The 57,671-nt window shown below is 38.4% G+C and carries 52 protein-coding genes (2 of these 52 only partly in view); 43 read left to right on the top strand and 9 right to left on the bottom strand.

Annotation, left to right across the window (positions count from 1 at the left end; translation table 11 throughout):
* The 3 genes in view from E2R51_RS15605 to tatC are tightly spaced (at most 54 nt apart) and all read left to right on the top strand, a layout consistent with a single transcriptional unit that may run on beyond the window.
* Positions 1-553 carry the 3' portion of a redox-sensing transcriptional repressor Rex gene (locus tag E2R51_RS15605; RefSeq protein ID WP_133378011.1) on the top strand. The gene continues 125 nt to the left of window position 1, outside the view, so only the last 553 of its 678 coding nucleotides appear in the window; its start codon lies off the left edge, out of view; the stop codon is at positions 551-553.
* Positions 554-607: 54 nt separating this feature from the next.
* Positions 608-793, top strand: coding sequence for a twin-arginine translocase TatA/TatE family subunit (locus tag E2R51_RS15600; protein ID WP_133378010.1), 186 nt, complete (start codon positions 608-610; stop codon positions 791-793).
* Positions 794-813: 20 nt separating this feature from the next.
* Positions 814-1,605, top strand: a complete 792-nt coding sequence (gene tatC, locus E2R51_RS15595) for a twin-arginine translocase subunit TatC (RefSeq protein ID WP_133378009.1) — start codon at positions 814-816, stop codon at positions 1,603-1,605.
* A 216-nt stretch (positions 1,606-1,821) separates the two neighbouring features.
* Here the strand turns inward: tatC and E2R51_RS15590 are convergent, their stop codons facing one another.
* A complete protein-coding gene (locus E2R51_RS15590; protein ID WP_133378008.1) occupies positions 1,822-2,031 on the bottom strand; it encodes a YdiK family protein in 210 nt (69 codons plus the stop codon).
* A complete protein-coding gene (locus E2R51_RS15585) occupies positions 2,028-2,777 on the bottom strand; it encodes a CPBP family intramembrane glutamic endopeptidase (protein ID WP_133378007.1) in 750 nt (249 codons plus the stop codon). The genes E2R51_RS15590 and E2R51_RS15585 overlap by 4 nt, the downstream gene beginning before the upstream one ends.
* A gap of 254 nt (positions 2,778-3,031) precedes the next feature.
* On the opposite strand from E2R51_RS15585, the gene groES reads away from it, so the two are divergent.
* Both groES and groL read left to right on the top strand, forming a co-directional pair.
* Positions 3,032-3,316, top strand: a complete 285-nt coding sequence (gene groES, locus E2R51_RS15580) for a co-chaperone GroES (protein WP_133378006.1) — start codon at positions 3,032-3,034, stop codon at positions 3,314-3,316.
* Between the two features lie 89 nt (positions 3,317-3,405).
* Complete coding sequence (groL, locus tag E2R51_RS15575; RefSeq protein ID WP_133378005.1) at positions 3,406-5,037, top strand: chaperonin GroEL; 1,632 nt, start codon at positions 3,406-3,408, stop codon at positions 5,035-5,037.
* Positions 5,038-5,191: 154 nt separating this feature from the next.
* Here groL and E2R51_RS15570 read toward each other — a convergent pair whose 3' ends face one another.
* A complete protein-coding gene (locus E2R51_RS15570) occupies positions 5,192-5,392 on the bottom strand; it encodes a tyrosine-type recombinase/integrase (protein WP_240733104.1) in 201 nt (66 codons plus the stop codon).
* A gap of 333 nt (positions 5,393-5,725) precedes the next feature.
* On the opposite strand from E2R51_RS15570, the gene E2R51_RS19880 reads away from it, so the two are divergent.
* Positions 5,726-5,902 (top strand): hypothetical protein, encoded by a 177-nt coding sequence (locus E2R51_RS19880; protein ID WP_165967246.1) that lies wholly within the window; start codon positions 5,726-5,728, stop codon positions 5,900-5,902.
* Between the two features lie 1,005 nt (positions 5,903-6,907).
* Here E2R51_RS19880 and E2R51_RS15565 read toward each other — a convergent pair.
* Positions 6,908-7,201 carry a hypothetical protein gene (locus E2R51_RS15565; RefSeq protein WP_133378004.1) on the bottom strand — a complete coding sequence of 98 codons (294 nt, stop codon included), beginning with the start codon at positions 7,199-7,201 and terminating at the stop codon, positions 6,908-6,910.
* 401 nt (positions 7,202-7,602) lie between these two features.
* Positions 7,603-7,935, bottom strand: a complete 333-nt coding sequence (locus tag E2R51_RS15560; RefSeq protein ID WP_133378003.1) for a hypothetical protein — start codon at positions 7,933-7,935, stop codon at positions 7,603-7,605.
* A gap of 1,210 nt (positions 7,936-9,145) precedes the next feature.
* Here E2R51_RS15560 and E2R51_RS15555 point away from each other — a divergent pair.
* The 6 genes from E2R51_RS15555 to E2R51_RS15530 all read left to right on the top strand — a co-directional run bounded on the left by E2R51_RS15555 (position 9,146) and on the right by E2R51_RS15530 (position 15,562).
* Entirely contained in the window at positions 9,146-9,493 is a 348-nt protein-coding gene (locus E2R51_RS15555; protein WP_133378002.1) for a hypothetical protein, read from the top strand.
* A 647-nt stretch (positions 9,494-10,140) separates the two neighbouring features.
* On the top strand, positions 10,141-11,640 hold the full coding sequence (locus tag E2R51_RS15550) for an ApeA N-terminal domain 1-containing protein (RefSeq protein WP_133378001.1): 1,500 nt from the start codon (positions 10,141-10,143) through the stop codon (positions 11,638-11,640).
* 251 nt (positions 11,641-11,891) lie between these two features.
* Positions 11,892-12,620 carry a peptide arginase family protein gene (locus E2R51_RS15545; protein WP_133378000.1) on the top strand — a complete coding sequence of 243 codons (729 nt, stop codon included), beginning with the start codon at positions 11,892-11,894 and terminating at the stop codon, positions 12,618-12,620.
* A gap of 215 nt (positions 12,621-12,835) precedes the next feature.
* Complete coding sequence (locus tag E2R51_RS15540) at positions 12,836-13,594, top strand: FRG domain-containing protein (protein WP_165967245.1); 759 nt, start codon at positions 12,836-12,838, stop codon at positions 13,592-13,594.
* 12 nt (positions 13,595-13,606) lie between these two features.
* Positions 13,607-14,695 carry a DUF262 domain-containing protein gene (locus E2R51_RS15535; RefSeq protein ID WP_133377998.1) on the top strand — a complete coding sequence of 363 codons (1,089 nt, stop codon included), beginning with the start codon at positions 13,607-13,609 and terminating at the stop codon, positions 14,693-14,695.
* A 543-nt stretch (positions 14,696-15,238) separates the two neighbouring features.
* Positions 15,239-15,562, top strand: a complete 324-nt coding sequence (locus tag E2R51_RS15530; RefSeq protein ID WP_133377997.1) for a hypothetical protein — start codon at positions 15,239-15,241, stop codon at positions 15,560-15,562.
* A gap of 279 nt (positions 15,563-15,841) precedes the next feature.
* Here E2R51_RS15530 and E2R51_RS15525 read toward each other — a convergent pair whose 3' ends face one another.
* A complete protein-coding gene (locus E2R51_RS15525; protein ID WP_133377996.1) occupies positions 15,842-17,068 on the bottom strand; it encodes a DUF819 family protein in 1,227 nt (408 codons plus the stop codon).
* Positions 17,069-17,428: 360 nt separating this feature from the next.
* Between E2R51_RS15525 and E2R51_RS15520 the strand changes: the two genes are divergently transcribed.
* The 15 genes from E2R51_RS15520 to E2R51_RS15450 all read left to right on the top strand — a co-directional run bounded on the left by E2R51_RS15520 (position 17,429) and on the right by E2R51_RS15450 (position 36,378).
* A complete protein-coding gene (locus E2R51_RS15520; protein ID WP_133377995.1) occupies positions 17,429-18,466 on the top strand; it encodes a linear amide C-N hydrolase in 1,038 nt (345 codons plus the stop codon).
* 373 nt (positions 18,467-18,839) lie between these two features.
* Complete coding sequence (locus tag E2R51_RS15515) at positions 18,840-19,529, top strand: DUF4867 family protein (RefSeq protein WP_133377994.1); 690 nt, start codon at positions 18,840-18,842, stop codon at positions 19,527-19,529.
* Positions 19,526-21,286: a solute:sodium symporter family transporter gene (locus E2R51_RS15510; RefSeq protein ID WP_133377993.1), complete on the top strand. Its 1,761-nt coding sequence runs from the start codon at positions 19,526-19,528 to the stop codon at positions 21,284-21,286. Before E2R51_RS15515 ends, E2R51_RS15510 begins: the two co-directional genes overlap by 4 nt.
* 31 nt (positions 21,287-21,317) lie before the next feature.
* Positions 21,318-23,366, top strand: coding sequence for an alpha-glucosidase (locus E2R51_RS15505; protein ID WP_133377992.1), 2,049 nt, complete (start codon positions 21,318-21,320; stop codon positions 23,364-23,366).
* A gap of 87 nt (positions 23,367-23,453) precedes the next feature.
* Positions 23,454-24,797 (top strand): sulfoquinovose isomerase, encoded by a 1,344-nt coding sequence (sftI, locus tag E2R51_RS15500; protein WP_133377991.1) that lies wholly within the window; start codon positions 23,454-23,456, stop codon positions 24,795-24,797.
* Positions 24,798-24,812: 15 nt separating this feature from the next.
* Complete coding sequence (locus E2R51_RS15495) at positions 24,813-25,976, top strand: diphosphate--fructose-6-phosphate 1-phosphotransferase (RefSeq protein ID WP_133377990.1); 1,164 nt, start codon at positions 24,813-24,815, stop codon at positions 25,974-25,976.
* Positions 25,969-26,700, top strand: a complete 732-nt coding sequence (locus E2R51_RS15490) for a GntR family transcriptional regulator (RefSeq protein WP_133377989.1) — start codon at positions 25,969-25,971, stop codon at positions 26,698-26,700. Before E2R51_RS15495 ends, E2R51_RS15490 begins: the two co-directional genes overlap by 8 nt.
* Positions 26,701-26,714: 14 nt before the next feature.
* A complete protein-coding gene (locus tag E2R51_RS15485) occupies positions 26,715-27,605 on the top strand; it encodes a class II fructose-bisphosphate aldolase (protein ID WP_133377988.1) in 891 nt (296 codons plus the stop codon).
* Positions 27,606-27,625: 20 nt separating this feature from the next.
* Entirely contained in the window at positions 27,626-29,059 is a 1,434-nt protein-coding gene (locus E2R51_RS15480; RefSeq protein ID WP_133377987.1) for an aldehyde dehydrogenase family protein, read from the top strand.
* A 60-nt stretch (positions 29,060-29,119) separates the two neighbouring features.
* A complete protein-coding gene (locus E2R51_RS15475; protein ID WP_133377986.1) occupies positions 29,120-30,019 on the top strand; it encodes an AEC family transporter in 900 nt (299 codons plus the stop codon).
* A gap of 217 nt (positions 30,020-30,236) precedes the next feature.
* On the top strand, positions 30,237-32,153 hold the full coding sequence (locus tag E2R51_RS15470; protein ID WP_165967244.1) for a BglG family transcription antiterminator: 1,917 nt from the start codon (positions 30,237-30,239) through the stop codon (positions 32,151-32,153).
* 80 nt (positions 32,154-32,233) lie between these two features.
* Entirely contained in the window at positions 32,234-34,165 is a 1,932-nt protein-coding gene (locus E2R51_RS15465; RefSeq protein WP_133377984.1) for a PTS fructose transporter subunit IIABC, read from the top strand.
* A 289-nt stretch (positions 34,166-34,454) separates the two neighbouring features.
* Positions 34,455-35,297: a sialate O-acetylesterase gene (locus tag E2R51_RS15460; RefSeq protein ID WP_133377983.1), complete on the top strand. Its 843-nt coding sequence runs from the start codon at positions 34,455-34,457 to the stop codon at positions 35,295-35,297.
* A 464-nt stretch (positions 35,298-35,761) separates the two neighbouring features.
* The gene (locus tag E2R51_RS15455; protein WP_133377982.1) at positions 35,762-36,061 is read left to right on the top strand and encodes a PTS sugar transporter subunit IIB; all 300 of its coding nucleotides are present in this window, start codon (positions 35,762-35,764) and stop codon (positions 36,059-36,061) included.
* A 2-nt stretch (positions 36,062-36,063) separates the two neighbouring features.
* On the top strand, positions 36,064-36,378 hold the full coding sequence (locus tag E2R51_RS15450) for a PTS sugar transporter subunit IIA (RefSeq protein ID WP_133377981.1): 315 nt from the start codon (positions 36,064-36,066) through the stop codon (positions 36,376-36,378).
* A gap of 19 nt (positions 36,379-36,397) precedes the next feature.
* On the opposite strand, the gene E2R51_RS15445 is transcribed toward E2R51_RS15450, so the two are convergent.
* Together E2R51_RS15445 and E2R51_RS15440 are read right to left on the bottom strand one after the other, a co-directional pair.
* Positions 36,398-36,790 (bottom strand): tautomerase family protein, encoded by a 393-nt coding sequence (locus E2R51_RS15445; RefSeq protein WP_133377980.1) that lies wholly within the window; start codon positions 36,788-36,790, stop codon positions 36,398-36,400.
* A gap of 14 nt (positions 36,791-36,804) precedes the next feature.
* On the bottom strand, positions 36,805-37,563 hold the full coding sequence (locus E2R51_RS15440) for a DeoR/GlpR family DNA-binding transcription regulator (RefSeq protein WP_133377979.1): 759 nt from the start codon (positions 37,561-37,563) through the stop codon (positions 36,805-36,807).
* Between the two features lie 245 nt (positions 37,564-37,808).
* Between E2R51_RS15440 and E2R51_RS15435 the strand changes: the two genes are divergently transcribed.
* The 11 genes from E2R51_RS15435 (at position 37,809) to E2R51_RS15385 (ending at position 50,292) form a co-directional block, all read left to right on the top strand.
* Positions 37,809-39,281, top strand: a complete 1,473-nt coding sequence (locus E2R51_RS15435; RefSeq protein ID WP_133377978.1) for a CoA-acylating methylmalonate-semialdehyde dehydrogenase — start codon at positions 37,809-37,811, stop codon at positions 39,279-39,281.
* Between the two features lie 2 nt (positions 39,282-39,283).
* Positions 39,284-40,102 carry a 5-deoxy-glucuronate isomerase gene (gene iolB / locus E2R51_RS15430; protein ID WP_133377977.1) on the top strand — a complete coding sequence of 273 codons (819 nt, stop codon included), beginning with the start codon at positions 39,284-39,286 and terminating at the stop codon, positions 40,100-40,102.
* Positions 40,102-41,064 (top strand): 5-dehydro-2-deoxygluconokinase, encoded by a 963-nt coding sequence (gene iolC / locus E2R51_RS15425; RefSeq protein ID WP_205703340.1) that lies wholly within the window; start codon positions 40,102-40,104, stop codon positions 41,062-41,064. Before iolB ends, iolC begins: the two co-directional genes overlap by 1 nt.
* A gap of 4 nt (positions 41,065-41,068) precedes the next feature.
* Entirely contained in the window at positions 41,069-42,988 is a 1,920-nt protein-coding gene (gene iolD, locus E2R51_RS15420; protein ID WP_133377976.1) for a 3D-(3,5/4)-trihydroxycyclohexane-1,2-dione acylhydrolase (decyclizing), read from the top strand.
* A 19-nt stretch (positions 42,989-43,007) separates the two neighbouring features.
* Positions 43,008-44,033 (top strand): Gfo/Idh/MocA family oxidoreductase, encoded by a 1,026-nt coding sequence (locus tag E2R51_RS15415; protein WP_133377975.1) that lies wholly within the window; start codon positions 43,008-43,010, stop codon positions 44,031-44,033.
* Between the two features lie 8 nt (positions 44,034-44,041).
* The gene (iolE, locus tag E2R51_RS15410; RefSeq protein ID WP_133377974.1) at positions 44,042-44,920 is read left to right on the top strand and encodes a myo-inosose-2 dehydratase; all 879 of its coding nucleotides are present in this window, start codon (positions 44,042-44,044) and stop codon (positions 44,918-44,920) included.
* Between the two features lie 17 nt (positions 44,921-44,937).
* A complete protein-coding gene (locus E2R51_RS15405) occupies positions 44,938-46,527 on the top strand; it encodes a solute:sodium symporter family transporter (protein ID WP_133377973.1) in 1,590 nt (529 codons plus the stop codon).
* Between the two features lie 21 nt (positions 46,528-46,548).
* The gene (gene iolG, locus E2R51_RS15400) at positions 46,549-47,565 is read left to right on the top strand and encodes an inositol 2-dehydrogenase (protein WP_133377972.1); all 1,017 of its coding nucleotides are present in this window, start codon (positions 46,549-46,551) and stop codon (positions 47,563-47,565) included.
* 1 nt (position 47,566) lies between these two features.
* Positions 47,567-48,406, top strand: a complete 840-nt coding sequence (locus tag E2R51_RS15395) for a ketose-bisphosphate aldolase (protein WP_240733103.1) — start codon at positions 47,567-47,569, stop codon at positions 48,404-48,406.
* A 326-nt stretch (positions 48,407-48,732) separates the two neighbouring features.
* Positions 48,733-49,491, top strand: coding sequence for a ZinT/AdcA family metal-binding protein (locus E2R51_RS15390; protein WP_240733102.1), 759 nt, complete (start codon positions 48,733-48,735; stop codon positions 49,489-49,491).
* A gap of 201 nt (positions 49,492-49,692) precedes the next feature.
* Entirely contained in the window at positions 49,693-50,292 is a 600-nt protein-coding gene (locus E2R51_RS15385) for a hypothetical protein (RefSeq protein ID WP_133377970.1), read from the top strand.
* Positions 50,293-50,518: 226 nt separating this feature from the next.
* Here the strand turns inward: E2R51_RS15385 and pssA are convergent, their stop codons facing one another.
* Positions 50,519-51,205, bottom strand: coding sequence for a CDP-diacylglycerol--serine O-phosphatidyltransferase (gene pssA, locus E2R51_RS15380; protein WP_133377969.1), 687 nt, complete (start codon positions 51,203-51,205; stop codon positions 50,519-50,521).
* Positions 51,206-51,858: 653 nt separating this feature from the next.
* Between pssA and E2R51_RS15375 the strand changes: the two genes are divergently transcribed.
* The 5 genes from E2R51_RS15375 to E2R51_RS15355 form a co-directional block, all read left to right on the top strand.
* On the top strand, positions 51,859-52,668 hold the full coding sequence (locus E2R51_RS15375; RefSeq protein ID WP_133377968.1) for a sugar phosphate isomerase/epimerase family protein: 810 nt from the start codon (positions 51,859-51,861) through the stop codon (positions 52,666-52,668).
* Positions 52,669-52,709: 41 nt separating this feature from the next.
* Entirely contained in the window at positions 52,710-53,882 is a 1,173-nt protein-coding gene (locus E2R51_RS15370) for a Gfo/Idh/MocA family protein (protein ID WP_133377967.1), read from the top strand.
* 62 nt (positions 53,883-53,944) lie between these two features.
* Complete coding sequence (locus E2R51_RS15365; RefSeq protein ID WP_205703339.1) at positions 53,945-55,123, top strand: substrate-binding domain-containing protein; 1,179 nt, start codon at positions 53,945-53,947, stop codon at positions 55,121-55,123.
* An 18-nt stretch (positions 55,124-55,141) separates the two neighbouring features.
* Positions 55,142-56,308, top strand: a complete 1,167-nt coding sequence (locus E2R51_RS15360; RefSeq protein ID WP_133377966.1) for a levoglucosan dehydrogenase — start codon at positions 55,142-55,144, stop codon at positions 56,306-56,308.
* A 103-nt stretch (positions 56,309-56,411) separates the two neighbouring features.
* A protein-coding gene (locus E2R51_RS15355) for a sugar ABC transporter ATP-binding protein (RefSeq protein WP_205703338.1) crosses the window boundary here: on the top strand, positions 56,412-57,671 show its 5' portion. The gene runs 240 nt beyond the window's last position; only the first 1,260 of its 1,500 coding nucleotides appear in the window; its start codon is at positions 56,412-56,414; the stop codon falls past the right edge of the window.

Here is a 57,671-nt window from a genome sequence, read left to right as displayed (position 1 = left end):
CGTAAAGGTAGATTCAGCTACCATCAGGCGTGACTTTTCATACTTTGGTGCGTTAGGCAAAAAGGGATATGGGTATAATGTTAATTATCTGCTGACCTTTTTCCGAAAAACACTGGATCAGGATGAGGTCACAAAGGTTATTTTGATCGGTGTCGGAAATCTTGGTACCGCGTTTCTTCATTATAACTTTCTTAAAAACAACAATACAAAAATTGAAATGGCATTTGATGCCGATCCGAAAAAGGCTGGAACTGCCATTGGGGATGTGCCGATCTTTTCGATGGACGAGCTTGAGGAGCGGGTGAAGGAAAGCGACATCGAAGTGGCTATTTTAACGGTGCCTGCAGGACCCGCGCAAACGATTACCGACCGGCTGGTGCCGATGAACATTAAGGGAATCCTTAATTTCACGCCGGCCAGGCTTAATGTGCCGGATCACATCCGCATCCATCATATTGACCTTGCCGTTGAGTTGCAGTCGCTGATCTACTTTTTGAAGCATTATACAGCAGATGACGTAGAACCGTCACAATTGGAAGACATTATAGAATAGCAAAATGCTGTCGAATGATTTATGATATAAAGAAGAAATGGAGGTGCAATCACCATGCCAGGTCCAATGAGCTTAGTCATAATTGCTGTCGTTGCGCTTTTAATTTTCGGCCCTAAAAAGCTTCCTGAACTAGGAAAAGCTGCCGGAAGCACTCTTCGTGAATTCAAGGATGCTACAAAAGGTTTAGCAGACGACGATGACGATAAAAAAGAAACAAAAAAAGAAGATAAAACGTTATAATAACACGGGATGGTGGCCATATGAACGAGAAAGATATGACCGTCCATGATCATATAATTGAAATAAGAAAACGACTCATTCTTGTGGTCGTTTTCTTTGTCTTTGCGATTGCAGTCGGATTCTTTCTTGCAGAACCGCTGATGCACTTTCTGCAGAATTCAGATGAAGCAAAGAATATGACACTTAATGCATTCAAGGTGACCGATCCGGTAAAGATTTATTTTCAGATCATCTTGTTTATTGCATTTATCATGACGGCGCCCCTAATACTGTATCAGCTCTGGTCTTTTGTCAGCCCCGGGCTGCTTGAAAAAGAAAGACGCGTGACTTTAAGCTATATACCAGCTTCAGCCTTCTTGTTTTTACTTGGTCTGGCTTTTGCTTACTTTATTTTGTTTCCGTTTGTTGTCCGTTTCATGTTCAATTTATCGGATAACCTCGGGATCCAGCAGGTTATCGGGATTAATGAATTTTTCCAATTCCTTTTTCAAATGACGATTCCATTTGGATTTTTATTTCAGCTGCCGGTGATTATGCTGTTTATTACGAGGCTTGGTATCGTGACGCCGATGTTTTTGGCAAAGATCCGCAAGTATGCGTACTTTGTACTGGTCGTCATCGCAGCGTTTGTTACACCGCCGGATATTTTCTCCCACATGCTTGTGACCGTGCCATTGCTTTTGCTGTATGAAATCAGTTTGATGATTGCGAAGGTGGGCTATCGGAAAGCGATGCAGGCGGAGGCTAAGCAGCGTGTGATTGAGGAGCAGGAGAGAAGAGACCGGATTGATCGGGAGATGTCTTCAAAATAAGTGTTTCTATAAATGGGGCTGTTGATTTCCGCTGCAGGTGCTCGCTTTCCGCGGGGCGGGGGTGAGCCATCTTCAACGCTTTGCGTTTCAGAGGTCTCACCCTTCCCGCTATATCCCGCAGGAGTCTCACACCTTCAGCTCCAATCAACTGTGTGTAAATATCAGCATTTATCCTTAATAGAGTAAAGAAAAAAGTAGCGAGGAGAAAGCTTCCCGCTACTTTTTTTCTTTTTCTCTCATATGGCGCTTAATTTTAAAATGCAGCAGGATCAGGCGGATTCCTGAGCCGATGTCGTAGGTGGCAAAGGCCACGAAGAGATAAGCAAAGAATCCCCATCCGTTGTCATTGACGCTGCTGATCGCAAAGTAGGTAAAGACAGCGCCGAGTAAGATGTAAATTAATCCGCTGACTAAAGGGTTCCTCATAATATTCCACCAACCATAAATCGTAATAGGGTAACCATTGCTTCATTCATCTCCATAATCTTCTCCATTTCATCGGCAAATACAAACTGCACGAGCACGACAAAGCTGTTAATGGAAATATGTGCAATGATCGGGACAATAATACGTTTTGTTTTCGCATACAGGAAGGCAAACGCAAAGCCCATCGCTGTGTAAATTAAGATATGTGTGAAGTCCAAATGGATCGCAGCAAAGATCAGGGCGCTCAGCATGCCTGAAATAAAGAAGTTATACCGGCGATAGAACCAGCCGAAAATAACGCCGCGAAACACAATTTCCTCTAAAATCGGTCCGAATATTGCAATTGCAAACGAAGCGGCCGGCACATAGGACAGGAGGCTGATAATATCTGCTGTATTATCCGATCCCGGCTCAATGCCGATCATCGTTTCAATTAAGACGGCAATCATCTGGCTTGCAAAGGCCAAAAAGATCCCGGCAATCGACCACACAACGACCATTCCGGTATTCGCTTTTTCACCCGGCAGATCCAGTGCCCCTTTTCGTCTATATAATAGAAATAAGGTAAGCAGGAGGGTTGCAAAAAAGCTGAAAAAGATCCAGTAGCCGGCAGCAAGATTTTTCATAATATCCGCTTCATTGTCGGTCCACTTCATGCCGCCCATATAAACAAGGGGAACGCCAATCAGACTTGAAAGCTGCATCACAATATATGCAGCCAAAATAAAGACAAAGGTTCGATTCACGTGTTTACTCCTTTAAATTAAATTTCTCGACACCGTTATACAAAATCTTTTGCCGATAAGGTTTATTCTACTAATAAACAAACGCCCCTTCAAATTTAATCACTCAAAGGGGGACAAGCAGAATTTGTCGTAAAAAAAGTAATGGTTTTCACTTGCAAAAAAAAGGCTGATTCTTTATCATAATAACTGTGTTAGCACTCAATGACTTAGAGTGCTAATAAAAAAGAACACATATCTTAAGGAGGTTGTTTCACTTGTTAAAACCATTAGGTGATCGCGTAGTAATTGAGTTGGTAGAATCAGAAGAAAAAACATCAAGCGGGATTGTTCTTCCGGACAGCGCTAAAGAAAAGCCGTCAGAAGGCAGAGTTGTATCCATTGGTACAGGCCGCGTTTTAGATAACGGAGAAAAAGTAGCACTTGAAGTATCTGTTGACGATCGTATCATCTTCTCGAAATACGCTGGAACAGAAGTGAAATACCAAGGCAACGAATACCTGATCCTTCGTGAAAGCGACATTTTAGCTGTACTCGGCTAATAACCATAACGAACTTATACTTAGAATAAACGAACCATCAAAAAATAACTCAGGCTGACAGAGCCTGTAAAACAGGAGGAACCTTACTTATGGCTAAAGATATTAAATTTAGTGAAGAAGCACGCCGCTCCATGCTTCGCGGTGTTGATCAGCTTGCAAATGCAGTGAAGGTAACACTTGGACCAAAAGGACGCAACGTGGTACTTGAAAAGAAATTCGGTTCACCGCTTATTACAAACGATGGTGTAACAATCGCAAAAGAAATCGAGCTTGAAGATGCATTTGAAAACATGGGTGCAAAGCTTGTAGCGGAAGTAGCAAGCAAAACAAACGAAATCGCCGGTGACGGTACAACAACTGCAACGGTTCTTGCGCAGGCAATGATCCGCGAAGGCCTTAAAAACGTGACAGCTGGTGCGAACCCTGTTGGCGTACGTAAAGGAATCGAAAAAGCAGTTGTCGCAGCACTTGACGAGCTAAAAGCAATCTCTGTTCCAATCGAAGGAAAAGAGTCAATTGCACAAGTTGCAGCGATCTCTTCTGCTGACGAAGAAGTCGGCCAATTAATCGCTGAAGCAATGGAGCGCGTGGGCAACGACGGCGTCATCACAATCGAAGAATCAAAAGGCTTCACAACAGAGCTTGATGTAGTAGAAGGTATGCAGTTCGACCGCGGATATGCCTCTCCTTACATGGTTACTGATTCAGATAAAATGGAAGCAGTGCTTGAAAATCCTTATATCTTAATCACTGACAAGAAAATCGGCAACATCCAGGAAGTACTTCCAGTTCTTGAGCAGGTTGTTCAACAAGGCAAGCCGCTTCTAATCGTAGCTGAAGACGTTGAAGGCGAAGCACTTGCTACATTAGTAGTGAACAAACTTCGCGGCACATTCAACGCAGTAGCTGTTAAAGCTCCAGGCTTCGGTGACCGCCGTAAAGCAATGCTTGAAGACTTAGCTGTACTAACTGGCGCTGAAGTGATTACTGAAGACCTAGGTCTTGATCTTAAATCAGCAAACGTAACACAGCTTGGACGCGCAGCGAAGGTTGTTGTAACAAAAGAAAACACAACAATCGTTGAAGGTGCAGGCGAAGCTAACAAAATCGGCTCACGCGTAGGTCAAATCCGTGCACAGCTCGAAGAAACAACATCTGAATTCGACAAAGAAAAACTGCAGGAGCGCCTTGCGAAACTAGCTGGCGGTGTTGCCGTAATCAAAGTCGGAGCAGCAACTGAAACAGAATTGAAAGAGCGTAAGCTTCGCATCGAAGACGCCCTTAACTCAACACGTGCAGCGGTTGAAGAAGGAATCGTATCCGGTGGTGGTACAGCGCTTGTCAACGTATACAGCAAAGTGGCAGCAATCGAAGCAGAAGGCGACATCGCAACAGGCATCAACATCGTTCTTCGTGCCCTTGAAGAGCCAATCCGTCAGATCGCACACAACGCTGGTCTTGAAGGATCCATCATCGTTGAGCGTCTGAAAAAAGAAGAAGTAGGCGTAGGCTTCAACGCAGCCAACGGCCAATGGGTCAACATGATCGACACTGGTATCGTAGACCCAACAAAAGTTACGCGTTCTGCACTTCAAAACGCAGCATCCGTAGCAGCCATGTTCCTAACAACAGAAGCAGTCGTAGCTGACATTCCAGAAGAGAATGCCGGCGGCGGAATGCCTGACATGGGCGGCATGGGTGGAATGGGCGGCATGATGTAATCATTGCCCAGAACCCTTGATAGTAGAGGGTTTATGAAGTTTCGAAACATGAATTGCTAACTTTTTGCTAACTTCGGTTATTTTTGAAAACTGAATACGGCTCATTAGAGAAGACCTTTTGTAAGTTCACTGAACTTATGGGAGGTCTTTTCTTCTATTTTTTGGTCATGTGAGCATAGATATTCATGGTTGTATTAATGTCTGAATGTCCAAGGCGTTCTTGAACTTCTTTTAAGCCAGCTCCTGCCTCTATAAGAAGAGAAGTATGCGTGTGTCGGAAGCTGTAAGGAGTGATATATTTATTAATCTCAAGCTTTCTAAGTAACCTCTGGAGACGAATCGCAACTAATTTCATAACTATTGGGTAGCCATTGTTGTCTGCAAATATAAAACCTGAATCCTGATTGATCTCTACTTCTAAATATAACCGTCAAAATTATATCGTTAAATAATTACAAAAACCTACTATAACCCAAACAATGTGAAGACTAGATACGAATTATTAACACCAAAAACCAAGAAATCGATTCGGACAATTGTTATTGATGAAGAATTAATCCAGTTATTTAAGGCACATAAACGAGAACAAGCTGCCTTAAAGATGAAACAACGATTGTTATTTCCCTCGCCATTGCTGACAAGCACTTTGGATTTTAGATTCGCTAAACTAACCGGAGAACGTGTTTGATTGTCTACACTAAATTTTGCTGTAATGGCAACAATTTCACCATCTCCAAAGTTTGAGCTGACAAACGAAGACTATGAATCCATCAAAGAATTAGAATTACAATTCGGTCCCTTTATTGCCGAAGATAGAACAGAAGCCTTTAAAGGTAAAACCATCACATTTCCTTTACCACGATAAAAAAAAAGAACCAATGATCCTAATAAGGGGCATTGGTTTTTTTAATCTAACTTAGATTCTTTACGCGAAAAGTGAAATTTATAATGTATCAAAATATTAATCATGTAAAAATAGAACTAGCTACCCAAAAACAATTTAATAAGAAAACTAGCTGTAATAACAGCAAACTGAAAAAACGGATGCAGAGGATTTATTTGCCTTAAGTCCAAACTTAAGTTGATGGTGAAATTAAAATGTACGTTTAGCATGAGCTTCTACTCCTTTCTAAAACGCAAAGAGAAGCTACCCAAATTGCTTGTCCATCCTTCACATATCATGTCAAATGGTTCATAATAGAAATTAGGAAGAGTTCCATTTGGAGCACAATATTATTCAAGTCCTCCACGACTTGAAACGAAGGGATAGATCAGTTCCATCTGGTCTGTCTCTTTTGTTTTTTCTTATCTTTATTTTACCACGAACTGCCACTTGCTCTGTTAAACCTCCTCATTATTCCTTGAGAACATAAAATTACCTTGCTATTTAATTGTACTGTCCTCAATAAAGAATCGCAAAGGATAAAAATAACTCCTGACGATTGTCAGGAGTTTGTCTTTAGTGAAGATTTTTATATGATCCGAATTTAGGGAGGGTGTCTTTTCTCCAGTATACATTTGCAAGCATATGATGCGATTGACAAGTGGTGAGCATATATATTCATACATCAAGAAGTGACCTGGAAGCAAGAATGCTTCCACAAGGGCGGGATCGGGAAGAGATTAAGGTCAGATAAGATCGTGCGGATCTTGATTATGCGATCCAAGGATCATGTGACTATTCTGTAGAAAATCGAAATGGAGATCTTGATTCAACTGCCTATGAAATCATGAAGATTATCTTAAAGGAGATCTATCATTAATCGGCAGCATTCTACTGGCAGAGGAGGCTTACATCCGGCTAAAAAAAAATATGATAATTGAAAAAAAAGCCTTGTGTTGAGGGCTGTTTTTCTTTCTGTTGCTAAAATTATATTTTATTTAATAGATATAAATAAAATATGCAGTAGCACGCTATAAACCCTATTACAAGTGCGTTTCTTGGTTGATAGCGTTTCCCCATTTTTTCAGCAAATGTTCCCATGATACAAACCAGAGCAATGATGAGTACAATTCCTGAGAGTTTTTTCCAATCACTCATTGTCTGGTTATCAATATAACGGAATGTGAGCATGAATATGCTGACTGCCACAAGCATGAAAGCAAGTTTATATAACTTACTCATTTCCTTTCCTTCATTATCCTTCTTAACGGCTTTTTTCATAACGAAAACTCCCAATTTTTTTACAGCAAAAGGTTATTGTTTATATTATTTGTCACCAATCCTGGAAACTCCTTCTTTCTAACAAATATTGCGATGACAAACATTTTACTCTGTATGGGTATGCTAATGAAAATTAGAGATGTATTAAAAGAACCCTACTGCCTGGGTTCTTCTTTTTAAATACCTAAAAGATAGTGAAAAGATGTACTTAACGCGTATATGCATCTCCCGGAAGGTTAGTTTGTTAAGTGTTGTACTTAAACTAACGGGTAGCTTTAATAGAATTAGTAAGATTTTATAAAAAACATGTCTAAAAGGGTAAAAGAAAGTAAAAATAAATAAAAAAGGGGATAAGTTAATAAATAACCTATCCCTGACGTGACTTTTATTTACTTTTATATTTAATCCTGGTCCTTATTTAATCTTTTCCTTACGGTTTCCTTAATGTCTATAAGATTTTCAAGTTGTTTTTGGATCCATTCAGGAGTTATAGGTATCCCATCAGATGAATGTACAATGACTTTATCGATAAAAGAGTTTGTAAGAGTAGAGGATAGCTGATCTTTAAGGGTTATAAGATCCAATTTATTCTTCTGAAGGCCGTCTACCTTTACTTCAGAAAGTTTTTTTTCAGCTTCTCGTTGTTCCGTATGTTCTTTCACACGGTCTACAAAACTTGGCCTGTTCCCAGCGTCAGAAGCTACATCATCAAAGCTAGGTATTTTTTTTTTCATTTTCTTTTCCTCCTTTGATTTGATTCTTTTACTTCAGAAAATTCTGATATTTGTCAAAAAGAAAAGGAATGATGAACTAAATAAAATTAGCACATATAAAGAAGTTATAGAAATCTTTTTTGTAATACCTCCTTAGAAGTTTTTATTGACCTATTGACCCTATTGAAGAGAACACTCCTACAACTCCTAAAACAATTCCCGATGGTGGGTAAACAAAAAACAAAAGCGAAGAAATAATAACAAACCCTAAACAGATAAAAGAAAATAACATTTTTGAGTCAAATTGCGTTACAGCGTTCACATTACCACCCTCTGTTACAAGAATAAGTACCTCCGTACGCTACATTAAATGAAATCCACGGATAATGATGTTGTACGTTTATTTCTCTTGCACCTAAACGAAAATGTCCTTGAAGCATACTGTAATAGCCACGATAACAATTGCGGTAGTATCCATCATCGGTTACTAACTTTACATATGTCCATACCGGCTTCCAATTCCTTTAATTGTACTTGCGTCAATTCTTCGGCACCTGCGAGATAAGGCAATGCAAACATAAATAAGACAGGCAGCAGCAACAAAAAATTTTTTTCAAGACATATCCTTCTTTAATCAATTTTTGAAACAATAACTTATTCTACAAAAATTTTCTATTCCCTTTTTTTCTTATCAATTTTTCAACTTTCCTCCAGAAAAGACCTTTTGTAAGTTTAGGGGGACTTACAAAAGGTCTTTTCTTTTAATTATGCATTTTTTCAAGAGTGCATTCCTTCAAAAGGAATGCTTTTTTCTATGTAAACGAAAAGGAAATTAATGTTAAACTAAAGGAGCAGTAATGTGAATTTAAAAAAACCTCGGTCATTCTTTACTGCGTAGTAGACTCTTACTGTGCAGTAAATAATATCGTATTTGAAAAAATGTACTTTAAAGTAAAGAAGTTTTATTTATCGCTAGTAGTTTTTCGACAATCAGGCTAGGTCGTTGATTAAAAATATTCTTATATTTTAATGGATAAATTTTTATTATTAATTATTTATTTATTTATGGGAAAAGAAGGAATTTAACTAATTTTGCAGAATTGTGTTGTTGAATAGCTAGAAGTCTAATATTAAAAAGATGCAATGATATACGGTACTATTATTTAAGATGCTGAAGTCACATACCAAAAATATCATTAAATCATTAGTTATTTTTAGGGAGGGAATGAACATGTATTCTAGATTTTTAGAAGAACCTCTTATTGGCAATGTTGAGATAAAACTTATGACTGCCGCGTTATATGAAGCAAAGGTCAAGGATGATGAAATTCTGCGCGTTTTGATGAAGGTATGTGATATTGACCGAGAGCGAGCAATGATTGCCTTCCAAAATGAGAAGTTTATTTATTCTCCTTGTGAAAAATTGTATCAATACTTAATTTTGGAAAAGGGCTTAGACGCCTATAATGCGAATGTGTTTGTTCGTAAACACGCGAGGGCTAAACTAGCAAGGAATGTTGAATTAAGCAAATTATCGGCAGCTAAATTGTTTGACGCTATTTATAAGGCTAATAAATAGAAAGAATAGAGCGATATGATGTAATGGTCAAACTCACGAACGATGTGGCTCTCATTTGGAAACAAGCGCTAGGTATAGTGCCAGAATCTGTTCCAGATAAACTAGATATTGCTATACTTTAATGGCAAATCGAGCTATCTAAAACCTTAAAAATATTGATTGATAAAGGATTGATGATCACAATCGGTGAGTTAATTCTTGCTCGTGCAAATCTAGTTGCTGTTATTCAACTGAACAGGTGGTTTCTGAAATCATTAATTTGTAATAACACCCCTTTGAATAAGAGTGATGAATATCAAGATCGTTTGCTACGCAGTATAAGAATACTGCGCAATAAAACAACATCTATTTATACTAAATTTGCGAAAAAAGTATACTTAAAGTAAAGGTGAGCTTAAACACACAATAAGCAAAATGAAAAAAGTCGGTTCTTAAAGGACCGACTTTTTTATATTCCAAACGCAAAATAAGGGTAGCTCCAACTTTTCATCACATTTCCCACGCTAAGGGTGAAATCCTTGGTGTTGGTGAGAACCCTTGTATTATTAAAAAATTTACCTTTTTTGTAAAAAAAGATTTTTATTGTAAATAAAATTAATATAATATAATTTATAGGGATTTATTTTGAATTCGAGGGGATTGAGCTGATGGCAGAGAAAAAACTAAAAGACAGATCTTTATTTGAAAACTTTCAATTAAGGGGTAGATGGGGTTTAGAAGAAGATGAGCTAAATATAATAGGTACACTGAATTTCTCACAGAATAAAATTGAACTTGATCTCGTAGGCACGTTAGAGGATGTGGAACAGTCTCTGATTAGTGCTTTCACTTCAAACACTTCTTCAAATTATCCAACAATTTATGGCATTGCTGAATCTGGGGAAAGAATTACATTACTTAATTGTTACAAAATAAATACCAAATCAAGATTCAATGGTATCAGTGTTGAAAAGTACGAAGCAGAAAATGCAATAGCCGGTACTGAATTTATAAATCATGACCATAAATTTAAATTTATTACTTTTTCAACAAATGATTTAGGCCTCTGGTCTGAAATTAATAGAATAAATACCGATATTGTTTTTACAGAAGATAATGAACAGATTTTTTCCCAAACTATAGATTTCAAAACAATAAAACAAAATTTATTGGAGTGGCCACTCGACAAATTTGGTACAACGTTAAAAGAAAATTATTTCATAAATATAACTGGTACAGAAGAGCGAAACCAAGTGTACAATCATAAATTTTTGTTCCAATATGAAATTACCAAAGACCAAGATATGAATTCTCTTGAGTGGTTTATTGAAAAAATAAATTCTCTTAAAAGCTTACTTACTCTTCTCATCGGAGCGCCTCTTTATTTTGAAAGTTTAAATATTTATGGAGAATATGATCAAAAGAAAATTAATGGAGAGCAGTATAGAAAGAAATTTAAAGTGTTTCATAGACAGCAAGGGGACTATAAAGGAACAAAGTTAACCAGGAGCAAAATATTATTGCCACTTCCTGAGATTGAAGATTTTTCAAAATTAATCACATTATGGCATGAAAAAGAAGATGATCTTAAAGTATTAGTCGATTTTATTAATAGTGACCACTACACTTCAATGTATGCTGAAAATAAATTCTTAAACGTTGTTCAAACAGCTGAGATCTTTCATAGACGATTTTCTGGTGAGAAACTTTTGACTAAGGATGAAAGAGATAAATATGTTTCGGAAAGAAGAAAATTACTAAAAATTTTAAGAAAAGATTTTGATGAGAAATTTGCAACATTAATTGAAAACAGAACGTCGAACCCTGATACTTTTTCTCTTAAAGAGCGAATAGAATCTTTAATAAGTAACCTAAATCCTACAACAACAAGATATATTTTAGGTGATCAGAATGAAGTAGATGATTTTATTAGTATTATAGTCAAACGAAGAAATTACCTTACACATTTAGATGAAGAAAGATACGACGAAGTAGTTAAAAATTTAGAAAATTTACCATTTGAAACTCATCAGTTAAAAGGCATTATGTTGATTTATATTCTAAAAGAATTAGGTGTTCCTGAAGAAGACTCCTTTAAAAGATTACGTTCCATTTACAGGTACAAGAGCAAGGCTCAAAGTTCAGTTTTTGAAAGCCCATCTACTTAGTAGAAGGGCTTCTTTTAATTAGGCTCTTTTCGTAAAGATTGTTGCTTTCAATAAAATAAGGGTAATTTTACTTATTATGGTACTATTGTTATAAGAATCCCCAGCTAAAGAGCGGGTAGATAATAAAATGGATGGATTTAATATCAGTTCCTATAGAACTGAATGAAAATCAAGTAATTTGAAATGTTTGAGTATTAATATTTACTGAGTGATAAAATTATTTGAATAATCATAAAAGAGAGGTAATAAAGATGATAATTCCTGAAGATTTCAGAGTTTATTTTTCAGATAAAAACATTTTCATAGTAAGAGATCACAATTGGGCATTTCCTGTATGGGAATTACAGAAAAGAGCTGGAAAGTTGAAGCCTAATGCAATTTTAGTACATGTTGATGCTCATTTAGATGATATTTGGGATGGTTTAGAAGTCGAAGGTTTACATGAAATGAAAAATTCAGAAGATGTGTTTGAAGTAACAAAAAAATTGAAAATTGAAAACTTTATTTGGCCGGCAGTTGGAACTGGCACCATTGATAGAGTTATTTATGTATCACAATTCTCTAACATCGAAGATCCATTTAATTTTGAAGACTGGAATTTATCTCACCCTGAAATGAAGCCAGTAAAAGAAATACTAAATAAGGGTAAGTATACCGGTTTAAGGTATTGGAGTATTGAAGAATTTCTTGAAAAAAAGAATTCATCAGAAGTAAAAGATGTAATAGAAGAATCTGACCTTATACTTGATTTAGACTTGGACTATTTTGCAGAAGAAAATATTGAACCAGTTGCGGTTAAGTTAATGGATGAACAACAAATAATTGACAATTTAGAAGCTTTAAGAGACTTATTCCCATGGCGTTTAATCACAGTTTCTTTGTCACCTTTTTATTGTGGCGGGGAAGAAAATGCGGGATATTTATTGAACTTGTTTTATAATGTTTTTGATATTAATTATGAAGATGGATTGGGTTGGTAAAAAAAGAATAGCAGTTGGCATATCACCTAAGCCATTTATTTAACTCTGTAAAGGCAGCGGGGGAAGAATATTTCTTACACTACCTAACTGATTTTCCCCTCCATAACCCGCTCACGTAGCAAAAATAATTCCTCCTCATATGTTAATTTATGTTGTATTTAAATAGACCATTTTCTATAATAAGGAAAAAGAAACTTTTAAAGAGGAGAAAGCAAATGCAAATGTCTGGAGACCCGATTGAATCTATTGTTGATTTTTTAAATCGTATTAAAGAGGTCTATACTGATAAAGAATTACTTTGGTTTAGAGGGCAAGCCAAAGACTATGAAAAATTGATGCCGAAGTTATTAAGATCAGATCATGGTCTTGAGTTAGAGGAGAGTTTATATTACCGATTTCAAGCAAAAGCTATACCGATGCTTGACAAAGTGCCAAACACATATTTTGAATGGCTATTTGTTATGCAACATTATGGAGTTCCTACAAGATTGTTAGATTGGACAACTGATGCTTTAACTGCTCTAGCTTTTGCTGTTACTAGTAGGGATGAAAGTCATAGAGACGATCATGCAGTTATATATTGCCTAGAACCATATAAATTAAATAATGAGTTTAATGAAATGTACGATAAGCCTTCCAAATTAATTCCTAACATTATCATGAACGAAATACATAAAAACTTTAGTTTCGATTCACAGAATCATTACAGGTGGCCAATTGCTTGTATAGGACCACTAAACAATAGTAGGATAGTGGCACAAAAAGGTGTTTTTACTTTATCACCAGTTAGAACAAAGAATTATTCATTAAAAGGATTGGATCATTCATCTGGATTTTTAACTAGTATTGAAGTTCATAAAGATTTTATTGACGAAATTATAACTGAATTGGCAATGTTAGGTATTAGGGAAAATAGTCTATACCCTTCTCTAGAAAATTTATCAAATGAAATAAATAAAGAATTTAAGCTGTAGGGAGGGATTACTATGTTTGAAATTATACCCACACGAACAGAACCTAATCAGACAATTTTCGACTGGTACAAAAGAAGAAAAAAAATAAATTTTAATCCACCATATCAAAGAGTTAGTGGTTTATGGGATATAAGTGGAAGACAATTATTCATTGATTCATTAATTAACAGTTTTGATATACCCAAATTCTATGTTCATAGGTTACTTTCTTCTGAAGAAGGTTATTTTTTCTCTATTGTAGATGGAAAACAAAGAATTCAAAGTATCTTTGATTTTATTGAGAATAAATTTCCTTTATCAAAGGATTTCGTGCTATATGAGGATGGATCGGATAAACTTGCAGGTAAATATTACGAGGAAATCTCTTCTCAATATCCAAAAATAATAAATCAATTTGACCAATATATTCTTGATGTAGTTCAAGTAGTTACCGATGATGAAGAATTAATACGAGAAATGTTCTTAAGGCTTAACGAAGGGGTTAACCTAAACAATTCTGAAAAAAGATTATCAAAAAATAGTTTTTTGAATAATAAAATTAAAGAAATTGTGAATACAAATAAGTTATTTGAAATGATACAATTTAAAAATCGTAGGTATGAATACGAAGAATTACTTACTAAGATAATCTTGATTGAACAAGAAGAAGGACCTGTTTCTTTAAGTAAAAAAAATTTAGATCTTTTGATTGATGAATATAAATATTTTAATATTAAAATCGAGCATATTCTAGATTCGGTAAACTTAATTATAGAGAATATGATTAGAATTTTCGAAGGGAAAGAATTTCTTCTATCTCAAAAGTCGATTATTCCTATTTATTATTTATTTGTGAAGGAAAAATCTCATGCGAATAGTGAACAAATTGGTGAATTTCTTTCAGTCTTTGATGTAATGAGATACGAGAATAGGAAATTAGATATATTACAATCAAATCCCATTCTTATAGAGTTCGATCGGCTAAATCAACAGGGAGCAAATTCAAAAAATTCTATAAAGAAACGCTACTTAATTTTTGAGCATTTTTATAATGCATTTCTTGCTGGAACAATTAAGATTAATACTATAACTGAGCTAAATGAAAATGATTTAGATGACTAAATCTAAAAGTTTATATTATAGGAGAACTGTGTGATAGAAAGTGTAGAATTTAAGTAGTAAAATGAACCCATCATACTTCACTCTAAAAAAGCGTTGATTTATAGATTAACGCTATTCCCATACATAAAAATGCTTAAGAAAATCCAACCCCCTTATTGATGCAATGACACGCAAGAAATAAATGAGAAGAAATTTTTAGTTACAATGGAAAACTAAAAGAAGTACATCTATAAGAAGTAATTAATGGACTATCTTTGGATAATTGGAAAGAGATTGCAAAGAAAAAAGTCATGACCAGCGGTTATTAAAGGTTTTAGGAAAAAACCTTATGATTATTCTTGGCGGCATGTGGAATCTGTCTTTGACAAAAAAGGTTGTGTTAGTTCGATTATTCTAAGGTATAAATAATATAATTGGTTTATCCCCGTTAAATAATGGAGTGAGTATCATGGAAAAAGGAATTTTTGCAAAATATATAAATAAAACCTTTAGAGTGAGTAATATTGACGGCGAAAAAATAAGGTTAGTTAGGATCAAGCAGATTTGAATAATGGGTTTGAAGAAAAAATTTATCCGAGCAATTATAAAGATCGTTCAAACTTACCTAGGCTTTATATCAAGGAAATTAAGAGAGAAGAAATTGATGAAATTTTTGAAGTTGATTACAAAGCAAAGTATATAAAAAATTTATTTAACTTAAGTACTAATAAAACCGGATCACAATTTAGAATTGGGACTATTGATGCGGAACTTGCAAAGCAAAATGGATTTGAACGAACGGATAAATACTACTATGAGAAAATAGTAGAAGAAGATGAGATTGAAGTTAAGCAAATAAAAAAAATTTATAGGATCGATAAGTTTTAATGGAAATACGTCATAGGGTAGTCAATTTTTTAAACACTCCTAACTATCATTTTAGATTTTCAAAAAGCCAGTTAACTCTATAAAGAGATAATTGGCTTTTTCATTTGTGTAAAAGAGATAATAAAAAAATATAAACTAATAGGAGGATATAAGTACACAACGTAGAAGCCGTAAAATAAAACACATACTCGCCATTATGCTACAGCGAGTATGTCATGGTAGAGAATATAAATTACCGCGAATAGTCGGATTGTTGCCTTCTACAGGGAGTTCGCCACCCTACATCATCGTCGCAAACCAAAGCCCGAGTGTTGTCCCGATATAGTTGCCGATGACATAACCGATCGTCCCGACCACCAAAATCGGGCCGATCAGCTCCCTCCAGCCTTTCGCGATCGCCATCGCGGCAGCGGTCGTCGGGCCGCCGACGTTGGCGTTGACGACGAGCAAAATCTCTTCAATGTTGTATTTCAACAACTTGCCTGCCGTCAGCGACACGGTCAAGTTGACGATGACGATGATCGCAACAAAGATGAGCAATAACGGCGCATTTTGGACGATCAACGGAATCGAAGCCGGAATGCCGATGACGACGAAGAACAGATAGATCAAGAAGGTCCCGATTTCCTGGCTGCCGTTGATGGCGTCAAAATAGCGTGGGAACAAGGCGAGCGCGAAGAAGGTCAGCGTCGTCAGCACCAGGTACTGGTCGCCAATCAAGCCGCTGAGTAAATTCCAGCCGAATCCTACCTCTTCCCCGGATGGGATGATCCCTGCAAAAAAATCAGCAATCTTAGTCGCAACAACGACGAGTAAAAATGCCGTCCCAAGTGACATCGCAATGTCTTTTAAAGAAATGTCCTGGCGCTTCCAGTAGCTTTCGGCGTTGGTCTTTCCGCCATTCGAGGCGGCTTCCCGCTCTACTTGCAGCACATGCGGATGCGGGTAGGTTTTCCGGAAGAAACCGAATGTCGGAATCGCCATCAAGGTAATGAAGACGAGCGCCATCATCAAGTTATCCGCAACCACGGTTGCAGACACCAAATCTTCCGGGGCATCAAACTTCGCCGTCATTGCGGCAAAATTGACACCGCCCCCGACGTACGAAGCACTCATCATGCCACCGATGCGGTCAAGGAACGGAATAGTATCTTTTAACAACAAGAAGCTGAGAATCGTTCCGGCGACCGTCCCGATCGAACTGATTAAGAAAATCAGCAGCATGCGCCCGCTTTCTTTCCAGATTTTCTTGAAGTTCACATGGAACAACAACAGCGGTATCGCAAGTGGCACGATGAAAGCCCACACTGCGTCATATGCTGGTGACGCGGTGGGGATAACGCCGGTATTCGATAATATGATGGCGGACACGAGCGCAATGATGGCACCGGAAAGTTTCCCAGCCCAGCTGTATTTCTGCTCGAGCACGATGCTCATTGCCGCGACGATAACGATGATTCCCCACAACGTGAGCAGATCGTCCGCTTGAATCAATGTATTCTCCATATGTATTCCTCCTTCATTGTTAGATTATATCAATTATTCTAAAAAAATGAAGTTCCTCATCTCCACTCAGTACCTTCCTTTTTCGCATCAAAAAAATCTGCCCCAGCCTCGTCAGAACTGGACGTACTCATGCCTTAAGCAAAACAAAACAGGCATATCTGAAATCAGATGATTAAATTAAAACAAGAGGCTCCAGTCGTTTTGAATGTTTCTACCATGAGCATCTTTTCTCCAATGACAAATAATCTTTAAATTGTTTTTTTTCACTTCACTAAAGACAAATATACAAGTTGTCATCAAACTAAATTCATACTCTATTAGAACAAGAGTTTATACTCTTGAAAACTAAGGAGTGAAAATATGTGTACAAATCTTTCTATTCCACGTAAATCAAAGGATGGTGCGCTGGTTTCCGCACGGACGATGGACTGGTGCATAAAACTTCCTCAAAATCCTCCGGTTGTTAACTTCGTCCCTCGAGGCCAGTCATTTCCAGAAATTGATCTGCCGGGACAAATACAGTGGAAAAACAAATATGGTTTTATTGGAGCTGGAGAAGAGAGTGAGGAGTACCCGATCGCTTACTCTGATGGATTAAACGAGGCGGGATTATCTGCTGCAAGTCTGTGGTTATCTTGTTCTGAATATCAAAAGCCCAAGAAGGGAAAATGTAATCTCTATAATGTAAGTGTAGTTAGCTATGTATTAGGAAATTTTAAAACCATTCAGGAAGTAGAGTCGGCGCTATCTAAATTAAGAATTCTAAGCATTAACGATGTCTTTCCGGATCATTACCCTGTCCTTCTGCATTATATTTTTAGCGATATCTCCGGTAATCATTTAATTGTAGAATTTATTAATGGAGTGATGCGCACTTATATCAACGATCTTGGTGTGTTAACAAACCAGCCCACCTACGATTGGCATCTCACAAACCTTAATATGTACGGGAACTTGAGTTTAGTAGATAATCCTGATCTTGTTTGTGGAGAAGAAGTGACAGGAAGCGGCCAGCTGGGGATTCCCGGTGATCCGTCCCCTCAGTCCCGTTTTATTCGAGCAGCATTTCTCCGTGAGACTGCGTTTAAGCCCCAAACGATTCAGGAAAGCATTGGGCTGGCACGGCAAATTCTACAAAATATTTCTGTTCCGATTGGCACCGTTATTTTTGCTGATCCGCCCTTCCCTGAGATTACCTTTGACTGGACCCAATGGAGTGTAATCCGCGATCATACCAATTTGAGCTACTATTTTTATTCAGATTTTAATAGCACATTATACGGAATCCATTTTAAAGATCTCGACTTAAATTCATCAAAGCAAAAACAAATACCAATCTATCAGCCGGACTGGTATGAAGATGTTACGAAAAAACTTAAACCAATTGATAGAAGTTAATTCCGGATTAGCCAGTTCAAAACTATGAAACTGGCTGTTTTTTTTTAGCAGTCAATCTGAAAGAACGAAGGAGAATATTAGCTTGTCTATCATGTCAGTAAATTAATAGAAAAATAGAAAATCATGTGAAACATAGGTGTACATGTAAGAAAAAATCCATCAAAATACTTGAATATTTCGGTGACTTAAAACACTGTTCTTTCCCTTTCTTTGAAATGGTATAAGTAGCACAATAAGGAGAATTCGTAATTTAAATTTCTTAAAATTTAAAAAACTACTTGATTTCCTGAATGCGCTTCCATTAGAATAGAAGACATTGATAGATAGTGATGTTTAATTAAAGGTTGATACCTTTGGGTGGAGGAGGATTAATATGATAGAAAAATTACAAAAGTTGAATGAGTCATTAAATGTTAATGATATCAGAGACAAATCTTTTTTACGTTATGGAAGAGTATTAGAAAGTTTCCCAGCTGAAAAATTAGTAGAAACATTGGAGACCATCGCTATACCTGAGGAAGGAAACCGATATATCCCTAGTCTGGCCGAGCTGGAAAATCGAGAATTAAAGTCACTGATCGAGAGAAAGTATTATGGCGCAATGAGTTGTCAAATTGGTTATTGTAACGGAAGAAATTCAAACTTAGGTGGATTAGAATACCATAAGGGCAGTGAAATTAATGTGGCTGTTACTGATATGGTCTTGTTATTAGGACATTTAAATGAGGTCGAGCAAGAATCATTTGATACTACGTTTTTGAAAGCATTCTACATACCAAAAGGCACGGCGATAGAAATTTATCAAACTACTTTGCATCTTGCACCATGTAAAGTTACTTCTGAGGGTTTTAAATGTGTAGTTATCTTACCAGAAGGTACAAACACCCCTCTTAATGAAGAGGAGAAGAGAGAAGACTCTCTATTATATATGAAAAATAAATGGCTTCTAGCCCATGAAGAACATTTACGTTTTGTCTCTAATGGAGCACATGTTGGGATAAAAGGTCCGAACGTATTTGTACAGTTTTTAGAAAATGAATTGAATCAAGGAGGAAGGTCATGAATAGTATCGCTTTTACTTTGATTACATGTGTATTCTTTATGGGGATCGTCGGTTGGATATCTTATCAAAAATCAAAAGGCCAAGTAAGTGACTCTGATGGATACTTTTTAGCTGGTCGTGGTCTCACAGGAGGATTCATTGCTGGTAGTTTATTATTGACGAATTTGTCTGCAGAACAACTTATTGGGTTAAACGGACAAGCGTATAGCGCGAATTTGTCGAATATGGCCTGGGAAGTGACGGCCCCAATTGCCGTCATCATTATGGCTTTGGTGCTGCTGCCAAGATATCTTGGTGGGGCGTTCTCCACTTTGCCCCAGTTCCTCAGTACCCGGTTTGATGATGGTGTAAGAAGATATATTGTCCTATTATTTATGCTTGGATATGTATTTGTTACAATCCCATCTGTATTGTATTCTGGGGCGCTGGCTGTTTTAAAGTTATTTGATGTTCCTGGTCTACTGGGGATTTCGTTCGAATCTTCCGTTTGGTTAGTCATATGGATAATAGGAATCATTGGAGCCATTTACGCTATTTTCGGTGGTTTGAAAGCGGTTGCTGTCTCAGATACCTTGAATGGAATAGGTTTATTGGTCATTGGTCTTATGATCCCTATAATAGGATTGTTTGCTTTAGGTGATGGGAATTTTTTTCAAGGATTTAAGACAATGACAACGGATCATGCGGACAAGTTGAATGCAATCGGATCCAGTGAAGACTCTGTTCCATTTTCTACGATTTTTACAGGTATGATTTTTATGAACATGTTTTATTGGGGTACGAATCAGTACGTCATTCAAAGAGCCCTGGGTGCCAAAAACCTGGCAGAGGGCCAAAAAGGTGTCCTGTTTTCTGGATTCTATAAGCTGTTTGTCCCTGTTCTTATGATGATTCCAGGTGTGCTTGCTTTTCATTTGTATGGCAGTGGAATGAGTACAATGGATTTAGCTTATCCAACAATGGTTACGAACCTAATGCCTGCTCTTTTTTCCGGGCTATTCTTGGCAGTTCTTTTAGGAGCAGTATTTTCAAGTTTCAACTCATTATTAAATAGTGCCGCCACTATGTTTGCTTTAGATATCTATAAGCCTGGGTTCAAACCGAATGCTTCTGATCAGCAATTGGTCCGGGTTAGTAAGTTTTTTGGTACGATCTTAGCCCTGGTTTCTTTCTTCATTGCACCATTATTAATGAATGCACCGGAAGGGCTTTGGAATATTATTCGCCAATTCACAGGCTTTTTCAATATACCTATTATAGCTATCGTACTGGTAGGAATAGCATCTAAATTCGTGCCACCATTGGCTGCAAAGATCGCGGTTATCTTCCATGTCGTTACTTATTATATGCTGGTGTGGGGATTGGACCAATTATTCAATATTGAAATTACAATGAATTTCATTCATATTTCAGCGATTCTGTTTGTAATTGAGATCGTAATTATGCTTGTTGTCGGTTACATTAGACCACTTGCAACTCCTTATTCAGTCAAATATAGCCCTAAAGTTGATATGGTCCCTTGGAAATATGCACTTCCGACAGCAATCGTTCTATTGAGCTTAATGGTGTTCACTTATATCGTCTTTTCCCCGATTGGATTGGCCTATCCAAACGCAATTGTTTCTGATTGGTTCTGGGTTGCTTCCGCGGGATTAGCAGCGTTAACAGGTGTAATTCTTATCATTGCGAAAAAGAAATGGGAGAAGAAATATGACAGTTTAGAAGAATCTAAATTAGACAAAGTTAGCAATTTATAAAATTTTTAAAATTGAAATGGAGGACTTATTTATGCAAGCAGTCACAATACAAAAGCAAGGATTAAGTGTGCACCATCGAGGAGATCAGTTTGAAGTAGAATTGGATGGTCGTCTACTGTTACGTCATACATCACAATCACCATGTGTATTTGTAGGGCAAGGAAGCGAGAAAATGGAAATGTATAGAGGTAACTTTGATATTGAGGACTACATAATAGAACGCATTGGGCTTGGATTCGCATTAGTCGAAGAAATAGAATCAGGATACCAAATTCAATTAAAACGGTCACAACATGACAAGGTAATGCTGGTAATGAACTTAGTGTATGAAAATAATGAACTTCGTTTAGAGTTTAATGGAGAACGGGAAATGTTTAACCGTTTTTGGATTCGGGTTAAGGCGGACGATAATGAAAAAGTTTATGGCTGTGGGGAGCAAATGTCCCATCTAAATCTAAAAGGAAAACACTTTCCTCTTTGGACATCAGAGCCTGGGGTAGGCCGGAAAAAATCTACTTATACTACATGGCAAGCAGATGTTCATGACAAAGCGGGAGGCGATTATTACCACACTAATTATCCCCAGCCTACTTATATTTCTACGAGTAAATATTTCTGTCATATGGAAACGACGGCTTATGCTGAATTTGATTTTCGAAATAAAGAATTTCATGAACTCCAAGTATGGGAAGTACCTAAAACCATTTTATTTAAGAGTGGAGAAACTTATAAGGATCTAGTAACAAGTCTGACAGCTTATTTGGGACGCCAGCCTGAACTGCCTCAGTGGGCTTATGACGGCATATGGCTTGGTATGCAAGGAGGAACGGAGAAAGTACAGGAGAAAATCAATCAGGCACGGCAAAGTGGAATTAAAATTGGAGCTGTTTGGGCTCAGGACTGGCAAGGCAAACGAGTCACTTCTTTTGGACAAAGATTGAATTGGAATTGGAAGTGGGACCAACATGAGTATCCGAATTTAGACGTGAAAATGAAAGAATGGAAAGCGGAAGGTATTCGATTATTGGGATATATCAATCCATATGTCGTTATTGATGGTGATTTGTTTAAAGAAGCAAATCAACAGGGGTACCTTGTTCTAAGTCAGGAAAATGAGGTTTATCTAGTTGATTTTGGTGAGTTCGATTGTGGGATCGTCGATTTGACCAATCCGGATGCTTTTGATTGGTACAAAAAAGTTATTCAAGATAATATGATCAATTTTGGTCTTGATGGTTGGATGGCTGATTTCGGAGAATATTTACCGACAGATGCTAAATTATATAATCAGGTTTCAGCAAAGCTGATGCATAATACTTGGCCAATGCTGTGGGCTAAGGTCAACTATGAAGCAGTTGAAGAATCAGGTGATTCAGACAATATCATTTATTTCATGCGTGCAGGTTACACCGGAAGTCAGCAGTATTGCCGTTTATTATGGGCTGGTGATCAAAGTGTAAACTGGGATTTGGATGACGGCATAGCATCTGTCATACCAGCAGCCTTGTCTGCAGGACTTTGTGGGAATGGTCTCCACCATAGTGATATTGGAGGATATACATCTCTGCATGGAAACAAAAGGACAAAGGAATTACTGCTTCGGTGGCTGGAACTTGCTGCGTTCACACCAGTTATGAGAAGTCATGAAGGAAACCGGCCAGATGATAATTTTCAATATGACCAAGATGAAGAAACAATGAATTGTTTTGCAAGGATGACAAAAATCCATGTAGAGCTGGCTCCTTATTTGAAAAAACTTGTTAAAACCAATACAGAAAAAGGAATACCAGTACAACGTCCTCTCTTTATGGAATATGAAGATGATGAAAAGACATATGACATTCAGTATCAGTACATGCTTGGTGAGGATGTTTTAGTAGCTCCTGTTTATGAACAATCCAGAACATCCTGGTCTGTATACCTGCCAGATGATGAATGGGTTCATTTATGGAGTGGAGAACAATATCGTGGGGGAACATATGAGGTCAAAGCTAGTCTCGGAGAACCGCCTGTATTTTACAGGAAAGATTCCTCATTTAAAGACCTATTTAAACACATTCAAGATAATTACGCGTTATAAATACAAGATAAAAGGTAATAACCTTTTATAAAAGGAAGGTATGTATGTTACACTTAATAAAAATTAAACAAAGGTGGGTCCATGAAAATGAGTATGACTGTTTTATACGTCCCAATAGGTAGAAAGACATTTGATTTAGAGGCAGGAGAAGCTCAAAGGGTAAAAAGTTCAATGATGTTGAATAGTCTTGGGGTTGAAGTAATAGAACCAGAAGAAATCTTAACATCTCCTGATGAATTAAGTGATTTTCTAAAGGGAATTGACAAGGAAAATATTGTTACATCAATCTATCAAAGCGTCACCTTTGCAGATGGAGAGTTTGTTCAAGAATTAATTAAACAAGTGGATGCTCCCGTGATGGTTTGGTCAATCAGGGAACCAAGCATTAACGGCAGACTAAGATTAAATTCTCTTACTGGTGGAAATAGCACCAGTCATATATTGAAATGTGCAAGCCATCCGTACTCCTTTTTATTTGGAAACCCTGAAGAAGCACAAATCCGCAGTCGACTGCTTACGTTTTTGAAAGTTCAACATGTAATTCATGAACTTAAACAATTTAAAATAGGCTTAATTGGAGAACATCCACCGGGCTTCTTTTTTTCGGGAACGGATGAAGAACTGTTACATAAACAGTTCGGAGTAGAGATCAAAAAGGTAGATTTGATGAAGGCATTCGAAGAATCTAAAAAATTGCCAATAGAAGAGTGGGAGCATGCGATAGATCGTGCAGAACAGCAAGTGATTGGACTGAATCGTAATGAAGAGACTGTCCAGCGATTTGCTCAGTTTACTACGCATGTTGAATCGGTTATTAAAAAAGAAAAACTCTCTGGTCTTGCAATCCGTTGTTGGCCCGACTTCTTTAATGAACTAGGAGCTGCTGCCTGTTCTACTCTGTCTCAATTTACAGAGGATGGAGTTGTCTCTGCATGTGAATCAGATATTCACGGATCCGTATCTATGTTCATTTTGCAACAATTAAGTGGAGGGAATGCCCCTTATCTTGGGGATATGGTTCATGTAAATGAAGCAAGCAACTCTGTCGTATTTTGGCATTGTGGGGCGGGAGCCTATTCACTTGCCCATCCTGATCAGGGGGCGCGTGCCGGGGTACACCCAAATCGCAAGCTTGGTTTTACTATGGAATTTGGGTTAAAGCCCGGGCAAGTGACTATGTTTCGTGTAGGGTATACACCTGATGGTTTCCGTTTATTAGTGATGCGGGGCAAAGCATTGGATACACCTCAGCGGTTTAACGGAACATCGGTAGAAGTTGAATTAGAAACAGAAATCAATGATACATTATACAGCTTGATGGAAGAAGGGTTCGAGCCGCATTATGCCCTTGTTTATGAAGATGTTGCTGATGAATTAATTGAACTTGGTCGCCAGCTCGGTCTGGAAACGGTGGTTTATACTAATGATTAAAGGAGAGGACACCCGATGAAAAAAATTGCGATAGGGCAAGCGGGAGGACCTACCGCCGTTATTAACACTACACTTGCTGGCTTTATAGAAAGCGTCAAAGAAAAATACGAAGTTACCTTTGTGGAAGATGGTTATGAAGGTCTTGTGAAAGAAAAATTTCTTTCAGGTGATTTCTCCATGCTGAATTGGGTACTTGATAATCGAGATTTACCAGGTGCTTGTTTACGGTCAGGCCGTTATCCATTTGATAAGAAGGCTATTGAAAAATCTGTTGAAAACCTTTATAAAAACAAGATTGATATATTAGTATTCATCGGAGGAAATGGAACGATGGAAGCATTATATAAAGTAAAGCAGGAAGCAGAGCGGCAAGGTGTTGACCTCCAGGTTCTAGGGCTGCCAAAAACGGTAGACAATGATTTGGGTGCCACTGATCATGCTCCTGGATTTGCGAGCGCAGCAAAATATATTGCCCAAACGACAAAAGATATGAGTCGTGACTTATACTCTATGAAAAACTTTGAGCAAGTACGTGTACTCGAAACTATGGGGAGAAATGCTGGGTGGTTGGCTGCTGCTTCGGGGGCATTGAAAGAATATGACGAAGAAGGACCGCATTTTATAGCAATTCCGGAAAAGGCGATGGATGAAAAACTTCTGATTAACTCTGTTAAAGAAGCTTTGAATTCTTATGGCTATGCACTCATAGTGGTTAGTGAAGGGGTGCAATGGAAGAAAGGAGAACAGGTTGAACTTAAACAGGTAAAGGGCCGTTCTGTCCTTGGAGGCATCTCTAACGAAATTGCGGAATTTGTTAAGAAGGAACTCAATGTAACAACAAGAGCAGAGCTCTTAGGGATGAATCAAAGGTCCTCCTCTATTTGTAAATCCCGGGTGGATTCCTACGAAGCATATCAGGTTGGCTTTAAAGGAGGCCAATTGTTGCAACAAGACTATGATGGTTATATGGTATCAATAGAGCGTAAACCTACCATATATTATACAATGGAGTTAAAACCCGTTAAATTAGAAAATGTAATTGCTGAGGAAGAAAGGCTAATGCCACCTGCTTTCATTGATAGCCCACAGGCTTATTATAAATGGCTTACCCCATTGTTAGGAGGTGACATTCCTTCATATCCTCCAGTTACCCAGAGGAGAGTGGAATTTAGTGAGTAATAATATCAATCCAAATAAAGACCTTTCTTTGTATTTACAATTAAAAGAAGTTTTTATTGATCGTATCCAAAACGGGGATTGGAAACCAGATAAATTGATTCCAACTGAACAAGAATTGATGAAAGAATTTAATGTGAGTAGAACTACAATTCGTCAAGCAGTTTCCATTTTAGTGCAAGAAGGAATGGTCGAAAAGAAACAGGGACGTGGCACTATTGTAAAATCAAGAAAATTAAGTGGAAACCTTACTCAGCTGAAAGGTTTTGCAGAAGAAGTTTTAGAAAGAGGTCAAACACCACGTAGTCGTTTAATTCGTGCAGAGTTCAAGTATAACCTTTACCATGAAATGTCTATGCTGGACGTCAAAGATGATCAGCCAATTTTGTTGATTGAACGAATCCGTTTTGCTGATGAAATGCCTGTTGCACTAGAAAGAACATGTTGGCCGAAAGATATTGGAGATATATTGATAAAATATGACCTCGATGAAGCTAGGTATTATGAAATCCTTGAAAAATACAATGTGTACTTGAATCGGGCAAAAGAAAAGATTTCTGCCATTAATGCGACCATAAATGAGGCTGATGAACTTGGCATTCGTGCGGGAGAAGCGTTGTTAGAAATGACCCGGTTAAGTTTTGGTGTTAATGATCGTCCGATTGAATATACAAAAACCAAGTATCGTCATGATCAATATCATTATAGTTTTGAATTAAAACGATAAAAGGAGAAATGACAATGCAATTTATTGACGGAAAAACGATGTTAAATCAAGCACTTAAAAATGGGTATGGAGTAGGTGCTTTTAGTGCACATAATGCTGAAACTATTTTGGCGATTTTGGAAGCTGCAGAGGAAAAACAATCTCCTGTTATGATTCAAATTGGCCAAAAGGTTATTCAAACACTTGGGTTAAAGCCTATGAAAGATATGATCGATAGCTTTGCTGGGAATTTTAGTGTGCCAATATGTATTCACTTAGATCATAGCCGTAAGTACGAACAAACGATGGAAGCGATACAATTAGGTTTCCAATCTGTTATGTTTGATGGCTCAGCCTTATCTTTTGAGGAAAATACTACAATAACTAAACAAGTCGTCGAGGCTGCTCGTGCTTTAGGGATTGGTTCAGAAGGAGAAATTGGAAAGATCGGTGGTACAGAAGACGATATTACTGTTGAGGAGAAAGATGCTTCAATTACACCAACTCAAGAAGCGGTGGACTTTGTAACTGCTACTGATGTAGATTACTTAGCAGTCTCCATTGGCACTGCCCACGGTATATATCAACAAACACCAAACCTTCGATTTGATCGTTTAGAAGAGATTGCAAACGCGATCCAACGTCCAATTGTCCTTCATGGAGGTTCTGATGTTCCTGATGAGCAAGTAAGACGAGCAATTTCCTTAGGGATTTCAAAAATTAATGTTGATACTGAATTACGTCAGGCTTTTACTCAAGGATTACAAACGTATATGCAAAATCAACCAGAAGATTTTGTGCTTGCTAATTCTTTAGGGGCAGGCCGTGAGCAAATGAAAGAGAAAGTCAAAGAAAAAATTGATGTCTTTGGAAGTGCAGGACGTGCCAGTGATTATATTATAAAAGAAAAGGTCGTAACGTTATAACAATTCAGGAGGTCGTTATTATGTATAAAACCGAAATAAATTATTCATTTGGGTTATTTATAGCTGGTGAATGGTTAGAGAAAGATAAAAAGGATCTCGTTATAAATAAGTACACTCAAGATGCGTTTGCTGAAACAGCTACAACAGATGAACAAGATGTCCAACGTGCTGTGAAAAGTGCCAAAGAAGCATATTCCCACTCTTTTTCTTTATATGAGCGTTATGAGGTGTTATTTAAAGTTGCTCAATTACTTAGAGACAACCAAGAAGAATTTGCAAAAGCGATTGCTAAAGAAGTCGGAAAACCAATCACAGAAGCTCGCGGCGAAGTGGAACGTTCTGCTTTGACGCTAGAGAATTCTGCTGAGGAAGCCAAGCGTATTCACGGTGAGGAAATTCCTGTACAAGCAGCTCCTGGTTCAGAAAACCGCAGAGCATTCACAAGGCGTTATCCTGTTGGAATTGTAGCAGCAATAACACCATTCAATGTCCCTCTTAATCTTGTTTGTCACAAGGTTGGCCCTGCTCTTGCAGCTGGAAATAGTGTCATTTTAAAGCCTGCAGAACAAACTCCAGTGTCATCCTTACTACTGACACGGCTATTCGAAGAAGCTGGTTTACCTAAAGGACGTTTGAACGTGTTGACAGGAAAAGGAGAAGACGTTGGCCCGTTGTTGACTTCAAACCAGGAAATCAACATGTTTACCTTCACAGGGAGTCCCAGAGTTGGGTTATTAATCCGAGAACAAGCAGGACTAAGAAATGTATCTCTTGAGCTGGGGAACAATTCAGCAACAATTGTTCATAACGATGCTGATATTGCCCAATCTGCTAAGCTTGTTGCCCAAAAAAGTTTTAATAACGCAGGTCAAGTTTGTATTTCTGTTCAACGCGTTTATGTTCATGAAGAAGTATATGAGGACTTCCTATCTAAAGTATGTGAGGCTACTGAGCAAATAAAGCTCGGTGATCCATTGAATGAAGATACACAAATGGGACCAATGATCTCAGAAGAAGAAGCGGTGCGCGTAGAACAGTGGGTGAATGAAGCTGTCGATGCAGGAGCTAAAGTAGTGGCGGGTGGTGCAAGAGAAGGTGTCTTTTATCAGCCAACAATCTTAACGAATGTTAATGATGATATGAAAGTTTGTCGTCAAGAGGTTTTTGGTCCTGTGGTAGCAATTGACACTTATAGCAAAGAAGATGAAGTTATCTCCCGAGTCAACGATTCTGACTATGGTCTACAGGCAGGACTATTCACCAATAATTTGTCATTCGTAATGAAAGCAATGGATGAGATTCACGTTGGTGGGTTAATGGTCAATGACACTTCGGGATATCGAGTCGATCATATGCCATATGGAGGCGTGAAGAAAAGTGGAACTGGTAAAGAAGGGCCTCGTTATGCTATTGAGGAAATGACTGAAGAAAAAATAATTGTATTAAATAATTGAAAGTGAAGGGAGTCAGATGCTGTCTCCCTTTTTTTATTAAATATCTACCAGGAGAGAGATATGGAGTTTTTCACAATCTTATTACCTATCTTTTTTGTATTTGGTACTGGCTATATCGTACAAAAAATATTTGATTTTGATATAACAAATTTTTCAAAGTTAGCCCTTTACATTTTGGTTCCTTTTCTAGTATTTCGAACTTTTTATGAAGAAACAATTAGTTTCTCTTATGTTTATATGACCATATACATGCTTGGACTTAGTCTTTTAATAATATTTACAGTAACGCTGTTATCTAAGTATCATCATTACACAGAAAAGGAAAAGTGCGCATTAGTCCTTTCTTGCGCTTTTAATAATAATGGAAATTATGGTACACCTCTTGTATTGTTTTTGTTCGGTACAGCCGGATTGGAAACAGCAATTGTACTTATGGTTTTACAACAATTGTTAATGAGCACTCTTGGAGTCTATTATGCTGCCAAAGGGAGCGATGATGCAGATGGAGTAAGAGCGGCGCTTCAATCGATACGTAGGATGCCAATGGTTTATGGAGCCATACTCGGCTTTATTTGCAATAATTTAAATGTGAATATAGGTCCCCTGCTAGATGGGGTTAACCTGATTGCAGATGCCGCCATCCCTATAATTATGATTACTTTAGGAATGCAGCTAGCGAAAATCAAGCCTTTGGTCGTAGATTTCAGAAAAATATCTACAGCGGTATTATTGAAATTGGTTGCTGCACCCATTATAGCTGCTTTAATTGTATGGGGATTGCCTGTAGATTCATTAATGAAGCAAATTATGATTATTATGGCAGCGACCCCAACTGCTGCAAACACAACCATGTACGCTATTCAATTTCAAACAGATCCACAGATGGTGACGAGTGCCACTCTTGCAACAACTGTGCTAAGTATACTTACAATTCCATGTGTTATTTACTTAGTAGTCTAGTTAAATATTCTATTAGACTATTAGTTTACAAAATTTCTCTGAAGAAGCGTTTTATATTTCAACACAAAAAGCCTCAAGTCCCAAAACAGGACTTGAGGCTTTTTGTGTTGATGGATTTCTATGGTGGAGGTAAGCTATGACTTAATTAAAAGTAGATGTTTCCCTGTAAAATGAAACGATCTATATAGTTTTTGCTAAATATAAGGAGATGGAAGGCATGAATAGAAGGCAGAATGAACTGTTGAGGCTGTTGTTGACAGAGAGTCATAAAGTGTTTTATTCTCAGGAGCTTGCTGAGCTGCTAGGTTGTTCTGAGAGAACGATTCGAAATGATTTAACCCTGATCGCTTCAGAACTTGTCGAGACTGCTGATATCATTCGAAAACCCGGTGCGGGGATACGTATTGAAGTAACTGAGGTAGAGAGACTGCGGCTCATAGAGGGTTTATTTCAAGTGGAAACCAATGGGGAAGAAGAATTAACAATGAATATAGCCTATGACATGCTTATGTCTAAAAAGCCTATCACATTAAAAAAACTGACCGAACATTATTTTATCAGCCGTCAAGAGGTTAAAAATGAGATTGATAGAATCAATGAATGGTTGAGTTACTTTGATCTTTCAATTAAATCGAAGCAAAAGATAGGATTTGTGCTACAAGGATCTGAACTTACAAAAAGAAATGCCCTTGCCCACTTGCCTCAGCTTTATTCCCTGCATGCAGAAAAGGATCCTTCCATTACTCGATTGTTTCCTTCGTTTGAAGTACAGGCTGTGAAAAACGCACTTGCCAAATTGCCCGGAATATACGCAGACAACGCACTGGAGCGGTTATTAGTGCATGTGTTAATTATGACTAAAAGAACGAAACTTGGAAACTCCATACAAGTGACAGAGGTAGAAAAGGAAGCGGTTATAAAAAGACAGGAGTATCAGCATGCAAAAGAGGTGCTCCATGAACTTGAGCCGGTGTTCAATCTACGTTATCCTGATGACGAAAAACGCTATTTTGCATGGCATTTATTGAGCAGCAAACGCAGAATGCCTCATAAAGAAGATCAATATAATACTGCTCAGATTGTCAATATGCTGACAGTAAAGATGACTGAATTAACAAGTGTGAATTTCCGGGACGATGACATGCTGCATCAAGGTCTGTCAACACATCTACAATCTGTCATTCATCGAATAGCCTATGGGTTAACAGTGATGAATCCTTTATTAAAAGAAATAAAAAAAATGTATCCCTATTTAGTGGGAATGGTGATATTGGCGCTGGAAGATTTTCGGGAGGAGTATGGCGTCGTTGTGCCGGAAGAGGAAGCAGCTTATATCGTATTGCATTTTCAGGCAGCGCTGGAAAGAAGGCAGCGTGTTAGTTATGAAAAGAAGAAAGCGATTGTTGTCTGCCATATGGGAATTGGAATGTCGAGACTCCTTCAGGCACGTCTGGAGCAGCTTGAATCCGGTTTAGAACTTGTGGGTTGTATTTCATATTCAAATCTTGCATCATATTTAGAAACTGAAAAGGTCGATCTGATTATTTCCACAGTAGATATTGAAATTAAACATATTCCTTCTGTGGTTGTTTCGCCTTTGCTGGATGAAAAAGATAAAGATAGAGTGAGGAATCTGGTGAAAATTGTGAAATCAGATGGGACCTTGGCGCCAGGAAAATCTGCATTGCAACATTTTGTTGATGAGGCTTCTGTTTTTACAAAAGTCGAACTTGATCATCGGTATGAAGTGATTGAAATGCTTGCTAATCAATTACATGACCAAGGATTTGTAGAAAAGCAATATGCTCACACTGCTTTATTGCGTGAGCGTATATCAAGCACAGCGATTGGTTCAGGGGTTGCCATTCCTCACGGAAATCCCACGGGAATTTTGAAATCGGGCATAGCAGTTGCCATATTAAAACATCCGCTTAATTGGGACGGCGAATGGGTATCAATCGTGTTTTTGCTTGCCGCAGCAGGTGAAAATGAAGGACTAATGAAACAGCTATTTAAGGAGCTATCTGACATTAGTGAAAAACCGGCTCTGGTGCAGCTTTTGACTGATAAAGAGATAAATAACGGTGCTGATTTAATAAAGCGTTTACAATTAAATGCTGTTTTTCCGGATTGACCGGCAATCATTCGTCTTTTTTATTCTGAAACCTTCTTTATAGTAGAGTGTAAGAAGTCTTCTATAAGGAGGAAGCAGATATGAAACTTTTAGCTATTACATCATGTCCCAACGGTATTGCACACACCTATATGGCTGCTGAAAATCTTCAAAAAGCGGCTGATAAGCTCGGAATTGAGATGAAAGTTGAAACGCAGGGTTCAATTGGTGTTGAGAATGAATTTACAGAGCGTGATATTGAAGAGGCAGACGGCATTATTATTGCTGCCGATAAATCGGTAGTTAAAGACCGTTTTGCTGGAAAGCGGATGTTAGTGGCAGGAGTACAAGATGGTATCAGACGTCCGGAAGCTCTTATTCAGGAGTTTCAAGAGGGGAAAGTAGCCGTCTATAAGCCGGAGGAACGTTCGGTTGATGACATTAAACGTGAGAAGAAAAAGAAAGAAAATCCGATTTATCGCCACCTGATGAATGGCGTGTCGTATATGATTCCTTTTATCGTCATAGGAGGACTACTGATTGCCGTTGCATTGACACTTGGAGGCGAAACGACACCAGGCGGAATCGTGATTCCGGAGGATTCTTTTTGGAAAAAGATTGAGCTTTTAGGCGGTGCATCATTTACCTTCATGGTGCCGATTCTGGCAGGTTTTATTGCTGTAAGTATAGCTGATCGTCCCGGCTTAGCTCCAGGGGTTATCGGTGGTTATATTGCAGCAAATGGCAGCTTTTATGACAGTGAAGCTGGTGCAGGTTTTATTGGAGGTATCATTGCGGGCTTTTTAGCAGGTTATGTGGCTCTTATGATTAAAAGATTAAAAGTACCAAAAGCATTAATGCCTATTATGCCAATTATTATTATTCCGATTTTTGCTTCGCTCATTGTTGGATTAATTTTTGTCTATGTGATTGGCGCACCGATCGCGGCATTGTTTATTGGTTTAACCGATTGGCTTGCCGGAATGCAAGGTTCGAGTTCAATTTTACTGGCGCTGATCTTAGGTGCAATGATTTCATTTGATATGGGCGGGCCGGTCAACAAAGTTGCCTTTCTATTTGGTTCAGCGATGATTGCAGAAGGTAACTACGAGATTATGGGACCGATTGCCGTTGCGATTTGCGTGCCGCCGATTGGGATGGGTCTGGCGACAATGCTGAAGAAAAGAAAATACCAGCCAGCAGAACAAGAAGCAGGAAAAGCAGCCATGACAATGGGAATGTTTGGCATCACTGAAGGTGCCATTCCATTTGCAGCCCAAGATCCATTGCGTGTAATCCCGAGTATTATGGCAGGCTCCATGACAGGTGCAGTAATTGCCATGATCGGAAATGTTGGAGACAGAGTAGCACACGGAGGCCCCATTGTAGCGCTTCTTGGAGCAGTCAATAACGTACTGATGTTTTTTATCGCAATTATTTGTGGTGTAATTGTTACAGCACTATTGGTGAATTTGCTGAAGAGAGATGTTCACGCGGATGATGATGAGAGCGAAGTTGATGCTGATGCAAAGGTTGCAGAAACTGTGAATGAAGATCAACACGTTCAAAATAAGATTCAAAAGCTAACAGACATCATGAACGAAGAGATGATTACCCTTCAGCTTGATGGTGGTGCACGTGATGATGTGATTGATGAATTAATTGAAAAACTGAATCAATCAGGTGCATTAGAATCTAAAATTAAATTTAAGGAAGCGATTATCGCACGGGAAAATGAAAGTACCACTGGCATTGGAGAGAATATTGCGATCCCTCATGGCAAATCAAGTGCTGTCCGTAAACCGTCTGTAGCATTCGGTATAAAACAGCAAGGAGTAAATTGGGAAAGCATGGATGGAACGGACGCCAAACTGATATTTATGATAGCGGTGCCTGAGCAGCACGCAGGAGATGCTCACTTGAAAATTCTCCAAATGCTGTCCCGTAAATTAATGGATGAGTCTTTCAGAGAACAGCTTTTAGCAGCTGAAACGAAACAAGAAGCGTATGATCTGCTGGATACTGTTCAATAAAATTAAAAAGGATCGGAACCGGTTTATTTGCTGGTTCTGATCCTTTTTAGTTGGTTTTTAATGAATCCATTAGGAATCCTTTTCCTAGTGACAGCAGGAATCAGCATCTGCCTGAGGATTACTATCTTTTTGATAAAACGATTAAGAAAATCGAACATCACTGGGGAACCAGCACTATCTATATGTAAAGAACATTTACAAGTCATTTTCACCATTTCAGAAGTTTGCTACATTGTTTAGAATAAGTGGAAAGAGAATTATTTGATTAGAAATATAAGGAGGAAAAAATATGCTGCATTCTTTTTTACTGGCTGGTCAATCGAATATGGCTGGACGTGGATTTTTAAAAGAGGTGCCAATGATTTGTAATGAACGTATAAAAGTACAAAGAAATGGAAAATGGCAAATCATGATGGAACCTATTAACTATGATCGACCTTTTGCAGGGGTTGGGCCTTCGGCTTCTTTTGCAGCGGCCTGGTGTAGAAAAAATAAAGATCAGGAAATAGGTTTAATCCCTTGTGCTGAAGGTGGTTCAAGTTTGGATGATTGGTCAGTTGATGGACCACTGTTTGAACATGCGATCTTACAAGCAAAACTTGCAAAGACAAGCAGTAAGCTTGAAGGGATTTTGTGGCATCAAGGTGAAAATGAATGTTCTTCTGGTCTATCAAAACGTTATCATGAGAAGTTTTCAAAAATTGTGGAGGCATTTCGTCGTGAACTGAATGAGCCGGAGCTGCCTATTATCATAGGGGGAATAGGGAGTTATTTAAGCAGTGGTTTTCTTGGTCAGTACTTTCCGGAGCATTCTGAGGTTAATGAGGCGCTGCTGGAGTTTGCTGAAAAGGAGAAGAACTGTTATTTTGCAACAGCATCAGGACTGACACCTAATCCTGACGGCATTCATTTAAATGCTGTTTCACAGAGAATATTCGGTTTTCGCTATTTTGAAGCATACGTTAAACGCAACCATGTATTAGAACCTCTGGAAGGTGAAGAAAATGCCGTTACTATTTTCAGCGAGAGACCTTTAACAAAGACTGAAAAAAGCGCCATACTGGATAAACAATTTGCTGGAGGAGAGATATCTATAGAAGAGTATCAATTGCAGTTGGAGTTAAACCAATAATCTAACTGAACGATCGAAGGCAGTAAAAATGGATGGAAAATGAACTTACACACGTTTTTTTGACAACTAGACGCTGGACATATTTACGAGGTTTATCAAGAATAGAGTCATCTCAGCGACGGGAAGTTTTAATAATAATAGGAAACAGAAACTGGTGATGCGAGGTTTGTTTTTGACAAAGGGTACGGTATGAATTCAAGAGTGGGGTTTGCCAGTGTTCAAAGACATAACCTTTTTTTGTAGATCATCTCCATTTGAAATTTAGGAATATATCAGGATCCAGATTAACTGTCATTACATCTTTTCATTCTTACCTATATTTTAAAACGCAGCCGTTTAGTCATCCGCCTAGAAGTAATTACTAATATTGAAAACCAAAAGAACCAAATTACCGTTTAAAATAATTTAAATATGTCTATACAATAAAGGTAAACGACTAATATAAAACCCAGGGGGTTGGAATAATGAAAAATGTTATCGTTGTTTGTGAAGCTGGAATTACGACGAGTTTATTGGTAACCAAGCTGGAAGAGCTGGCTCAGCAGGAAAACGAAGAATATAAAATACAGTCGAAAAATACGGAGGAAGGGCTGGATTTTATAAAAGAAGAATCAGTCGATGCTGTTTTATTGGTGCCGCAAATCCATCAGAAATATGCGGAATATAATGAAGCAGCCAATGGTAAAGTCCTTAAAATTTCCGTGATTGATTACAATAATATGAACGTCTTCAGTATTTTTGAGCAGCTCAATGAGGCCTTGTAAGAATGGAGCCTGATCTAACAAGGTTCATGCCCTTAATTACAGAATCTGCTCAAGTGAAAAATTGTGCCTATGAAGCCCTGTCATGTGCTAAGAAAAGTGATGTGGAAGGGTATAATGAAAAAATCGTTGAGGCGAGGAAGTTCCTAATTAAGGCACATCGGGCGCAAACCAGTTTGCTCAGTCTAAATGCAAGAACAGAGAACGTTCCAATTGATATCTATTTAATTCATGCAATGGACCATGTGTCAAATGCACAAATGGTATTCGAACTTACAAAAGAGTTAGCGGAACTCCATTTAAATAAAAAAGGCATCTGATTTGGCAGATGCCTTTTTGTTATGATAAATCTCCTGTGATAAATTGGGCTTTTCCTCCGCCAAAACTCCAATCCTCATCCCCATTTGAAGAGATCGATATCATTAAATCTGAAGGATCTATTTGACACTTTTCTTCGAGGGCAGTAGCCAGTTCATCGTAGAATCTGGTTAACTGTTCTTTTGTTCTTTTTCTGGAAACCATATGGATTAATAGGAAATTGTCTGTACGATCAAATCCTAATCCGGTATCTTCCATTATCATTTGATATTTTTTATGTTCATGAACAAGCTGGTAGCGGTCCCTTTGGGGGACTTCAAACGTTTTGACTGTAATCTCATGAGTTACATCAAGAATGTTCTTAATCTCTTTCTCGCTTTTTCCTTCATATAAATGAAATTTTAATAACGGCATGATCTTTCTCCTTACTATAAAAGAATAAGTTTTGTTTTCGACTTCTCTATAGGTTTGACATAAGCTTGAGCAACACCATTGTTCGTCACGATGGTGTGGATATCTTCCAGGTTGCAATAGGTGTACAGGGAGGTTTTTCCGAATTTAGTGTCATCTATGAGTAAATAAATATCCTGCACTCGATCACATATAAGTTTTTTAATCCTATTTTCCAATAGGTCGGAATTAGAGGCTCCGTTATCAATTGAAAATGCTGTTGCTGACATAAAGGCTTTATTGATATTGAATTTGTTTATCGTCTGATCATCTGAAATACCAGTAAACGACTTCGTAGATCTTTTATACGTTTCGCCAATCACGATCAGTGTGACGTTTTGAAATTTCACAGCTTTGTTGATTACCTCTAAGCTGTTCGTAATCAAAGTAAATTCAATCTCTTTGTCTAAAAGATCAAGAACAAAATGTGTAGTAGTGCCAGAGTCCAGATAGACGATGTCGTGCTGTTTAATAAATTGGGCACAGTGTTGGCCAATTTTTCGTTTCTCCTCTAAATGACTAACGTTCCGGTCTTCAAAAGCCTCCGTTACTTGGTTATCTTTCGTATAAACAACCCCGCCATACACTTTTTTTATAGTTGAAGACTTCGTTAATTCATTAATATCCCGTCTAATGGTATTGAGAGAGACATTAAAATGGTCCTTTAATTCTTCCAAGGATGCCTCTTGTTTGTTTTTCAGGTAATTTTCAATTTGATGGATTCTTTTCACTTTCATACCAAATCACCTCCCCAATCTTCCATAATCATAATATGCTCAATGAACATCTTATATAAACTAAATTTAATGTAACTTTAGTTATATTGTAGCATGTATACATGTGAACATCACCATTTTTAAGTATAAATTATCAAAAGTTAATCAAAATATAATTAAGACTTGACTAAAAAATGGTTAATTGATAATGTTTAATCATAAGTTTAGTAGTTTTTGTAAGCGATTACGAATGAGGAGGAAATATCATGTCAGAAGTCAGAATTTTAAAAAACTATATTAATGGTGAATGGGTAGAGAGCAATAGCACTGAAACAATTGAGGTATATAATCCGGCAACAAAAGAAATTATTGCAAGAGTTCCTTTGTCTACGAGAGAAGAACTGGATCAGGCGGCCGAGGTTGCTGAGAGAACTTTTCATGAGTGGAAGAATGTTGCTGTTCCGAAAAGAGCACGTATATTGTTTAAATTTCAGCAGCTATTGCTTGAAAATAAAGAGGAGCTTGCGGAAATTATTACAACAGAAAATGGCAAGAGCTTAAATGAAGCGTTTGGAGAAGTACAGCGCGGAATTGAAAACGTTGAATTTGCAGCTGGTGCACCGAGCCTTATGATGGGTGATTCGCTGCCATCAATTGCTACAGACGTAGAAGGTACAAATTATCGCTACCCTATAGGTGTTGTAGGTGGTATTACACCATTCAACTTTCCAATGATGGTTCCTTGCTGGATGTTCCCGATGGCGATTGCTACTGGTAATACTTTTATAATGAAGCCATCAGAAAAAACCCCTTTACTTATCGAAAAATTGGTAGAACTTTTGGAGAAATCCGGGTTGCCAAATGGCGTATTTAATGTAGTAAATGGAGCGCACGATGTTGTGAATGGCATTTTAGAGAACGAGCATATCAAAGCCGTGTCCTTTGTAGGTTCGAAGCCTGTTGGTGAATATGTTTTCAAAAAGGGAACAGATAATCTTAAACGGGTTCAGGCGCTAACTGGTGCTAAAAACCATACAATTGTGCTTGATGATGCACGACTGGATCAAACTGTCAGAGAAATTATTAGTGCAGCATTCGGTTCAGCTGGAGAACGTTGTATGGCTGCGGCAGTTATTACCGTTCAGGAAGGTATCTATGAAACTTTCATTCAAAAACTGAAATCAGAAACAGAAAATATTAAAATGGGCAACGGTCTGGAAGATGGCGTGTTCCTGGGTCCTGTTATTAGAGAAGAGAACAAAGAACGTACAATCCAATACATTGAAGAAGGTGAAAGAGAAGGAGCCAAGCTTCTTTTAGACGGACGTGAGAGCTGCTCTGATGAGGGTTATTTTGTTGGACCGACCATTTTTGAAAATGTAAAGACGGATATGAAGATTTGGAAGGATGAAATCTTTGCTCCTGTCTTATCGATTGTGAAAGTAAGAGATTTGAAAGAAGGCATTAAAGTGGCCAATCAGTCTGAATTTGCAAATGGTGCCTGCCTTTTCACAGACAGTGCTTCGAGTGTTCGTTATTTCCGTGAAAACATTGACGCGGGTATGTTAGGCATAAACCTGGGTGTTCCTGCTCCTATGGCTATTTTTCCATTCTCCGGCTGGAAGTCTTCTTTCTTCGGTTCTCTGCATGCAAATGGGAAAGATGGTGTAGAGTTCTATACAAGAAAAAAAGTCGTTACTGCGCGGTATCTTGAACCGGAATTTTCTCAGGAGGGTTAATAATGGTTAATCTATTATATAAAAAAAGAGATTCAAAGATTTCTGAAGGGGTTACTGTGATTCAGGACTTGAACAAATCAAATACCGGTCTTGAGTATGTCGAGTTTAAAGTGATTGAAATGGGTGAAGGGGCGCAATACGAAGAAACTCTCGAAAATACGGAACTGTGTGCAGTTGTCCTGACTGGGAGTGTGGATGTAGATGTTGACGGGGAAGAGTACAGGGGTCTTGGTACAAGAGATTCTGTTTTTGAGAAAAAACCGACAGACAGCATCTATGTACCTTCAACAAAAACGGTTAAAGTGCAGGCAAATACCCCTGTGAAACTGGCTCTATGTTACTCAAATTCTAGCAAAGTGCTGGATACGAAGGTCATTCGTGCAAAAGATAATGATATCGAGCATCGCGGTCAATATGCCAACCAGCGGCTTGTGCATAATATTCTGCCTGATTATCTGGATATTCCGGAAAATTTGCTTGTAGTCGAGGTCTATACAGACAGCGGAAATTTCTCAAGCTACCCGCCTCATAAGCACGATCAGGATAATTTGCCGGAGGAATCCTTCCTTGAGGAAACGTATTACCATGAAATTGATCCAGAGCAGGGATTTGTTTTTCAACGAGTTTATACTGATGATCGTGATTTGGACGAAACGATGGCCGTGGAGCATCAAGATTGTGTGTCGGTCCCAAAAGGCTATCATCCGGTAGGAGTTCCGGATGGTTATAATCTCTATTATTTAAATGTTATGGCCGGTCCGAAAAGAAAATGGAAGTTTAATAATGATAAAGACCATGAATGGATTTTGGAGAGGGATTAATGATGAAAAAATTAAACTTAGTTACATTTGGAAGAGCAGCTATTGATTTAAATGCCACGGAGTATAACCGTCCAATGGAAGAAACCATGACTTTTTCGAAATATGTTGGAGGATCGCCGGCGAATATTGCAATCGGCACTTCGAAGTTAGGTTTGAATGTTGGAATGATCGCGAAAGTTTCGGATGACCAGCATGGAAACTTTATCATTAATTATATGGAAACATCAGGAGTCGATACTCAATATATCAACAAGGATACACAAGGCAGAAAAACCGGGTTGACCTTTACTGAAATTAAAAGCCCTGAAGAGTGCAGTATTGTCATGTACCGGGAAAATGCTGCTGATCTTTATTTAAGTGTAGATGACTTTGATGATGAGTACATTAAAAATGCTGACAGCCTGCTTATTTCAGGTACATCACTTAGCCAGTCTCCATCACGAGAAGCGGCACTGCATGCGGTTGATGTAGCCAGAAAAAATGGTGTTGAAGTGATTTTTGAGTTAGATTACCGTCCTTATACCTGGAAAACTAAAGAAGAGATTTCAATTTATATGACAACAGTAGCAAGGATGGCTGATATCGTGATTGGCACACGAGATGAATTCGATATTATGCAAGGAAATGAAAGCGTTAACGATGAAGCAACAGCAAAGGAACTGCTGGCGTATTCTCCTGGACTTATAGTGATTAAGCATGGAGTGAAAGGGTCGAGAGCATTCACTAAAGATGGTGAGGTCATTGAAGGCACGATCTACAAAACGAAAGTGTTAAAAACGTTTGGTGCAGGGGATTCATTTGCTTCCGGTTTCATCTATGCTTTGAAAAAAGATAAAAGTATTAAAGAAGCTTTGCAATATGGAAGCGCTTCTGCATCGATCGTTGTGTCAAAACATAGCTCATCAGATGCCATGCCAACGATTCGAGACATTGAAAACCTAATAAATAGTCATGAAGGGTGAGTTTATGTCAAAGAGAATTAAATTAACAACCGCACAGGCGCTGGTGAAATTTTTAAATAACCAGTACATTCACTTTGATGGAAAAGAAACGCCATTTGTTGAGGGGTTCTTTAATATTTTCGGTCACGGAAATGTGCTTGGTATTGGTCAGGCCCTTCAGGAAGATACAGGCCATATGAAAGTAATTCAAGGGAAAAATGAACAAGGGATGGCACATGCTGCGGTAGCTTTCGCCAAAGAAAATTTCAGAAGAAAAATTTTCGCTGTAACATCATCTGTTGGACCCGGCTCCGCAAACCTTGTAACGGCCAGTGCCACCGCTTTAGCGAACAATTTACCTGTTTTGTTTTTACCAGGTGACACGTTTGCAACCCGGCAGCCTGATCCGGTTTTACAGCAGATCGAACATTTTCATAGCCATAAAATCACGACGAACGATGCACTGCAGCCTGTTTCACGCTATTGGGACCGGATTGAACGCCCGGAGCAGCTGATGTCAGCTCTTTTGCGTGCTTTTGAAGTGATGACAAACCCGGAAACTTCAGGACCAGTTACATTATCAATAGCCCAGGATGTTGAAGGTGAAGCTTTTGAGTATGAAGAGGCATTCTTTAAAAAGAGAATTCATTATGTTGATCGAATTCTTCCGTCTGAAGAATCATTAGAACGGGCTAAAGAAGAGATTCTTACTGCAAAAAAACCTTTAATCGTAGTTGGAGGCGGGGCGAAATATTCACTTGCAGGCAATGAAATCGCAGATTTTTCAAGAAAATACAAAGTTGCACTTGTTGAAACACAAGCAGGAAAATCGACTGTTTCCTCTGATCATCCATATAACATGGGAGGAGTAGGTGTGACAGGCACACTTGCTGCCAATAAAGCGGCTAAAGAGGCAGATCTGATTATTGGAATCGGCACCAGATATACAGATTTCACGTCTGCTTCTAAAACCGCTTTTAATTTTGAAAAGTCGGCATTTATCAACGTAAATGTAAGCAGAATGCAAACGTATAAAATGGATGCGATTCAGCTGGTAGGCGATGCAAAGGCAACAATTCAAAAGCTTGGTGATCTCTTAGTTGGCTATGAAAGCGAGTTTCGTAATCAGCTGGAAGACTATAAACAGGAATGGCTGAATGAAAGAAAACGACTGGCAGCAATTGAGATTGATCTGAATGATGAAGCCTATCAGCCGGAAATTAAAGACTCCTTCGGCAGAGAGAAGCTAAAGGCTTATGCCAATGAACTGGGCACAAATTATTCCCAGACAACAGCCCTAATTAAGGTGAATGAATTGATCGATCCTTCCAGCTATGTCATCACTTCTGCAGGATCTCTGCCTGGAGACATGCATAGAGTCTGGAATTCCACGGTTGAAAATACCTACCATGTTGAGTATGGATATTCCACAATGGGGTATGAAATAGCCGGGGGGCTGGGTGTGAAAATTGCCCATCCAGATAAAGAAGTCTACTGCATGGTTGGAGATGGCAGCTTTTTGATGCTTCACACAGAAATGGTGACCGCTCTTCAATACGGCTACAAGCTCAATATCGTTCTATTTGATAATTCAGGGTATGGCTGTATCAATAATCTTCAAATGGGACACGGCAGCGAAAGTTACTGTACAGAATTCACTAAAACAGATGGCAGCATCCTGACCGTGGATTATGCAAAAGTGGCAGAGGGTTATGGTTTTGATTCCTTTACAGCTAATAACAATCAAGACGTAGAGACAGCAATTAAAAAAGCAAAAGAAAGCGAAAATTCGACTTTGATTCATATAAAAGTACTTCCAAAAACCATGACTGATGGGTATGAGAGCTATTGGAATGTAGGTATCTCCGAACATTCAGCTAATGCAAACATAATGGATAAAGCAGCGGAAGTGCTGAGCATGAGAGACAAAGCAAAACAATATTAGCGCAAATGAGTGTGACTAAATGAAAACGATTAAAATTGGTATTGCTGGATTAGGCCGTCTGGGCCTAATCCATGCTGATAATATTTATAAGATGAAACATGTTGAACTGACGGCTATTTCAAATCTGGACGAAAGCGTTAATAAGCAGGTTCAGGAAAAATATCAAGTTCCTTACGCCTACACGACGTATGAAGAAATGATCGAGAATGATGAACTGGATGCGGTTTGCATTGTGACACCTTCCGGCTTTCATACCAGTCATATCCAATTGGCTCTTGAGCATGATCTGCACGTCTTTTGTGAAAAGCCGATCGGATTAGAGGTTGAGGAGATCAAGCAAACATGCAAGGTAATCGACAAAAGCGATAAGGTCTTTCATTTAGGTTTCATGCGGAGATATGATCAGGACTACTTGTATGTGAAAGAAATGATTGACCGAGGGGATATAGGTGACATTTCGATTATCCGGTCGTATGGAATCGATCCAATCGCAGGTCTTGAAAGCTTTGTTAATTTTGCTAAAAAGAGCCCGAGTGGCGGCATTTATCTGGATATGAGCGTACATGATATTGATGTAATTCGCTGGTTCACAAACTCTGAAGTCACAAAAGTATGGGCTACAGGCAATAATAAAGTCTTTCCTGAATTAAATGAGTTGAATGAGGTAGAAATGAGTACAGCCACGATGCAGCTTGAAAATAATACAACAGCCTTTTTAGTCGCTGGCCGTACAGCAAGCCATGGATACCATGTTGAAACGGAAGTGATTGGCACAAAAGGAATGGTTCGCATTGCTGCTACACCAGATAAAAATAAGGTGACAGTTTTTAATGATCAAGGCGTAGTCAGGCCGACGTCCCAAAGCTTTCCGGAACGATTCAGAGAAGCCTATGTGGATGAACTTAAAGACTTTGTAAGATGCATTCGAGGACAAACGAAACCTGAGGTAACAGCGGTCGATGGGCTGCGAAGCACAGAAGTGGCGATTGCCTGCCAGAGATCATTAGAAAAAAATAAGCTGGTGGAAATTCATTACGAAGGATGATTAATAGCATGGAAAATATAAAATTGGGTTGCGCACCAATCGCTTGGACTAACGATGATCTGCCTGAATTGGGAGCGGAGAATTCTTTTGAACAGTGTATCAGTGAAATGGCACTCGCAGGATATAAGGGAACGGAAGTGGGGAACAAGTTTCCAAAGGATCCTGCATCCTTAAAAAGATTTCTGGATATAAGAGGGCTGGAAGTAGCCAGTGCCTGGTTTAGTGCATTTTTAACCACACAAGGATTTGAACAAGTAAAGAAAGATTTTATCCAGCACAGGAATTTCCTCCATGCAATGGGGGCTGAGGTAATCGTTGTTTCCGAGCAGGGCAGCAGCATTCAGGGAATAATGGATGCGCCGTTGTTTGATAAGAAGCCTGCTTTCACTGAAGAAGAATGGAAGCGCTTTACTCACGGTCTTGAAAAGCTGGGTGAATTGGCGAAGGAAAAAGGAATGACGTTAGTCTATCATCACCATATGGGTACATGCGTCCAAACTACGGAGGAAATTGATAGACTGATGCGGGACACGGATCCGGAGAAAGTAAGTTTATTATATGATACTGGCCATCTCGTTTTTTCCGGGGAAGATCCTCTTTATATTCTGGAAAAACATTTTGACAGAATCAGGCATGTTCATTTCAAAGATATTAGGAAAGAAGTGGCGCTGAAAATTAAAAGTGATAGGGATAGTTTCCTGGCGGGTGTAAAAAAAGGAGCTTTTACTGTTCCTGGTGATGGGTACATCAATTTTAAACCGATTCTGAACTATTTAAAGGAAAATAACTATCGAGGCTGGATTGTTGTTGAGGCAGAACAGGACCCAAGTATTTGTAATGCATTCGAGTATGCCGTAAAAGCGAAACGGTATATTGATAACTTATAGAACAAAGGGGAATAAATATGAACTGGTTTACTATAACTAGCTTCCTGGTTATTTTAGTGGCTATTTACCTTTACGCTTACTACAGAAGTAAAAATATAAATACACAAGATTCAGATGGGTATTTCCTTGGTGGCCGGTCCTTAGTAGGCACTACAGTCGGTATGTCAATTATTATGACAAACCTTTCCACTGAACATCTTGTCGGTCAAAATGGACAAGCTTATGTTGCAGGGGCAGAAGTAATGGCGTGGGAAGTGACTGCTGCTGTAGCCATTGTATTGTCTGCCTGGATTTTTCTTCCGAGGTATTTAAAGTATGGTGTAAATACAATATCGGACTTCATTGAAGTTCGTTATGACACAATGACAAAGAGGATTGTGTCCATTCTGTTTATGTTTACATATACGGTCAGTTTTATGCCTGTAGTTTTATACTCGGGAGCCTTAATATTTAATGATTTGTTTGGTGTTGGGGAATTTCTTGGCGTATCTTCCATGACAGCAGTAGTGATTATTGCTGCATTTATCGGGATTGTCGGGATTATTTATTTGTTTGTCGGTGGTCTCTCACTCGTTGCACATAGTGATTCCATTTATGGAGTCGGACTGCTGCTAGGCGGTGGTATTATTACAGTTTTAGGCTTTATTGCATTAGGAGACAGCAGTTTTTTAAATGGCGTAGACAGACTTTTATCTGAATCTTCGGATAATTTAAATGCCTGGGGCCCGGTTGATTCAACGATTGTACCCTGGCCTGCTCTTTTCTTTGGCATGTTTTTTAACAACCTGTATTTCTGGTGTACCAATCAAATGATTGTACAAAAGGCATTAGCTGCTAAAAATTTAAAGGAAGCACAAAAAGGCACGATGCTTGTAGGATTCTTTAAAATATTTGGGATTTTCTTCTTCGTGATCCCTGGAATTATAGCTGCCACAATGTTTGGCGATGGTTTACAGATGGATATGGCCTATCCAACTCTCCTTAATGAAGTATTGCCGCAATGGGCTTATGGAATTTTCGGGGTAATCGTGTTTGGAGCCATTATGAGTTCTTTCCTTGGAGCGCTTAATGCGACGGTTACACTGTTCAGTCTGGATTTCTATAAACCTATTATTAACAAAAAGGCGAATAACCGCCAAATTGCAAGAATGGGGAGAATCCTAACGGTTGGTGTAGGGATCATTGTCATCATTATTGCACCATTGATCTCTCTGTTTCCACAAGGACTGTTCGCAGTAATCCAGGAATTCAACGGCTTATATAATATGCCGCTGCTTGCCATCATTTTAGTCGGGTTTTTCTCGAAAAAAACCTCAGCTTTGGGTGCGAAAGTTACGTTTGTTTTTCACGTCATCACGTATAGTTTATCCAAAGTACTGCTTGCAGACATTCATTACCTTTATGTCTGGAGCGTTTTATTCATTCTTGACGTAGCTATTTTGTACATTTTTAGTTCATTGAAGCCGGATAAAGTAGAGTTTGAATTCGAGAAGTATAAAAACAAAGTAGATTTAACCCCATGGAAACACTCGAAATGGGTTGGGACGGTTATATTGCTGACAGTAGTAGCGATGTATATCATATTCTCCCCATTGGTATTAGCCTAATTAAGAAAGGAAGACGTTCCGATGGAAAAGATAATAGCAGGTGTAATAGGTGCAGGAAGAATTGGAAAATTACACATCAATAACTTGAAAACTAACCCAAATGTTCGATTGAAAAAGGTTTCAGATCTTTTTTCAGATCAATTACAAGAATGGTTTAAAGATTGTGGAGTGGAAGAAATCACCACAGACTATCAGGATATTTTTGAAGATGTGGAAATCAATACAGTATTTATCTGTTCACCCACAAGCACGCACGCTGACTTAATTAAATTAGCAGCAAAATATAATAAACATGTGTTTTGTGAAAAGCCAATCAGCTTTGATGATAAGGAAACTCTTGAAGCCTATGAACATATTAAAAAAGCCGGAGTGAAGTTCCAGGTTGGTTTTAATCGACGGTTTGATAAAAACTTTAAAGAAATGAAAGCCAGAGTAAAAGGCAATAAGGTTGGGGACGTCCATCTTCTGAAAATAACCTCCAGAGATCCTGAAGCTCCACATTTGGATTACATTGAAAGTTCTGGCGGAATGTTTATGGACATGAGTATCCATGACTTTGATATGGCAAGATATTTGCTGGATTCTGAGGTTAGCGAAGTGTATGCAAAAGGAGCGACGTTAGTAAACCCTGCCATTGGTGACAAGGGTGATATCGACACAGCCATCATCACGTTAACATTTGAAAATGGTGCACTTGGAGTAATCGATAACAGTAGAGAAGCTGTTTATGGGTATGATCAGCGCATAGAAGTGTTTGGTAATGGGGGAGCACTGGTCGCTGATAACGAAACGAGTACAAATCTAAAATATTATCACTCGAATACAGTTGAGATGGATCAGCCTCTTCATTTCTTTTTGGAAAGGTATAATGATTCATTTATAAGTGAAACACAGGAATTTGTAGACAGTATTATCAATGATAAAGAAACCGGAGTAGTGTTCAGGGACGGAATTATGGCTCAGAGAATCGCGCAGGCTGCTAAGGAATCCTATGAAAGCGGAAAGCCTGTAAAAGTTAATCATGAAATCGGGTTATAAAATGAAGAATATTCTAGATGATGCATTTGAAAAGAAGTATGCCGTCCCTCAATTCAATATGAATGGATTAATCTGGCTGGAGTCTATTTTGAAAACAGCCGAAAAATGTAAAGCGCCGGTTATTATAGGCACGACAGATAAGATTGTTGATCAGTTGGGTGGCTTTAAACTGCTTGCACAAATTTTTGAGATTATGAAAAAGGATTTGAAGATAAAGGTCCCTGCTATCCTGCATTTAGACCATGGCCAAACGGTTGAGCGATGCTTCGAAGCGGTCGATGCAGGCTACGATTCTGTCATGTACGATGGCTCCAAGCTTTCAATTGAAGAGAATGTGAAGAATACCAAAAAGGTGGTTGAATACGCACATAAGCAAGGAGTCACTGTTGAAGCGGAAGTCGGCAGTGTTGGAGGCACGGAAGATGGTGTCTATAGCGATATGATATACGCCGATCAAAGCGAATGCATGAAGCTTGCGATCGAAACAGGAATCGATAGCCTTGCCCCAGCTTTGGGCTCTGTCCATGGAAAATACAAAGGAGAGCCCAACCTGGGATTTGAGGAAATGGCCCGTTTACGCCAATCGCTTCATGTACCATTTGTTCTTCATGGAGCATCCGGAATCTCTAATGCTGATTTGCAAAAAGCTATTTCCTATGGCCATGCTAAGGTCAATTACAATACAGAACTAAATATTGGCTGGTCTGATGCGCTTAGAACAGTGTTAACAGAGAATCAGGAATTATATGCTCCTATGGAGATCTTAAAACCAGGTAAACAGGCTTTAAATGCTGTGATTGAAGAAGTGATTATACGTACGGGAGCCTATGAAAAAGCATAGTTTATAGTAAAGGTGAATGCTATCGAGTAAAGCATCCGCCTTTTCTCTTAAAACAAAAACGGGTAGCTCTTCAAAGAGCTGCCCGTTTTAATATTTAGTCTTCTTCGATTTTCGTTTTAAGCTTACCGAGAGACTGCGGAGGGCAGGCTTTTTATTTAAGATAATGGGGGAGGAAACTGTTAGAAAGATCATAAGGAAAAGCTGATAGAATCAATTTTAAAAAGCACTTACAAATGTAAGTGTTTAATAAAAAGGAATGATTACTATTTACAAATCGTAATGGTTACGATATGTTATTTAGAGTAAATTAATAGGAGGAGATACATATGAGCAAAAAATGGATGACAACGTTTATTTTTATGACTGCCTTAACTCTGGCAGCTTGTGGAGAAGAGAATACGGATACTAAGGAAGATGGCAACGACTCTGCTTCAGAAGAGGTTGAGAAACAGGAACATAACCACGAGGAAGAGCATGACCATGACCATGACCATGAAGAGGAACACAACCATGATCACGATCATGACCATGAATTAGACGAAGAAGCACAAAAAATCTATGATGGCTATTTTGAAGATGACCAAATTCAAGATCGTGAGCTATCTGATTGGGAAGGCGACTGGCAATCTGTCTATCCTTATTTAGAAGATGGAACTTTAGACCAGGTGTTTGCTCATAAAGCAGAAGAGGGCGACATGACGGAGGAAGAATACAAGGAATACTATAAGGAAGGGTATGAAACCGACGTGGATCGCGTTGTGATCGAAGGAGATACATTTACCTTCTTTGAAAACGGTGAGGAATCTTCTGGAAGCTATACTTATGACGGCTACGAAGTGTTGGAATATGAAGCAGGCAACCGAGGCGTACGATACATTTTTAAACTGGATGAAGAACAGGAAGGAACCATGCCCGCCTATATTCAATTCAGTGACCATGGCATCGAGCCAACCGATGCAGATCATTATCACTTGTATTGGGGAGATGACCGCGAAGCGCTCCTCGATGAAGTCACCAACTGGCCTACCTATTACTTCTCAGACCTAAGCGGTGAAGAAATTGCTGAAGAAATGATGATGCATTAATCAATCATCTTACCAAACTAATACTATTAAGAAATCCGGTGCCCTTCTTGGGAACCGGATTTTTTTGAGATTGTTTTAAATACAGGTATCACAGGAATCTTCTGATTCTACTAGATTACTCCATAAGGAACCACTTTTAATGGACTATACTTTCACGTTTCGGCATTTTATAATAATAGTACAAAGAAAGGAGGAAAAAATATGGAACGTGGTATTTTAAAAGCGATTGTCGAGCTTCAAAAGAATATGGAAAGCCGTTTTGAAAAAGTAGATCACCACTTTGATGGTATAAATGAGCGTTTGCAAAATCATGATGAGCAATTTACTGGAATACGTACACAGATGAAAGAACAGTTTACAGGAATCCATACACAGTTGAACGACCAGGTTACAGGAATCCATGCACAGATGAACGACCAGGTTACAGGAATCCATGCACAGATGAACGACCAGGTTACAGGAATCCATGCACAGATGAACGACCAGTTTACAGGAATCCATTCACAGTTGAACGACCAGTTTACAGGAATCCATGCACAGATGAACGACCAGGTTACAGGAATTCATGCACAGATGAACGAACAGGTTACAGGAATCTATTCACAGCTAAACGAACAGTTTACAGGAATCCATACACAGCTAGACCGTATGGAAAATGAGCGTCAGGAAGAAATCATGTCTATGTTAAAACACATATCGCAAAAACAAGATGTGAATAATCAAAATAATGATTATTTGCTGCACAAAAATCAAGAGCATGATAAAGAAATATACCGTTTGAAAAAGCACATCCAAAATTAACTTCCATTAACCCCGCAAGTCTTCAAAATACCCTCCGATTACTAAACAGCTGTAATGTTTTCGTGGTTATAACAGGTTTACAGTCTGAAAAGCAGGAAATAGCGTACCTCACAGAGCAGTCGAAAAGAGCGCCGGGAATAATGGGGAAGCTTATAAAATATCAAGGCGAGTGCTATCTATTAAAGCACCCGCCTGTTCTCTCCTATATGTCTAGAAATTAATTTTTTTATTTTCTATTCACGTTCTTTTTATTTTTCAAAAATAAATTAACGCTCATGTACAAAATATACAGCGGAATGGCGAAAGCGAGTGATATTGCAAATCTGCCGTTATAAAAGGCAACAGCGAGAAGTGATACCAGATATAGAGTTACGATGGTGCCGTACTTTGGTATAGGCACGCTTTTTAAACTCGGAATTTTAACCGAACTAACCATCAGAACACATAAGAATGTATGTGCTACAGCAATGGCAACATCCGGAAGAAAGCTTTGGAAAATGGTCAATAAAGCGATAAGTCCTCCGGCAGCTGTGATCGGAACGCCGGTAAAATACTTGTTGTCTGGCGTTTTATCAACGTTAAATTTTGCCAGGCGAATTGCACCAAAGACAGGGAATAGACCAGATATAACCATACCGAGAATACCAAGCTCACTAAAAGTGGTGCTAAATATCAATACCGCAGGTGCCACTCCAAATGTGACGATATCAGCAAGTGAGTCTAATTCTTTCCCGAACGTACTCTCCACACCAAGTTTCCGTGCGAGTCTCCCATCTAAGCTGTCTAACATCATCCCCGCAAGTATCATAATAGCGGCATTCTGAAAATCCTGCAGTAATACGAGTCCTATTGACAGAAAGCCAAATAGTAAATTACTTAGTGTGAATAAATTAGGGATATTCCTTTTAATCATTCCAAAACCATCCTTGCATTATCTCAACATTCTCCTTTTCTAAAAGAGTTACTTTATTTTAACAAACGAAAGGTGAGAGGGGGAGATTTTAACTAAATCATAAACAGAAGTAGTTATTAAGCTTCTTCCCATAATAATCTTTATTAATTGTACAGTACCTCAATACATTTACTAAATTTGACCATGACTAAAATAAATATCATGGTCTTTTTTATCCTTTGGATATATAAAATGAATGGGGACAAAGGATTTGTACTTCGGGGATCAAACGGGTGACAAGTCGAAACTGATTGATCAGCGCATAAGAAATTTATTTGAAGGATTCGGCATGATCGGTAAGAAATAAACTCTAAGAACCAAAAAAAAAGGAAAAGTTCCACTCGCTAAGAGTGGCTTTTTCTTTTTTAAATTCACCACCTGTTTCTGTAATTGAACATACGATGTCTTTAATTCGGTTAGTATTTTATTTACGTAAAAAATAATTTATTTTTGTTTAAAAAAGATGATAACCCTATATCTAAAGGGTTTTATTTAGAATTATCATTAAAATTACGTAAAATAGTCAGAAAATATGTTTGACAGCGTTTTCAAAGGGTGTTAAATTTAGTCCAATGATTTGAAATGCAAAAATTTACGTAAAAGGAGTTACCGAAATGAAGGTTGGTTATATGACAAATTCGTTTGGTCTTTTAGTTGGCTCAGGGGGAGGTGTGACAAGCGCTAAGGATATTCGTTACGCAACGCTTTGTAATGATGAAGACGCTATTAAAACAATTAGTAGCTATGGATATAGTAGTATTGAGCTCTTTGATGGGAACCTAGAACGGTTTTCAAAAAAACAAGAAGAATTTAAAGGTTATTTACGTAAATATGAAGTTGCATTGCTTGGAGTCTATGTAGGTGCAAATTTTATCTATGAAAATTCATTGGAAGATGAACTGTGGAGAATAAATAAGACTGCCGAACTTGCAGCTGAATTTGGCGCTAAGCACATTGTATTGGGTGGAGGTGCTGTTCGAGCTAGAGGAAACACAGAAAAAGACTATGTGTTATTAGGACAAGGGTTAGATCAAGCGAGAGAAATTATAGAAAAACATGGATTAATAGCAAGCTACCATCCTCATTTGGGCTCGATGGTAGAAACACCTGAACAGATAGACAAAATATTTTCATTAACATCGATTCCTTTCTGTCCAGATCTTGCACACTTAGCAGCAGGTGGAGGTAACCCTCTCGAAATTGTGAAGAAGTATTACGAACGCATTCACTATATTCATCTGAAGGATTTGAAAGACTTCGAATTTGTTCCGCTTGGACAAGGAATGTTAGCGCTGGATGACATTATCCAATTTTTAAAGAGTAAGGATTTTAAAGGTGATTGGTTAGTAGAGATTGATGGATTTTCTGGTGATCCCAAAGAAGCTTGTAGAATTTCATATCAATTTTTAGAAGGTAAGCTTTAATAATATTTTTTGAAAAAACAAAAATGAGAGGATGATAGTTTATGAAAAAGTTAAATGTTGGATTGATTGGTGCAGGTTTTATGGGGAAAGCTCATGTTGTGGCTTATTCTAATTTACCTAAATTTTTCTGGCCTGCGCCAGCTGTACCCGTTCTAAAAACTATTTGTGATATTGAGGAAAGTATAGCGTCCGATGCTAAGGAACGATTCGGATTTGAGCAATATACAACGGATTGGAAAGAAATCGTTAATGATCCTGATATTGATATTGTCAGTGTGTGTACCCCAAATGATTCACACGCAGAGATCTCGATCGCGGCTTTACGCGCAGGAAAGCATGTTTTATGTGAGAAACCAATCTCTAATAGTTCAGTAGATGCAAAAGAAATGGCTGAGGTTGCCGAAATAGCAAAAGAAAATGGAATTATCGCGATGTGTGCCTATCAATATCGTAGAGTACCAGCTCTTGTACAAGCTAAAAAGTTCATTGATGAAGGATCGATTGGTGAGATTCTTAACGTCAGATCTAATTATTTGCAAAGTTGGAGCGCTGATCCAGCTTCTCCATTATCGTGGAGATTCCAGAAAAAACATGCTGGAGCTGGAGCATTAGGAGATATTGCAACCCATGTTATTGACATATCACAATACTTAGCAGGTGATATTTCAGAGGTCGTATCTTCTGTAAAAACGTATATTAAAGAACGTCCCGTTCAAGAGGGTGGAGTCGATTCATTAGGAACGATCAAGCTTGATCAATATGCAAAAAAAGAAAAAGTGGATGTAGATGACGAAGCATCTTTCCTCGTGAATTTTGCGAGTGGAGCTGTTGGTAGTATAGAAGCAACACGAAATGCATGGGGAAGAAATAACTTTATTACAGTAGAGGTTCATGGGACAAAAGGATCCATTTTATTTAACTACGAACGTTTGAACGAGCTAGAGGTTTGTTTCTCGGATGATCCAGATGATCGTAGAGGATTTAAAACAATTTACACAGGTCCTGCTCATTTTTACGGTGAGGTTACATGGAATATTCCAGGGATGAATATTGGCTATGGTGAACTGAAGACAATTGAAGCCTATGAATTTATCAAAGCCATCGTATCCGGTGAACAGTCTTCCACGTCATTCGGTGAGGCTTATAAAGTAGACAAGGTATGTGACGCTGTGATGAGGTCATCTAAATCGAGAAGCTGGGAAAAAGTAGAGTAAAAGTTTGGGCAAAGGGATGAACAGATTTGATGAATGAAAATACTTAAAAAGGGGTGGATTTAATGCAAAAAGCAAAGCTTTTCTTTACGTTTTTACTACTGTTGGTCGTTTCGGTAATGGTCGCTTGTGGAAGTGATGATAGTGCTGGTTCTGGCGAAGAATCAGACGTCACGCCGGTAGGAAATTTAGACGTAGAAATGGATGGACCGATTAAGATTAACTCAAATATTCCAGAAGGCTCCGAGATTTATAGTGAGGGACCAAATGGAGAAGAAGCAGTTTCTGCTCATACAATCGAACTAACGGAAGAAGAAGTTGCAGAGATTCGGGAGGGTAATTATACCGCCGCCATTTCTATGCACTATGCTGGAAATGATTGGTCCCAAGCGCAAATAAATGGATTAGAATCAACGTTTGCAAAGATGGGAATCGAAGTTTTAGCAATCACAGATGCTCAGTTCAGTGTGGAAAAGCAAACGTCAGATCTCGAAACACTTCTCTCTAGAGAACCAGATATTTTAGTCAGTATTCCGGTTGATCCTGTCTCAACGGCTAGTGCATATCAAAGGGCCGCTGATAAAGGAATAGATATCGTATTTATGGATAATGTTCCAGAAGGGTTCGTTCATGGGGAAGATTATGTAAGCGCTGTATCGGCTGATAACTACGGCAACGGAGTAGCTGCGGCACATGCAATGGCAGAGGAGTTAGGTGATGAAGGTCAAATTGGTGTCATTTATCATGATTCAGACTTTTTCGTGACTGGTCAAAGAGTAGAGGCCTTTGAAACAACAATTGAAAATGAATATCCAGGTATCGAAATTATAGATAGAGCTGGAATTGCAGCACCTGAAGACGGTGAAAGTGTAGTTAGTTCTATGCTTACGCGCACAAGAGATTTGGATGGGCTGTTTGTCGTGTGGGATGTTCCTGCAGAAGGTGCTATGGCGGCTGCTCGAACTGCAGGTCTAGATGATCTTGTTATTACGACGATAGACCTAGGATCAGGCGTTGCACTAGACATGGCAAGAGACCAGAACATTAAAGGGATTGGTGCTCAATTACCTTACGATCAAGGTGTTTCTGAAGCGATTCTTGCTGGATATGCGTTATTAGGGAAAGAGGCTCCGCCCTATGTTGCTGTACCCGCACTGTCTGTTACAAAAGATAATCTATTAGAATCATGGAAGTTAGTGTATAACGAGGAGGCGCCTGAAGAAATTCAAGGTTTCTTTGACTAAAAGCTAAGGAGAACAAAAATGAAAACCTTAACTGTTGGAATGATCGGTGGCGGATTTATGGCTAAGGCTCATTCGATGGCCATGGCTTCGGTCAATATGTTTTATGATGATGGTATATATTTGAAACGAAAAATGATCGCCGATATTGATGAGGAATTAGCTAAAAATGCTGCAAGAAAATTAGGCTTTGAGCAGTACACCACAAATTGGAGAGATATTATAGAAGATCCTGAAATTGATATAGTAGACATCGTTACGCCGAACAATATGCATGAAGATATGGCGATTGCTGCTGCAAAAGCAGGAAAACATATTATTTGTGAGAAGCCACTTGGCAGAGATGCTCGTGAAACAAAGCGTATCTTAGAAGCAGTAGAAGCTGCAAACGTAAAAAATTTAGTTGCATTCAATTATCGAAAAACGCCAGCCGTTGCTTTAGCTAAAAAGTATATTAGTGAAGGCGCTATTGGGAAGATCTTAAATTTTAGAGGGACCTATTTACAAGATTGGTCTGCAGATCCTGCGTCACCACTTTCATGGAGGTTTCAAAAAGAGATGGCAGGATCTGGTGCGCTAGGTGATATCGGTACGCATGTACTTGATTTTGCTCATTATCTGGTAGGGGATATCGAACAAGTTATGGCTACAACGAAAACATGGATTCCAGATCGTCCGATTCAGAAGGGCACGATCGATACGCTAGGAAATAATAAGTCTGAAATTAAAGAGCTTGGTCATGTGGATGTCGATGATGAGTTTTTAACGTTATTACGATTTAAGAGTGGTGCAATTGGAAGTATAGAAGGAACAAGAAACGCTTGGGGAAGACATAACTTTCTAACTTTTGAAATACACGGTGAAAAAGGTTCGATCGTCTTTAATTATGAACGTCGTGACGAGCTACAAGTATGCTTTTCAAAGGATCCAGACGATCGAAGAGGCTTTAAAACGGTCTACACGGGCTCGGCGCATCCTTACGGAGAGGGGTTATGGCCGATTCCGGGGCTTGGTATTGGCTACAGTGAAGTGAAAATTATTGAAATGCATGATTTTCTACAGGCGATCACGACTAATAAGGAATGTGAACCTAATTTTAGAGATGGACATAAAATTGCAAAGGTTACTGATGCAATTCTAGAATCTTCACGCTTGGATAGATGGGTTGCGACTAATCTCAACGAGTAGATGAAGCGGAACATTCCTTTATGGAAATGTACTTCGACTCTCGGGAGATGATTTACGATCCGCTCATTCCATGCGATTAATAATCAACAAAGGAGAAATGGATATGGCGGAAACCATTCTCAAGATGTCGAATATTGAGAAATCATTTAACAGTATAAACGTACTGAATCAAGTTGATTTTGAAGTGAAAAAAGGTGAAGTTCACGCATTGATGGGTGGAAATGGCGCCGGGAAATCAACGTTGATGAAGATCTTAACGGGCATCTATCAATTAGATGAAGGTACGATCGAAATTGATGGGAAAGAACATATTTTTAAAAACACTGCCGATGCGGAAGACGCGGGCATATCCATGATATTTCAAGAATTTAGTTTAATTCCAAAGTTTTCTGTTGCGAAAAATATATATTTAAACCGAGAGCCTCGAAACAAATTTGGATTTATTGATGATAAAAAGATGGTGAAGGACAGCGAAGCTATTATTAAAGAGCTTGAGTTGAAAATTCCCCCTAAGGAAATCGTCGAAAATGTCAGTGTCGGTTATTGGCAAATGACAGAAATAGCAAAAGCGCTATCAAAAGGGACAAAAATATTGATAATGGATGAACCGACTTCTACATTGACCAAGACAGAAACGGAGATACTATTCAGAATTATAAAAAAATTAAAATCATCAGGTATTACGATTATTTATATTTCTCATAGAATGGATGAAATATTTCAAATTTGCGATCGTATTACCGTTTTGAGAAACGGTAAAAACGTTGTGACAAAAAATAGTGCGGACATGACCATGGAAGAAGTAATAAATTCTATCCTAGGTGGTTCCATGCGGTCATCCTTTGAATGGGTAGAGCGGAAAGCATCAGATGACCGTACACCATTATTAGAAGTAGAAAAGCTAAAGTCGGGTATTCGTGTAAAAGATGTTAGTTTTACGCTTTTTGAAGGTGAAATTCTAGGCATGGCAGGCTTGATGGGGAGTGGAAGATCGGAAACTGTCAGGACGATATTCGGAATTGACCCTTTAGAAAACGGGAAGATTCTCGTTAGAGGAGAACACGTTAAAATACATTCTCCTGATAAGGCCATTAAGCTAGGTCTTGGTCTTGTCCCTGAAGATCGTCGTTCACAAGGGCTTGTGTTAGGGCATTCAGTAAAAGAGAATATGATATTACCAAGCTTGAAAAAGGTTTCAAAAAAAAATCTCATTCAAAACAAAATCGCTAATGAGAAGGTTGAAAGATTAATAGCTAAGTTGAAAATAAAAACGGATGATATTTACAAAGAAGCTTCGTTGCTATCAGGAGGAAATCAGCAAAAAATTGTATTAGCCAAATGGCTTCTGAACGATACCGATATC

The organism is Jeotgalibacillus sp. S-D1, assembly GCF_004358665.1.
Lineage (GTDB): Bacteria > Bacillota > Bacilli > Bacillales > Jeotgalibacillaceae > Jeotgalibacillus.
This window is presented reverse-complemented; position numbering and strand designations above follow the sequence as displayed.

Coding starts and splice junctions, on each gene's coding strand:
- iolD (WP_133377976.1), top strand. CDS start 41,069: ATGTCAAAGAGAATTAAATTAACAACCGCACAGGCGCTGGTGAAATTT.
- E2R51_RS15440 (WP_133377979.1), bottom strand. CDS start 37,563: ATGAAAGTGAAAAGAATCCATCAAATTGAAAATTACCTGAAAAACAAA.
- E2R51_RS15365 (WP_205703339.1), top strand. CDS start 53,945: ATGCAAAAAGCAAAGCTTTTCTTTACGTTTTTACTACTGTTGGTCGTT.
- E2R51_RS15570 (WP_240733104.1), bottom strand. CDS start 5,392: ATGAAATTAGTTGCGATTCGTCTCCAGAGGTTACTTAGAAAGCTTGAG.
- E2R51_RS15540 (WP_165967245.1), top strand. CDS start 12,836: ATGCAAATGTCTGGAGACCCGATTGAATCTATTGTTGATTTTTTAAAT.
- E2R51_RS15485 (WP_133377988.1), top strand. CDS start 26,715: ATGCAATTTATTGACGGAAAAACGATGTTAAATCAAGCACTTAAAAAT.
- E2R51_RS15550 (WP_133378001.1), top strand. CDS start 10,141: ATGGCAGAGAAAAAACTAAAAGACAGATCTTTATTTGAAAACTTTCAA.
- E2R51_RS15360 (WP_133377966.1), top strand. CDS start 55,142: ATGAAAACCTTAACTGTTGGAATGATCGGTGGCGGATTTATGGCTAAG.
- E2R51_RS15370 (WP_133377967.1), top strand. CDS start 52,710: ATGAAAAAGTTAAATGTTGGATTGATTGGTGCAGGTTTTATGGGGAAA.
- E2R51_RS15395 (WP_240733103.1), top strand. CDS start 47,567: ATGAAGAATATTCTAGATGATGCATTTGAAAAGAAGTATGCCGTCCCT.
- E2R51_RS15465 (WP_133377984.1), top strand. CDS start 32,234: ATGAAACTTTTAGCTATTACATCATGTCCCAACGGTATTGCACACACC.
- iolE (WP_133377974.1), top strand. CDS start 44,042: ATGGAAAATATAAAATTGGGTTGCGCACCAATCGCTTGGACTAACGAT.
- E2R51_RS15475 (WP_133377986.1), top strand. CDS start 29,120: ATGGAGTTTTTCACAATCTTATTACCTATCTTTTTTGTATTTGGTACT.
- E2R51_RS15555 (WP_133378002.1), top strand. CDS start 9,146: ATGTATTCTAGATTTTTAGAAGAACCTCTTATTGGCAATGTTGAGATA.
- iolC (WP_205703340.1), top strand. CDS start 40,102: ATGATGAAAAAATTAAACTTAGTTACATTTGGAAGAGCAGCTATTGAT.
- E2R51_RS15600 (WP_133378010.1), top strand. CDS start 608: ATGCCAGGTCCAATGAGCTTAGTCATAATTGCTGTCGTTGCGCTTTTA.
- E2R51_RS15480 (WP_133377987.1), top strand. CDS start 27,626: ATGTATAAAACCGAAATAAATTATTCATTTGGGTTATTTATAGCTGGT.
- E2R51_RS15415 (WP_133377975.1), top strand. CDS start 43,008: ATGAAAACGATTAAAATTGGTATTGCTGGATTAGGCCGTCTGGGCCTA.
- E2R51_RS15435 (WP_133377978.1), top strand. CDS start 37,809: ATGTCAGAAGTCAGAATTTTAAAAAACTATATTAATGGTGAATGGGTA.
- E2R51_RS15470 (WP_165967244.1), top strand. CDS start 30,237: ATGAATAGAAGGCAGAATGAACTGTTGAGGCTGTTGTTGACAGAGAGT.
- E2R51_RS15505 (WP_133377992.1), top strand. CDS start 21,318: ATGCAAGCAGTCACAATACAAAAGCAAGGATTAAGTGTGCACCATCGA.
- tatC (WP_133378009.1), top strand. CDS start 814: ATGAACGAGAAAGATATGACCGTCCATGATCATATAATTGAAATAAGA.
- E2R51_RS15515 (WP_133377994.1), top strand. CDS start 18,840: ATGATAGAAAAATTACAAAAGTTGAATGAGTCATTAAATGTTAATGAT.
- E2R51_RS15390 (WP_240733102.1), top strand. CDS start 48,733: ATGAGCAAAAAATGGATGACAACGTTTATTTTTATGACTGCCTTAACT.
- E2R51_RS15455 (WP_133377982.1), top strand. CDS start 35,762: ATGAAAAATGTTATCGTTGTTTGTGAAGCTGGAATTACGACGAGTTTA.
- E2R51_RS15510 (WP_133377993.1), top strand. CDS start 19,526: ATGAATAGTATCGCTTTTACTTTGATTACATGTGTATTCTTTATGGGG.
- E2R51_RS15565 (WP_133378004.1), bottom strand. CDS start 7,201: ATGAAAAAAGCCGTTAAGAAGGATAATGAAGGAAAGGAAATGAGTAAG.
- E2R51_RS15560 (WP_133378003.1), bottom strand. CDS start 7,935: ATGAAAAAAAAAATACCTAGCTTTGATGATGTAGCTTCTGACGCTGGG.
- E2R51_RS15535 (WP_133377998.1), top strand. CDS start 13,607: ATGTTTGAAATTATACCCACACGAACAGAACCTAATCAGACAATTTTC.
- E2R51_RS15450 (WP_133377981.1), top strand. CDS start 36,064: ATGGAGCCTGATCTAACAAGGTTCATGCCCTTAATTACAGAATCTGCT.
- E2R51_RS15460 (WP_133377983.1), top strand. CDS start 34,455: ATGCTGCATTCTTTTTTACTGGCTGGTCAATCGAATATGGCTGGACGT.
- E2R51_RS15375 (WP_133377968.1), top strand. CDS start 51,859: ATGAAGGTTGGTTATATGACAAATTCGTTTGGTCTTTTAGTTGGCTCA.
- iolB (WP_133377977.1), top strand. CDS start 39,284: ATGGTTAATCTATTATATAAAAAAAGAGATTCAAAGATTTCTGAAGGG.
- iolG (WP_133377972.1), top strand. CDS start 46,549: ATGGAAAAGATAATAGCAGGTGTAATAGGTGCAGGAAGAATTGGAAAA.
- pssA (WP_133377969.1), bottom strand. CDS start 51,205: ATGATTAAAAGGAATATCCCTAATTTATTCACACTAAGTAATTTACTA.
- E2R51_RS15385 (WP_133377970.1), top strand. CDS start 49,693: ATGGAACGTGGTATTTTAAAAGCGATTGTCGAGCTTCAAAAGAATATG.
- E2R51_RS15495 (WP_133377990.1), top strand. CDS start 24,813: ATGAAAAAAATTGCGATAGGGCAAGCGGGAGGACCTACCGCCGTTATT.
- E2R51_RS15545 (WP_133378000.1), top strand. CDS start 11,892: ATGATAATTCCTGAAGATTTCAGAGTTTATTTTTCAGATAAAAACATT.
- E2R51_RS15445 (WP_133377980.1), bottom strand. CDS start 36,790: ATGCCGTTATTAAAATTTCATTTATATGAAGGAAAAAGCGAGAAAGAG.
- E2R51_RS15590 (WP_133378008.1), bottom strand. CDS start 2,031: ATGAGGAACCCTTTAGTCAGCGGATTAATTTACATCTTACTCGGCGCT.
- groL (WP_133378005.1), top strand. CDS start 3,406: ATGGCTAAAGATATTAAATTTAGTGAAGAAGCACGCCGCTCCATGCTT.
- E2R51_RS15525 (WP_133377996.1), bottom strand. CDS start 17,068: ATGGAGAATACATTGATTCAAGCGGACGATCTGCTCACGTTGTGGGGA.
- sftI (WP_133377991.1), top strand. CDS start 23,454: ATGAGTATGACTGTTTTATACGTCCCAATAGGTAGAAAGACATTTGAT.
- E2R51_RS15520 (WP_133377995.1), top strand. CDS start 17,429: ATGTGTACAAATCTTTCTATTCCACGTAAATCAAAGGATGGTGCGCTG.
- E2R51_RS15405 (WP_133377973.1), top strand. CDS start 44,938: ATGAACTGGTTTACTATAACTAGCTTCCTGGTTATTTTAGTGGCTATT.